Consider the following 54,805-nt stretch of genomic DNA (forward strand, 5'->3'; position numbering starts at 1 on the left):
TCCGCACCCAGTTGAACGAGGCGCGCATCGTACGAACATGCGGGGTGTCGTGCGTACTGCGCAGCCTCGCTGCGATAGGCGGACCAGACATTCATGTTGGTCGGCTTGCACGACGGCCCGACGCAATGTGCGCTGCACTGCTGAACGTTGGCGGCGACCGCGGCGCCCAGCCGGCTCGGCAGCCAGGCATGCGGGCGCATATCGTCGCCGATCAGCGGGTGCAGTATGTCGAATCAGGTGTCGCTGTCTGCATCGCTTCCGCGGTCAATGTCGCTGTTGCTTGTGGCTGTCAGGTAGACGGATGCATCGTTGAGCAGCCATGCGTATGCAATCGCCCCTGGGGTCATTGCGTGCGTCGACACTGCGCCGTTGCCTGAAGAAGGCAGGCAGTTGGCCTCGATAGCTGGCTTCAGCTTGTCGTATGCTGCGCGCGCCGCCGCGCCTTTCGGGCGAGCTGCTGTGCGGCTCTCGGAAAGAGCCTGCTGTCTAACCATTGCGATCCTCTCCGTGCGACACCACCCATTTGTGCCGTCGTGTGCTTGGGCCCCGGCGGCTGCGAAGATCGGTGCAAAGGCAAACAGGCGGATTCGATTCTGCATGGGTTGGTGGCGACGCATTGGAGGGTGCCCCTATGTCCTTCGTCAAGCGTTAAGGGCTGACTTGGGTTGGTAAATGGTGCCGTTGCGCAGCATGGCGAACAGGACGTCGCAGCGTCGCCGTGCCAGCGCGATGAGTGCCTGGTTGTGGCGCTTACCTTGCTGGACCTTGCGCGAGTAATAGGCCCGTGAGACTGGGTCTCGTAAGGCGGCGAAGGCGGAGAGGAACAAGGCGCGCTTGAGCACCTTGTTGCCGCGTCTGGATGGGTGCTCGCCACGGATCGACGAGCCTGAGCGCCGGGTGACCGGCGCGAGGCCAGCGTAGGCCGCGAGATGAGCAGCCGAGGCGAAGGCTTTATGGGCGACTTCGGTTAGGAGTCTGGCGGCGGTCCTGACGCCGACTCCCGGCATGCTGGTCAGGACCGGCCAAAGAGGGTGAGCATGCACCAGCCGCTCAACTTCGGCGGCGATTTCGTCACGCTGCTTGCGCAAGGCGGCGAGTTGCTGGGCCAAGCGGGGCATGACGATGGTAGCAGCCTGTGTGCCGGGTACGATCACGGCTTGCTCGCTCAGCGCTTGAACGATTTCGGCCGCTAAGTTCTTGCCCATGCGGGGCGCGAGCTTGGTCAGGCGGTTGGCGAGCGTCTTCTCGCTAGTTGCGGCAAGCGCGGCTGGCGACGGGTAGCGCTCGAGCAGATCGAGCACCGCCGGATGGTCGAGGCGCGGTCCGAGAACGCGCTCGAGCGCAGGATGGATCTGGGTGAGCAGGCCGCGAATGCGGTTGCTGGTTTGAGTGACCTGAGCGGCGAGATCATCATCGAAGCCACACAGCATGGTGAGCTCGGCGAGTTGCTCGTCGGCCAATCGAAGCGAGCGCAGCGTATGCGGCATCGAGCGGGCCGCTTCGGCAATGATCGCGGCATCGCGGGCGTCGGTCTTGGCTTCACCTGCATGCAGATCGGCGATGCGACGCATGGCCAATCCCGGCAAATAGGCGACGAGTACACCTTCAGCGCGGGCGACGGCCACTGGGAGTGCTCCAATAGTGGAAGGCTGGTCGACGACGAACAGGAGTCGGCCATGAGTCTTGAGTTCAGCGATGAGGGCACGCAGCTTGGCCTCGTCGTTGGGTAGCGCCTTGTTGTACAGACGCTTGCCGTTTCGATCGAGTGCGACGGCGTGATGCTGGCCTTTACCGACATCGACGCCGACGAAGACATCGACGGCATCACGTTGTTGTGTGTCTTGCATCGCAGTTTGTGAAGAATGAACGGATTGGCCTGCAACAACGGTGGCAAGTCTCGGCATCCACGTTACGGACGGCGTCGGGATATCCCGGCCAAACCCCTATCAGCGATCACCAGCCACCCACCAGGCCCGGTGACAACACCCCCCGGATCATGACTGCGACTGGGGGCGGGAATCATGCCGGGCCTGGCTGGCCAAAGCCCCGATTATCGGGGCGTGAAGATAGTAACGGGGGCACTCGAGCGAGCGATGGTATCGTGCCGTCCTTATGTTTGTGGCGGGCGGGAAGCACTCGATCGACTTGGTAGTCACTCTGGAGCGTTCGATGGCGAGTGGGCGCAGTCAAACGAGCTGAGGCGATTGACCTCCCGTCAGATCTGGCCACGGTATCGGAATGCGCTGGCGAAGCCGAGGACGCATGTCACTGCCGGGTGCCGCTTCAAGGCGGCGCCACCTCGACTTCGGCCGAGCGAACACCCGATCCAGACCCTGCGAACGCTTCCGGCATGGAAATTGCGAATTTTTTGTCTCTACCCGCTTGGCATTCTGCGCTGTAGGCCGTATGATGGCGGTCTTTCGTTTTCAGCAAAGATGCAAATCGGCGCTGGAGACGGGGTCTGACGAAAATGTGGACGCCAGTCGGCGATCCTCTCGTGCTTGCCTTAGCCGGGCTGGTGCGGGTGTCGGGTGAGTCGAGTCGGTGCGTTGGAAGAGAATGAAAATAATCTTCCGGATGTGCTTGACAAGAGTTCGATGCACCCTCATAATCGTCAGTTCTCTACGGAGGGGTGCCCGAGTGGCTAAAGGGGGCAGACTGTAAATCTGTTGGCTTACGCCTACGTTGGTTCGAATCCAACCTCCTCCACCAAGAACATCAGCGCAGAGAGCGGTAGGGAATCGTTAGTGGCCCGTGCGGGTGTAGCTCAATGGTAGAGCAGAAGCCTTCCAAGCTTACGACGAGGGTTCGATTCCCTTCACCCGCTCCAGTCCGTGTAGTTGAAGCGTAATACCGCCCATGTGGCTCAGTGGTAGAGCACTCCCTTGGTAAGGGAGAGGTCGGCAGTTCGATCCTGCCCATGGGCACCAGCAGTAAAAAGTCAGTGTCTGTTTGCGCGCGGCGCAACCTGTGAATTCCTTTTGGGAGTCGAAAATGGCCAAGGGTAAATTTGAGCGGACCAAGCCGCACGTCAACGTTGGTACGATTGGTCACGTTGACCACGGCAAGACGACGCTGACGGCAGCGATCACGACGGTTCTGACGAAGAAGTTCGGCGGCGAAGCGAAGGCTTACGACCAGATCGACGCGGCACCGGAAGAAAAGGCGCGCGGTATCACGATCAACACGGCACACGTCGAGTACGAAACGGCTAACCGCCACTACGCACACGTCGACTGCCCGGGCCACGCTGACTATGTGAAGAACATGATCACGGGCGCGGCGCAGATGGACGGCGCGATCCTGGTTTGCTCGGCAGCAGACGGCCCGATGCCGCAAACGCGTGAGCACATCCTGCTGGCGCGTCAGGTTGGCGTTCCGTACATCATCGTGTTCCTGAACAAGTGCGACATGGTGGACGACGCTGAACTGCTCGAGCTGGTCGAGATGGAAGTTCGCGAACTCCTGTCGAAGTACGACTTCCCGGGCGACGACACGCCGATCGTGAAGGGTTCGGCCAAGCTGGCGCTGGAAGGCGACACGGGCGAGCTGGGCGAAGTGGCGATCATGAACCTGGCAGACGCACTGGACACGTACATCCCGACGCCGGAGCGTGCAGTTGACGGCGCGTTCCTGATGCCGGTGGAAGACGTGTTCTCGATCTCGGGCCGTGGTACGGTTGTGACGGGTCGTGTCGAGCGCGGCATCGTGAAGGTCGGCGAAGAAATCGAAATCGTCGGTATCAAGCCGACGGTGAAGACGACCTGCACGGGCGTTGAAATGTTCCGCAAGCTGCTGGACCAAGGTCAGGCGGGCGACAACGTTGGTATCCTGCTGCGCGGCACGAAGCGTGAAGACGTGGAGCGTGGCCAGGTTCTGGCGAAGCCGGGTTCGATCACGCCGCACACGCACTTCACGGCTGAAGTGTACGTGCTGAGCAAGGACGAGGGCGGCCGTCACACGCCGTTCTTCAACAACTACCGTCCGCAGTTCTACTTCCGTACGACGGACGTGACGGGCTCGATCGAGCTGCCGAAGGACAAGGAAATGGTGATGCCGGGCGACAACGTGTCGATCACGGTGAAGCTGATCGCTCCGATCGCGATGGAAGAAGGTCTGCGCTTCGCAATCCGCGAAGGTGGCCGTACCGTCGGCGCCGGCGTCGTCGCCAAGATCATCGAGTAAGCCAGTTATTCGTTGATCGACAGTTTTGGGGCTGGCAGCAGCCGGTCCCAACATGGTTTAGGGGTATAGCTCAACTGGCAGAGCGTCGGTCTCCAAAACCGAAGGTTGGGGGTTCGATTCCCTCTGCCCCTGCCAAAAATCGCCACGTGCCACACGTGGCATTTGTTTTAAGGTGTTATGGCGAATCCATCCGTCGAAACTGTAAATACCTCCGGCGATAAGCTGATGCTGGCCCTGGGCGTATTGTTGGTCTTGGCCGGATTCGTGGGCTTCTTCTGGCTGGCCAACCAGCAGTGGTATGTCCGCGGTGCCGCATTGGCGGTAGGTATCATCGCCGGCGTGGCCGTCGGACTGATGTCCGCACCTGGCAAGAGCCTCATCGCATTTGCCAAGGATTCGTACAAGGAAGTCCGCAAGGTCGTTTGGCCCACCCGCAAGGAAGCAACGCAAACCACACTCGTCGTGTTCGGTTTCGTGCTCGTGATGGCGATTTTCCTCTGGTTGAGTGACAAATCGATCGAATGGGTGATTTTCTCGGCGATTCTGGGTTGGAAATGATATGAGCGATACTCCGGCATCCCCGAGCGGAAAGCGTTGGTACGTCGTGCACGCCTACTCCGGTATGGAGAAGAGCGTGCAACGTGCGCTTCAGGAGCGTATCGAACGTGCTGGCATGCAGGACAAATTTGGTCAGATCCTGGTTCCGACCGAGGAAGTGGTCGAAGTAAAGGGTGGTCACAAGGCTGTGACCGAGCGTCGTTTCTTCCCCGGCTACGTGCTGGTGGAAATGGAAATGACGGACGAAACGTGGCACCTCGTGAAGAACACGGCAAAGGTCACCGGTTTCGTCGGCGGTGCGCGTAACCGCCCGACTCCGATTTCCCCGAAGGAAGTCGAAAAAATCATGTCGCAGATGCAGGAAGGCGTTGAGAAACCGCGCCCGAAGACCCTGTTCGAAGTTGGCGAGATGGTGCGTGTCAAGGAAGGTCCTTTCACGGACTTCAACGGCACGGTCGAAGAGGTCAACTACGAAAAATCGCGCGTGCGTGTGTCGGTCACCATCTTTGGCCGCTCCACCCCGGTCGAACTCGAGTTCGGTCAGGTCGAAAAAGTTTGATCCCGATTCGGTGGGCAGCCTCGGCTGCCCACCTTCGCGCTTACGGTCCGCGTTATGACTGTTGAGGAGCGTCAGTAGCCTGCGGCGAAAGCGCGTTATCACTCACCGAACGTCGTCTGACGTTCCAACGAGGTTTTCAAATGGCAAAGAAGATTGTCGGCTTTATCAAGCTGCAGATCCCTGCAGGTAAAGCCAACCCGTCGCCGCCGGTCGGTCCGGCACTGGGCCAGCGCGGCCTGAACATCATGGAGTTCTGCAAGGCGTTCAACGCGCAGACTCAAGGCATGGAGCCGGGTCTGCCGGTGCCGGTGGTCATCACGGCATTCGCTGACAAGAGCTTCACGTTCGTGATGAAGACGCCGCCGGCAACCGTCCTGATCAAGAAGGCGGCGAAGGTGGACAAGGGCTCGAGCAAGCCGCACACCGACAAGGTCGGTTCGATCACGCGCGCTCAAGCCGAAGAAATCGCGAAGACCAAGATGCCGGACCTTACGGCAGCTGATCTGGACGCAGCCGTTCGCACCATCGCTGGTAGCGCACGCTCGATGGGCATCACTGTGGAGGGCGTGTAAATGGCTAAGATCTCCAAGCGCCGTCAGGCATTTGCTGCCAAGGTCGACCGTCAGAAGCTGTACGCGATCGAAGACGCACTGGCACTCGTGAAGGAATGTGCGAGCGCGAAGTTCAACGAGTCGATCGACGTCGCAGTTCAACTCGGCATCGATGCAAAGAAGTCGGACCAGGTCGTTCGTGGTTCGGTCGTTCTTCCGGCAGGTACGGGCAAGTCGGTTCGCGTTGCCGTGTTCGCGCAAGGCGAGAAGGCTGAGCAGGCTCGTGCAGCAGGCGCGGAAATCGTCGGTATGGAAGACCTGGCTGAGCAGATCAAGGCTGGCCAGATGGACTTCGACATCGTGATCGCTTCGCCGGACACGATGCGTATCGTCGGTACGCTCGGTCAGATCCTTGGCCCGCGCGGCCTGATGCCGAACCCGAAGGTCGGTACGGTCACGCCGGACGTTGCGACTGCAGTCAAGAACGCGAAGGCCGGTCAGGTGCAATTCCGTGTCGACAAGGCCGGTATCATCCACGCGACCATCGGCCGTGCATCGTTCGAATCGACCGCGCTGCGTTCGAACCTGTCGGCGCTGATCGAAGCGCTGCAGAAGGCGAAGCCGGCAACGAGCAAGGGCGTCTACCTGCGCAAGATCGCACTGTCGAGCACGATGGGCGTCGGCGTGCGTGTCGACCAGGCTACGCTGGCAGCACAGTAAGCAAGTATTCGGGCTGCTTCGTTCGCGAAGCGGCCTACATGGGCTTTGGGCGGTTGTTCGCGCAGTAGGGCGGGCAACCGGTTATCAAAGACCGTTGGTGGGGCGCAGCAGGCAGGCGATCCCTTAATTCAAGCCAACGCAGATGGCGAACCCGAAAAAGTTTTGCAGTGGTGAAGCCGCAGGTCGTGAAGCGATTCACGGCGTGAGGTGGAAATACTCCTAACGAGGTCGGACGCCGTTGTTGAACGAGGTACGTGAGGTTTCGTGTCATACCGGCATGCCGAACGTATCGTTTCTGGAGGCTAACCGTGCCGCTTAATAGAGAAGACAAGCAAGCCGTCGTCGCTGAGGTTTCCGCGCAAGTCGCGAAGGCTCAGACCGTTGTGCTGGCTGAGTATCGTGGAATTGCGGTTGGCGATCTGACCAAGCTGCGCGCGAAAGCGCGTGAGCAACAGGTTTACCTGCGCGTGTTGAAGAACACGCTGGCGCGTCGCGCTGTTGAAGGTACGCCGTTTGCTCCGCTGGCAGAGCAGATGACTGGTCCGCTGATCTACGGCATCTCGGAAGATGCAATTGCTGCTGCTAAGGTCGTTAACGACTTCAGCAAGAGCAATGACAAGTTGGTCATCAAGGCTGGTTCGTTCGATGGCAAGGTGATGGACAAGGCTGGCGTGCAAGCGCTGGCAAGCATCCCGAGCCGCGAAGAACTGCTCTCGAAGCTGCTGTTCGTTATGCAATCGCCTGTTTCGGGCTTCGCGCGTGCTCTGGCCGCGCTGGCCGAGAAGAAGCAAGCGGAAGCTGCGTAAGCGAACGTGCATCAGCGTTACTGATCGCTGGCTGTATCCGAATTCAATTTAGGAGTATTTCAAATGGCAATCGCAAAAGAAGACATCCTGGCAGCAGTCGAAGGGATGACCGTTCTGGAACTGAACGAACTGGTCAAGGCGTTCGAAGAGAAGTTTGGCGTGTCGGCAGCTGCAGTTGCAGTCGCTGGCCCGGCAGGCGGCGGCGCAGCTGCTGCAGCAGAAGAGAAGACCGAATTCACGGTCGTCCTGGCTGAAGCAGGCAGCAACAAGGTTGCAGTCATCAAGGCAGTTCGCGAACTGACGGGCCTGGGCCTGAAGGAAGCGAAGGACGTCGTTGACGGCGCACCGAAGGCTGTCAAGGAAGGCGTCGACAAGGCTGCTGCTGAAGAAGCCAAGAAGAAGCTGGAAGAAGCAGGCGCGAAGGTCGAAGTCAAGTAAGTTTCGACGCGCTGTGCGAAGGCTGGCGGTATTTTCACCGCCGGCCTTTTTGTGCTTTGTGGGGACGTTATTCTGGCACTCTTTTGGGAGCCCGAATAATCGGCCCCAGAGGCCAAAGAAAACCGCCAAATCGTTGTCAGTGGTCACGATTGGCGTTTCTCTTTGTCTTCTGAAGCGACTGCAGAAGGCAAGTTTGGTCGGGTAGCGGGCAACACAGGCATCCGCTGCCGTCAGCCAGCGGTTGGTAGCGGCCAACCACCAAGCTTCTCGGCTCGTTCAAGCCATCGGGCGGCCATCGGGTCTCAGTCGGTGAACACTCGGGTTTGAAACGTCCAGGTATCCCGCCTCGACAGCACCCGCCGTGATTCGGAGATCGTATGCAATATTCCTTCACCGAGAAGAAGCGCATTCGCAAGAGTTTCGCGAAGCGCCCCATCGTTCACCAAGTTCCGTTCTTGCTGGCTACCCAGCTTGAATCATTCAGCACGTTTCTGCAAGCTGATGTGCCGGCCACGCAACGCAAGCCTGAAGGTTTGCAGGCCGCATTCACATCGGTATTTCCCATTGTTTCGCACAACGGTTTCGCGCGCCTCGAGTTCGTGAGCTATGCGTTGTCCGCGCCGGCATTCAACATCAAGGAATGCCAGCAGCGCGGCCTGACGTACTGTTCCGCACTGCGCGCGAAGGTCCGCCTCGTCATCCTCGACAAGGAATCGCCGAACAAGCCGGTCGTCAAGGAAGTGAAAGAGCAGGAAGTGTACATGGGCGAAATGCCGCTCATGACGCCGACGGGTTCGTTCGTCATCAACGGCACCGAGCGTGTCATCGTCTCGCAGCTGCACCGCTCGCCGGGCGTGTTCTTCGAACACGACAAGGGCAAGACGCACAGCTCCGGCAAGCTGCTGTTCTCGGCACGGATCATTCCGTACCGCGGCTCGTGGCTCGACTTCGAATTCGATCCGAAGGACATCCTGTACTTCCGTGTCGACCGTCGCCGCAAGATGCCGGTCACGATCCTGCTGAAGGCCATCGGCCTCACGCCGGAGCAGATCCTCGCGAACTTCTTCGTCTTCGACAACTTCACGCTGATGGACGAAGGCGCGCAACTCGAGTTCGTGCCCGAGCGCCTGCGTGGTGAAGTCGCGCGTTTCGACATCACGGATCGTGATGGCAAGGTCATCGTCCAGAAGGACAAGCGGATCAACGCGAAGCACATTCGCGACCTCGAAGCCGCGAAGACCAAGTTCATCTCGGTGCCGGAAGACTATCTGCTCGGCCGCGTGCTGGCGAAGAACGTCGTCGACGGCGACACCGGCGAAGTGATCGCGAGCGCGAACGACGAAGTCACGGAAAGCGTGCTCGAGAAGCTGCGCGAAGCGGGCATCAAGGACATCCAGACGCTCTACACGAACGATCTGGACCAGGGTCCGTACATCTCGTCGACGCTGCGTGTCGACGAAACGACCGACAAGACGGCCGCGCGCATTGCGATCTACCGCATGATGCGTCCGGGCGAGCCGCCGACCGAAGAAGCGGTCGAGGCGCTGTTCAATCGTCTGTTCTACAGCGAAGAAGCGTACGACCTGTCGAAGGTCGGCCGTATGAAGTTCAACCGCCGCGTCAGCCGTGACGAGATCACCGGCCCGATGACGCTGCAGGACGACGACATTCTCGCGACGATCAAGATCCTCGTCGAGCTGCGCAACGGCAAGGGCGAAGTGGACGATATCGACCACCTCGGCAACCGTCGTGTGCGTTGCGTCGGCGAACTGGCGGAAAACCAGTTCCGCGCGGGTCTCGTGCGTGTCGAGCGCGCGGTCAAGGAACGCCTCGGCCAGGCCGAAAGCGAAAACCTGATGCCGCACGACCTGATCAACTCGAAGCCGATTTCGTCGGCAATCCGCGAGTTCTTCGGTTCGTCGCAGCTGTCGCAGTTCATGGACCAGACCAACCCGCTGTCGGAAATCACGCACAAGCGTCGCGTTTCCGCACTGGGCCCGGGCGGTCTGACGCGCGAACGCGCAGGCTTTGAAGTGCGTGACGTGCACCCGACCCACTACGGCCGCGTGTGCCCGATCGAAACGCCGGAAGGTCCGAACATCGGCCTGATCAACTCGCTCGCACTGTACGCGCACCTGAACGAGTACGGCTTCCTCGAGACGCCGTACCGCAAGGTCGTGGACAGCAAGGTGACCGACCAGATCGATTACCTGTCGGCGATCGAAGAAGGCCGCTACATGATCGCTCAGGCCAACGCCGCGATCGACGAGAACGGCCAGCTGATCGACGAACTCGTGTCGTCGCGTGAAGCCGGCGAAACGATGATGGTCACGCCAGACCGTATCCAGTACATGGACGTCGCGCCGTCGCAGATCGTGTCGGTTGCAGCTTCGCTGATTCCGTTCCTCGAGCACGATGACGCGAACCGTGCACTGATGGGTTCGAACATGCAGCGTCAGGCCGTGCCGTGTCTGCGTCCGGAGAAGCCGGTGGTCGGTACGGGCATCGAGCGTACCTGCGCGGTCGACTCGGGCACGACGGTTCAGGCGTTCCGTGGCGGCGTCGTCGACTATGTCGACGCAGGCCGTATCGTGATTCGCGTGAACGACGACGAAGCAGTCGCGGGTGAAGTCGGTGTCGACATCTACAACCTGATCAAGTACACGCGTTCGAACCAGAACACGAACATCAACCAGCGTCCGATCGTGAAGATGGGCGACAAGGTCTCACGCGGCGACGTGCTGGCCGACGGCGCCTCGACGGACCTGGGCGAGCTCGCGCTCGGCCAGAACATGCTGATCGCGTTCATGCCGTGGAACGGCTACAACTTCGAGGATTCGATCCTGATCTCGGAGAAGGTCGTGGCCGACGATCGTTATACGTCGATCCACATCGAAGAGCTGAACGTCGTTGCACGCGACACGAAGCTTGGGCCGGAAGAAATCACGCGCGACATCTCGAACCTGGCGGAAGTCCAGCTCGGCCGTCTCGACGAATCGGGCATCGTGTACATCGGTGCCGAAGTCGAAGCGGGCGACGTGCTGGTCGGCAAGGTCACGCCGAAGGGCGAAACCCAGCTGACGCCGGAAGAGAAGCTGCTGCGCGCGATCTTCGGCGAGAAGGCTTCGGACGTGAAGGACACGTCGCTGCGCGTGCCGTCGGGCATGAACGGCACCGTGATCGACGTCCAGGTGTTCACGCGTGAAGGCATCCAGCGCGACAAGCGTGCGCAACAGATCATCGACGACGAACTGAAGCGCTACCGTCTCGACCTGAACGACCAGTTGCGCATCGTGGAAGGCGACGCGTTCCAGCGTCTCGCACGCATGCTGGTGGGCAAGGTCGCGAACGGCGGTCCGAAGAAGCTCGCGAAGGGCACGAAGATCGACCAGGCTTACCTGGAAGACCTCGACCACTACCACTGGTTCGACATCCGCCTGGCGGAAGACGAAGCGGCGGCGCAGCTCGAAGCGATCAAGAACTCGATCGAAGAGAAGCGTCACCAGTTCGACCTCGCGTTCGAAGAGAAGCGCAAGAAGCTCACGCAAGGCGACGAACTGCCGCCGGGCGTGCTGAAGATGGTCAAGGTGTACCTCGCGGTGAAGCGTCGTCTGCAGCCTGGCGACAAGATGGCAGGCCGTCACGGTAACAAGGGTGTCGTGTCGAAGATCGTTCCGATCGAAGACATGCCGTACATGGCCGATGGCCGTCCGGCAGACGTCGTGCTGAACCCGCTGGGCGTTCCGTCGCGGATGAACGTGGGTCAGGTTCTGGAAGTGCACCTCGGCTGGGCCGCGAAGGGCCTCGGCTGGCGTATCGGCGAAATGCTGCAGCGTCAGGCGAAGATCGAGGAACTGCGCGTATTCCTGACGAAGATCTATAACGATTCGGGCCGTAAGGAAGATCTGGAAAGCTTCAGCGACGACGAGATCCTCGAACTCGCGAAGAATCTGCGCGAAGGCGTGCCGTTCGCGACGCCGGTGTTCGACGGTGCGACCGAGGAAGAAATGGGCAAGATGCTCGACCTCGCGTTCCCGGACGAGATCGCCGAACAGCTCGGCATGAACCCGTCGAAGAACCAGGTCCGCCTGTACGACGGCCGCACGGGTGAAATGTTCGAACGTCGCGTGACGCTTGGCTACATGCACTACCTGAAACTGCACCACTTGGTCGACGACAAGATGCACGCGCGTTCGACCGGCCCGTACTCGCTCGTCACGCAGCAGCCGCTGGGTGGTAAGGCGCAGTTCGGTGGCCAGCGTTTCGGTGAAATGGAAGTGTGGGCACTTGAAGCGTATGGCGCGTCCTACGTGCTGCAGGAAATGCTGACGGTGAAGTCGGACGACGTGAATGGCCGGACCAAGGTTTATGAAAACCTCGTCAAGGGCGATCACGTGATCGATGCAGGCATGCCGGAATCCTTCAACGTGCTCGTGAAGGAAATCCGCTCGCTCGGTATCGATATCGATCTCGACCGCAATTAATCGGACTACGGAGAGAAGGCAATGAAAGCTCTGCTCGATCTATTCAAGCAAGTCCAACAGGAAGAAGTTTTCGACGCGATCAAGATCGGTCTGGCCTCGCCGGACAAGATCCGTTCGTGGTCGTTCGGCGAAGTGAAGAAGCCGGAGACCATCAACTACCGTACGTTCAAACCGGAACGCGATGGTCTGTTCTGCGCGAAGATCTTCGGGCCGATCAAGGACTACGAGTGCCTGTGCGGCAAGTACAAGCGCCTGAAGCACCGCGGCGTGATCTGCGAGAAGTGCGGCGTCGAAGTGACGCTGGCGAAGGTGCGTCGCGAACGCATGGGCCACATCGAACTGGCCTCGCCGGTCGCGCACATCTGGTTCCTGAAGTCGCTGCCGTCGCGTCTGGGCATGGTGCTCGACATGACGCTGCGCGACATCGAGCGCGTGCTGTACTTCGAAGCATACGTGGTGATCGAACCGGGCATGACGCCGCTGAAGGCGCGGCAGATCATGACCGAAGAGGATTACTACAACAAGGTCGAGGAATACGGCGACGAATTCCGTGCCGAAATGGGCGCGGAAGGCGTGCGTGAACTGCTGCGCGCGATCAACATCGACGAGCAGGTCGAGACGCTGCGCACCGAGCTGAAGAACACCGGCTCGGAAGCGAAGATCAAGAAGTACGCGAAGCGCCTGAAGGTCCTCGAGGCATTCCAGCGCTCGGGCATCAAGCCCGAGTGGATGATCCTCGAAGTGCTGCCGGTGCTGCCGCCGGAACTGCGCCCGCTCGTGCCGCTGGATGGCGGCCGTTTCGCGACGTCGGACCTGAACGACCTGTATCGCCGCGTGATCAACCGTAACAACCGGTTGAAGCGTCTGCTCGAGCTGAAGGCGCCTGAAATCATCGTCCGCAATGAAAAGCGGATGCTGCAGGAAGCCGTCGACTCGCTGCTCGACAACGGTCGTCGCGGCAAGGCGATGACGGGCGCGAACAAGCGTCCGCTGAAGTCGCTCGCCGACATGATCAAGGGTAAGGGCGGTCGTTTCCGTCAGAACCTGCTGGGCAAGCGCGTCGACTACTCGGGCCGTTCGGTCATCGTGGTCGGCCCGACGCTGAAGCTGCACCAGTGCGGTCTGCCGAAGCTGATGGCGCTCGAACTGTTCAAGCCGTTCATCTTCAACAAGCTGGAAGTGATGGGCGTCGCGACGACCATCAAGGCTGCGAAGAAGGAGGTCGAGAACCAGACGCCGGTGGTGTGGGACATCCTCGAAGAGGTGATCCGCGAGCACCCGGTGATGCTGAACCGCGCGCCGACGCTGCACCGTCTCGGTATCCAGGCGTTCGAGCCGGTGCTGATCGAAGGCAAGGCAATTCAGCTGCACCCGCTCGTTTGCGCGGCGTTCAACGCCGACTTCGACGGTGACCAGATGGCCGTTCACGTGCCGCTGTCGCTCGAAGCGCAGATGGAAGCGCGCACGCTGATGCTCGCGTCGAACAACGTGCTGTTCCCGGCCAACGGCGATCCGTCGATCGTGCCGTCGCAGGATATCGTGCTGGGTCTGTACTACGCGACCCGCGAAGCGATCAACGGCAAGGGCGAAGGTCTGTCGTTCACCGGCGTGTCGGAAGTGATCCGTGCGTACGAGAACAAGGAAGTCGAGCTGGCATCGCGCGTCAACGTGCGGATCACCGAAATGGTCCGCAACGAAGACACGTCGGAAGGCGCGCCGGAATTCGTGCCGAAGATCTCGCTGTACGCGACGACCGTCGGTCGCGCGATTCTGTCGGAGATCCTGCCGCACGGTCTGCCGTTCTCGGTGCTGAACAAGCCGCTGAAGAAGAAGGAAATCTCGCGCCTGATCAACACCGCATTCCGCAAGTGCGGTCTGCGTGCGACGGTCGTGTTCGCCGACCAGTTGATGCAGTCGGGTTTCCGTCTCGCGACGCGCGCCGGTATTTCGATCTGCGTGGACGACATGCTGGTGCCGCCGCAGAAGGAAACGATTGTCGGCGACGCCGCAAAGAAGGTGAAGGAGTACGACCGCCAGTACATGTCGGGTCTCGTCACCGCGCAGGAACGCTACAACAACGTGGTCGACATCTGGTCGGCAACGTCGGAAGCGGTCGGCAAGGCGATGATGGAGCAGCTGTCGACGGAGCCGGTGACGGACCGCGACGGCAACGAGACGCGCCAGGAGTCGTTCAACTCGATCTACATGATGGCCGACTCGGGCGCCCGGGGCTCCGCGGTGCAGATTCGTCAGCTGGCCGGTATGCGAGGCCTGATGGCGAAGCCGGACGGCTCGATTATCGAGACGCCGATTACCGCGAACTTCCGCGAAGGCCTGAACGTGTTGCAGTACTTCATCTCGACCCACGGTGCACGTAAGGGTCTGGCTGATACGGCACTGAAGACCGCGAACTCGGGTTACCTGACGCGTCGTCTCGTCGACGTCACGCAGGATCTGGTGGTGGTCGAGGACGATTGCGGCACGTCGAACGGCGTCGCGATGAAGGCGCTGGTCGAAGGCGGTGAAGTCGTCGAAGCGCTGCGCGACCGTATCCTCGGCCGCGTCGCGGTCGCGGACGTCGTGAATCCGGAAACGCAGGAAACGCTGTACGAATCGGGCACGCTGCTCGACGAAACGGCGGTCGAGGAAATCGAACGCCTCGGCATCGACGAAGTGCGCGTGCGCACGCCGCTGACCTGCGAAACGCGTTACGGTCTGTGCGCGTCGTGCTACGGCCGTGACCTCGGCCGCGGCTCGCTCGTGAACGTCGGCGAAGCAGTCGGCGTGATCGCGGCACAGTCGATCGGTGAACCGGGCACGCAGCTGACGATGCGTACGTTCCACATCGGTGGTGCGGCATCGCGTGCGGCAGTGGCGTCGTCGGTCGAAGCGAAGAGCAACGGTATCGTGCGTTTCACGGCGACGATGCGTTACGTCACGAACGCGAAGGGCGAGCAGATCGTCATTTCGCGTTCGGGCGAAGCGCTGATCACCGACGATATCGGCCGCGAGCGCGAACGTCACAAAATCCCGTACGGCGCGACGCTGCTGCAGCTTGACGGCGCAACGATCAAGGCTGGTACGCAGCTGGCGACGTGGGACCCGATGACGCGTCCGATCATCACCGAGTACGGTGGTACGGTGAAGTTCGAGAACGTCGAGGAAGGCGTGACCGTCGCGAAGCAGATCGACGACGTGACCGGCCTGTCGACGCTGGTCGTGATCGACGTGAAGCGTCGTGGTTCGCAAGCCTCGAAGAGCGTGCGTCCGCAGGTGAAACTGCTCGACGCGAACGGCGACGAAGTGAAGATCCCGGGCACCGAGCACGCAGTGCAGATCGGCTTCCAGGTCGGCGCGCTGATCACCGTGAAGGACGGCCAGCAGGTGCAGGTGGGTGAAGTGCTCGCACGTATCCCGACCGAAGCGCAGAAGACGCGTGACATTACCGGCGGTCTGCCGCGGGTGGCGGAACTGTTCGAAGCGCGTTCACCGAAGGATGCCGGCATTCTCGCGGAAGTCACCGGTACGACGTCGTTCGGCAAGGACACGAAGGGCAAGCAGCGTCTCGTCATCACGGACCTCGAAGGCAATCAGCACGAGTTCCTGATCGCGAAGGAAAAGCAGGTTCTGGTCCACGATGCTCAGGTCGTCAACAAGGGCGAAATGATCGTGGACGGTCCGGCCGATCCGCACGACATCCTGCGTCTGCAGGGTATCGAGGCGCTGTCGCGCTACATCGTCGACGAAGTGCAGGACGTGTACCGTCTGCAGGGCGTGAAGATCAACGACAAGCACATCGAGGTGATCGTTCGCCAGATGCTGCGTCGTGTGCAGATCACCGACAACGGCGATACGCGCTTCATCCCGGGCGAACAGGTCGAGCGTTCCGACATGCTGGACGAGAACGATCGCATGATCGCCGAGGGCAAGCGCCCGGCTTCGTACGACAACGTGCTGCTCGGTATCACGAAGGCATCGCTGTCGACCGACTCGTTCATCTCCGCGGCATCGTTCCAGGAAACGACCCGCGTGCTGACCGAAGCGGCGATCATGGGCAAGCGCGACGATCTGCGTGGCCTGAAGGAAAACGTGATCGTCGGCCGTCTGATCCCGGCCGGTACGGGTCTCGCGTTCCACAAGGCGCGCAAGGCGAAGGAAATGTCCGACCGCGAGCGTTTCGATCAGATCGCAGCGGAAGAGGCATTCGACTTCGGTACGCCGAGCACGCCGGCAGAAGAGCCGCAACACCCGGCAGCCGAGTAAGCACGGGCGGCGTGGGCCGCCTTGCTATCTCGCTGTCACCGAAACCGCCCGGTTCCGCCGGGCGGTTTTTTTTTATCCGTCGTTTACGCGCATGACGGGCTTGTCGCACGGTTGCTGCAGGACCGTCATGCGCGCGCACGACCCCTGTCCGATTGGCCAACATCGCACGATTCGCCGCGCGCCGCGCGAGCGGGTTGTTAAAATTACGGTCATCGTTCCGCCGTCCTCGTTCTCATTCATGTCCCGCGCCCTCGAAATCCTCGACGAAGTCTTTGGTTACTCCGCATTTCGCGGCCAGCAGGGGGAGATCGTCGAGCATGTCGCCGGCGGCGGCGATTGCCTCGTGCTGATGCCGACGGGCGGCGGCAAGTCGCTGTGCTACCAGATTCCGGCGCTGCTGCGCCGCGAGGCCGGGCAGGGCGCAGGCGTCGTCGTGTCGCCGCTGATCGCGCTGATGCAGGACCAGGTCGCTGCGCTCAGCGAAGTCGGCGTGCGCGCGGCTTACCTGAATTCGACGCTGTCGGGCGCTGAGGCCGCGGCAACCGAGCGGGCGCTGCGCGAAGGCGAGATCGACCTGTTGTACGTCGCGCCCGAGCGACTGATGACCGGGCGCTTTCTCGAACTGCTCGAGCGTGCGAAGATCGGCCTGTTCGCGATCGACGAGGCGCACTGCGTGTCGCAGTGGGGGCATGACTTCCGTCCCGAATACATCCAGTTGTCGGTACTGCACGAGCGTTTTCCGTCGGTGCCGCGGATTGCGTTGACGGCCACCGCGGACGCGATCACGCGCGACGAGATCATTCATCGTCTCGCGCTCGACGATGCGCGCGTGTTCGTTTCGAGTTTCGATCGGCCGAATATCCGCTACCGGATCGTCGAAAAGGACAACGCGCGGTCGCAGCTTCTCGATTTCATCCGGGCCGAGCACACGAACGCGGACGGCACCACCGACGCGGGCGTCGTGTACTGCCTGTCGCGCCGCAAGGTCGAGGAAACGGCCGAATGGCTGAAGGCACAGGGCGTGCGCGCGCTGCCGTATCACGCGGGAATGGAGTTCGAGGTGCGGCAGAAGCACCAGGAAATGTTCCAGCGCGAGGAAGGCATCGTGATGTGCGCGACGATTGCGTTCGGTATGGGCATCGACAAGCCCGACGTGCGTTTCGTCGCGCACCTCGATTTGCCGAAGAGCGTCGAGGGCTACTACCAGGAAACTGGCCGCGCGGGCCGCGACGGCATGCCGGCGAACGCATGGATGGCCTATGGCCTCGGCGACGTCGTCCAGCAGCGCAAGATGATCGACGAGTCCGATGCGGACGACGCGCATAAGCGCGTGCAGACGTCGAAGCTCGATGCGTTGCTCGGGCTGTGCGAGACGATCTCGTGCCGGCGTGTGCGGCTGCTGAACTATTTCGGCGAGGCGAGCCAGCCGTGTGGCAACTGCGACACCTGCATCGAGCCACCCGATTCCTGGGACGCGACGCGCGAGGCGCAGATGGCGTTGTCGTGCGTGTTTCGCGCGCAGCGTGCGAGCGGCTTCAATTTCGGCTCGAGCCATCTGATCGAAATCCTGCGCGGCGGCCGCACCGAGAAGGTGCTGCAGCGCGGTCACGACCAGCTCAGCACGTTCGGGATCGGCGCGTCGCTGTCCGAGCCCGAATGGCGCGCGATTTTCCGGCAACTCGTCGCGTACGGCTATCTGGCGGTCGACCACGGCGGTTTCGGCGCGCTCATGCTGACCGAGGCCGCGAAGCCGGTGCTGAAGAACGAGGAGAAGGTGACGCTGCGCCGCTACGTGAAGCCGCAGCGCACGCGCCAGTCGTCGAGCCGCAGCGGCACGCGCGTCGACCCGACGGCCGGCATGGGCACGCGCGAACGTGCCCGCTGGGACGCGCTGCGCGCCTGGCGTGCGGAAACCGCGAAGTCCGATGGCGTGCCGGCCTACGTGATCTTCCACGACGCGACGCTCGCCGAGATCGCGCGCAACGCGCCCGAGACCATCGACGACCTGCGTCACATTCCCGGCATGGGCGTACGCAAGCTCGAACGCTTCGGCGACGAGATCATCGACGTCGTCGAATCGGCATGACGCAGATGTTCCGACCCCTCCGGTAAACCGCCCGCGCGGCTGGCAAATCACGCAAGCCGTTGACTTAGTTGGTATTTCCGGAATATGATGTTGGGTTCCGGTATTCGGTGGGCCGAGTCGCGTTCGAAGGTTCGCACCCGATTCGCCGGTTCGGAAGTCAACTGTGCGCCGATTCTCGCTTTGCCCGAAATCGATGTGCAGATTTTGTTCAATTTCAGGAATAAACAATGCCAACCATCAACCAACTGGTTCGCAAAGGCCGTCAGTCGGAAACGACGAAGAGCAAGAGCCCGGCCCTGCAGGACTGCCCCCAGCGTCGCGGCGTGTGCACCCGTGTGTACACGACGACGCCGAAGAAGCCGAACTCGGCACTCCGTAAGGTCGCCAAGGTTCGTCTGACGAACGGCTTCGAAGTGATTTCGTACATCGGCGGTGAAGGCCACAACCTGCAGGAACACTCGGTTGTGCTGATCCGCGGCGGCCGTGTGAAGGACTTGCCGGGTGTGCGTTACCACATGGTTCGCGGCTCGCTGGATACCCAGGGCGTCAAGGACCGTAAGCAAGCGCGCTCGAAGTACGGCGCGAAGCGTGCAAAGGCTGCCAAGTAAGCAGTTTTTGATCAGGGATCGCCGCAGGGCGGTCAAGGCGGGAGTGCCGGATTGCCGGTGCTGTCGAGTAAGTGGTCACCCGGCCAAGCTGGTTAGTCGTGAAGATGTGATCGGGTTTGTTGGTGGCCGCGGGGCTGAATACAGCTCCAACTGAACAGGTAAAGGAAGAATCATGCCGCGTCGTCGCGAAGTCCCCAAGCGGGAAGTGTTGCCGGATCCGAAGTTCGGCAACGTTGATGTAGCCAAGTTCATGAACATGCTGATGCTGTCCGGCAAGAAGTCGGTCGCAGAGCGCATCGTTTATGGCGCATTCGAACAAATCCAGACCAAGGGTGGCAAGGACCCGCTGGAAGTGTTCACCGTTGCGCTCAACAACGTGAAGCCGGTGGTCGAAGTGAAGAGCCGCCGCGTTGGTGGTGCCAACTATCAAGTTCCGGTCGAAGTGCGTCCGTCGCGTCGTATGGCATTGGCGATGCGCTGGCTGCGTGAGGCTGCGAAGAAGCGTAGCGAGAAGTCGATGGCTCTGCGCCTGGCAGGCGAACTCTCCGAAGCGGCTGAAGGCCGTGGCGGCGCGATGAAGAAGCGCGACGAAGTTCACCGCATGGCAGAAGCCAACCGCGCGTTCTCGCATTTCCGTTTCTAAGCGCCTGGCTGGGCTGTTTGCGGAAATAAATTCCGGGCGGGTGCGCTTTTCAGGCGCCTCGCCCGTTTGTGTTGAAGCACGATGCAGCTGGGCTGCATCGTGCCATCCCAGTAGAGGATCAAAGTGGCTCGCAAGACTCCTATCGAGCGCTACCGCAATATCGGTATTAGCGCTCACATCGACGCCGGCAAAACGACGACGACCGAGCGCATTCTGTTTTACACCGGTGTGAACCACAAGATCGGTGAAGTCCACGACGGCGCAGCAACGATGGACTGGATGGAGCAGGAGCAGGAGCGTGGCATCACGATCACGTCCGCTGCTACCACGGCCTTCTGGAAGGGCATGGGCGGCAACTATCCGGAACACCGCATCAACATCATCGACACCCCGGGTCACGTCGACTTCACGATTGAAGTGGAGCGTTCGATGCGCGTGCTCGACGGTGCGTGCATGGTGTATTGCGCAGTGGGTGGCGTGCAGCCGCAGTCGGAAACGGTGTGGCGCCAGGCTAACAAGTACAAGGTGCCCCGTCTCGCGTTCGTCAACAAGATGGACCGTACCGGCGCGAACTTCTTCAAGGTCTACGACCAGCTCCGTCTGCGCCTGAAGGCTAATCCGGTTCCGGTCGTGGTGCCGATCGGCGCGGAAGAAAACTTCAAGGGCGTCGTCGACCTGATCAAGATGAAGGCGATCATTTGGGACGAAGCGTCGCAAGGCACGAAGTTCGACTACGTCGACATCCCGGCCGAGCTCGCAGAGACCTGCAAGGAATGGCGCGAAAAGATGGTCGAAGTGGCTGCTGAAGCCAGTGAAGACCTGATGAACAAGTACCTGGAAGAAGGCGATCTGCCGGAAGCCGACATCGTCAAGGCGCTGCGCGACCGTACGATCGCGTGCGAAATCCAGCCGATGCTGTGCGGTACCGCGTTCAAGAACAAGGGCGTGCAGCGTATGCTCGACGCCGTGATCGACTTCCTGCCGTCGCCGGTCGACATTCCGCCGGTCAAGGGCGAACTCGAAAACGGTGAAGCAGCAGAGCGCAAGGCTTCGGACGACGAGAAGTTCTCGTCGCTCGCGTTCAAGATCATGACCGACCCGTTCGTCGGCCAACTGATCTTCTTCCGTGTGTACTCGGGCGTCGTCAACTCGGGCGATACGCTGCTGAACTCGACCAAGGGCAAGAAGGAACGCCTCGGCCGTATTCTGCAGATGCACGCGAACCAGCGTGAAGAAATCAAGGAAGTCCGTGCAGGCGACATCGCAGCTGCGGTCGGCTTGAAGGAAGCAACCACGGGCGACACGCTGTGCGACCCGGCGAACCCGATCGTTCTCGAGCGCATGGTGTTCCCGGAGCCGGTGATTTCGCAGGCTGTCGAGCCGAAGACCAAGGCTGACCAGGAAAAGATGGGCCTCGCGCTGAACCGTCTGGCGCAGGAAGACCCGTCGTTCCGCGTGCAGACCGACGAAGAGTCGGGCCAGACCATCATTTCGGGCATGGGCGAGCTCCACCTCGAAATTCTGGTCGACCGGATGAAGCGTGAATTCGGCGTGGAAGCGACCGTCGGCAAGCCGCAGGTTGCATACCGCGAAACGATCCGTTCGACGGCGAAGGACGTCGACGGCAAGTTCGTCAAGCAGTCGGGTGGTCGCGGCCAGTACGGTCACGCGGTCATCACGCTCGAGCCGAACGAACAAGGCAAGGGCTACGAGTTCTTCGACGAGATCAAGGGTGGTGTGATTCCGCGTGAATACATCCCGGCGGTCGACAAGGGTATCCAGGACACGCTGAAGTCGGGCGTGCTGGCCGGCTTCCCGGTCGTCGACGTGAAGGTTCACCTGACGTTCGGTTCGTACCACGACGTTGACTCGAACGAAAACGCGTTCCGCATGGCCGGTTCGATGGCGTTCAAGGAAGCGATGCGCAAGGCGAACCCGGTCGTCCTCGAGCCGATGATGGCTGTCGAAGTCGAGACGCCGGAAGACTACATGGGCAACGTGATGGGCGACCTGTCGGGCCGTCGCGGCATCGTCCAAGGCATGGAAGACATGGTTGGCGGCGGCAAGATCGTTCGCGCCGAAGTGCCGCTGTCGGAAATGTTCGGTTACTCGACGTCGCTGCGTTCGCTGACGCAAGGTCGTGCAACGTACACGATGGAGTTCAAGCACTACGCTGAAGCTCCGCGCAACGTTGCTGAAGCGATCATCAGCGCGAAGTCGAAGTAAATCTGTAGCTACCAACCGATATTTTTTGAAAGAAGAGAATCATGGCAAAAGGTAAATTTGAGCGGACCAAGCCGCACGTCAACGTTGGTACGATTGGTCACGTTGACCACGGCAAGACGACGCTGACGGCAGCGATCACGACGGTTCTGACGAAGAAGTTCGGCGGCGAAGCGAAGGCTTACGACCAGATCGACGCGGCACCGGAAGAAAAGGCGCGCGGTATCACGATCAACACGGCACACGTCGAGTACGAAACGGCTAACCGCCACTACGCACACGTCGACTGCCCGGGCCACGCTGACTATGTGAAGAACATGATCACGGGCGCGGCGCAGATGGACGGCGCGATCCTGGTTTGCTCGGCAGCAGACGGCCCGATGCCGCAAACGCGTGAGCACATCCTGCTGGCGCGTCAGGTTGGCGTTCCGTACATCATCGTGTTCCTGAACAAGTGCGACATGGTGGACGACGCTGAACTGCTCGAGCTGGTCGAGATGGAAGTTCGCGAACTCCTGTCGAAGTACGACTTCCCGGGCGACGACACGCCGATCGTGAAGGGTTCGGCCAAGCTGGCGCTGGAAGGCGACACGGGCGAGCTGGGCGAAGTGGCGATCATGAACCTGGCAGACGCACTGGACACGTACATCCCGACGCCGGAGCGTGCAGTTGACGGCGCGTTCCTGATGCCGGTGGAAGACGTGTTCTCGATCTCGGGCCGTGGTACGGTTGTGACGGGTCGTGTCGAGCGCGGCATCGTGAAGGTCGGCGAAGAAATCGAAATCGTCGGTATCAAGCCGACGGTGAAGACGACCTGCACGGGCGTTGAAATGTTCCGCAAGCTGCTGGACCAAGGTCAGGCGGGCGACAACGTTGGTATCCTGCTGCGCGGCACGAAGCGTGAAGACGTGGAGCGTGGCCAGGTTCTGGCGAAGCCGGGTTCGATCACGCCGCACACGCACTTCACGGCTGAAGTGTACGTGCTGAGCAAGGACGAGGGCGGCCGTCACACGCCGTTCTTCAACAACTACCGTCCGCAGTTCTACTTCCGTACGACGGACGTGACGGGCTCGATCGAGCTGCCGAAGGACAAGGAAATGGTGATGCCGGGCGACAACGTGTCGATCACGGTGAAGCTGATCGCTCCGATCGCGATGGAAGAAGGTCTGCGCTTCGCAATCCGCGAAGGTGGCCGTACCGTCGGCGCCGGCGTCGTCGCCAAGATCATCGAGTAATATCGACGATTCGTGGATCCCGCCGGGGTCCGCGATTCCGCGGTAGGCAGTTTTACCGTCGAAACCGGGTGTCCAGTTTGATCGGGCACCCGGTTTTGTTTTTGTTGTGCGCTGTGCGCACCTCGAGAAACCCGCACCACCACTCCGGATTTTCGTGTAGAATCGCGGGCTTAGCAGTGGAAGTGCCGTTCGGAATCTGGTGCCTCGCTCCCCGCGGGCAACCTGTTTCGCGTTCTTTTAGTGTCCGGCGATGCAACATCGCCTCGCTCTTTTCAAGGAATCGTCATGCAGCAACAGAAAATCCGCATTCGCCTGAAGGCTTTCGACTATCGTCTGATCGATCAATCGGCTGCCGAGATCGTCGATACCGCGAAGCGGACTGGCGCAATCGTCCGTGGCCCGGTGCCGCTGCCGACGCGCATTCAGCGTTTTGACATCCTGCGTTCGCCGCACGTCAACAAGACGTCGCGCGATCAGCTCGAAATCCGTACCCACCAGCGCTTGATGGACATCGTCGATCCGACCGACAAGACGGTTGACGCGCTGATGAAGCTCGATCTGCCGGCTGGCGTCGACGTGGAAATCAAGCTGCAGTAAGGCTTTGGGCGTCAGCCGGTTTCCCGAGTGGCGCTAAGTCTTTGTATTGCTTGCGGAAATCGAGAAGTCGGGCTATACTGCTTGGCTTTTCGTGCATTCGCGAAAAAAAGTTGGGCCTTGCGTGCCCGGCATTTTGTAAATCAGCCCCGACCAATCGCAGTCGGGAATGGAGAAAATGATGAGCCTTGGACTCGTAGGTCGCAAGGTTGGCATGACCCGTATCTTCACGGCTGAAGGGGATTCGATTCCCGTCACCGTGCTGGACGTGTCGGACAACCGCGTGACGCAGATCAAGACTGTTGAAACCGACGGCTACACGGCCGTGCAGGTTGCATTCGGCTCCCGCCGCGCATCGCGCGTGACGAAGCCGCTGGCAGGTCATCTCGCCAAAGCCGGTGTCGAAGCCGGTGAAATCCTCAAGGAATTCCGCATTGACGCGGCCAAGGCAGCCGAGCTGTCGAATGGCGCCGTGGTCGGTGCTGATCTTTTCGAAGTGGGCCAGAAGGTCGACGTGCAGGGCGTGTCGATCGGTAAGGGCTACGCCGGTACGATCAAGCGTTACAACTTCTCCTCGGGTCGTGCTACCCACGGTAACTCGCGCTCGCACAACGTGCCGGGCTCGATCGGTATGGCGCAGGATCCGGGTCGTGTTTTCCCGGGTAAGCGCATGACGGGTCACCTCGGTGACGTTACGGTGACGGTGCAGAACCTCGAAATCGCTCGTATCGACGCAGAGCGCAAGCTGCTGCTCGTCAAGGGTGCGATTCCGGGCGCGAAGGGCGGCAAGGTTTTCGTGACGCCGGCCGTCAAGACCAAGGGGGCGAAATAATGGAACTCAAGCTCCTGAACGAAAATGGTCAGGAAGGTGCGGTGGTCAACGCGTCGGACGTCGTGTTCGGTCGTGACTACAACGAAGCGCTGATCCACCAGGTCGTCGTTGCGTACCAGGCGAATGCTCGCCAGGGTAACCGCGCACAGAAGGACCGCGAGCAAGTCAAGCACACCACCAAGAAGCCGTGGCGTCAGAAGGGTACGGGCCGCGCTCGTGCCGGTATGTCGTCGAGCCCGTTGTGGCGTGGCGGTGGTCGTATCTTCCCGAACTCGCCGGAAGAAAACTTCTCGCACAAGGTCAACAAGAAGATGCATCGCGCAGGTCTCTGCTCGATCTTCTCGCAGCTGGCCCGTGAAGGCCGTCTGTCGGTCGTCGAGGACATCATCCTCGAAGCGCCGAAGACCAAGCTGCTGGCCGACAAATTCAAGACCATGGGTCTCGACTCCGTTCTGATCATCACGGATACGGTCGACGAGAACCTGTACCTGGCTTCGCGCAACCTGCCGCACGTGGCGATTGTCGAGCCGCGCTACGCTGACCCGCTGTCGCTGATCTACTTCAAGAAAGTGCTGGTCACGAAGGCTGCGGTCGCCCAGATCGAGGAGTTGCTGTCATGAGCGAGATTCGCAAGAACGATCATCGTTTGATGCAGGTCCTGCTCGCGCCGGTGATTTCGGAAAAGGCGACGCTGGTTGCCGACAAGAACGAGCAAGTCGTGTTCGAAGTCGCACCGGATGCCACGAAGCAGGAAGTGAAGGCGGCTGTCGAGCTGCTGTTCAAGGTTGAAGTTGATTCGGTCAACGTGCTGGTTCAGAAGGGCAAGCAAAAGCGCTTCGGCCGTTCGATGGGCCGCCGTAAGGACGTGAAGAAGGCGTACGTTTGCCTGAAGCCCGGCCAGGAAATCAACTTTGAAGCGGAGGCCAAGTAATCATGGCAATCGTTAAAGTTAAACCGACTTCGCCGGGTCGCCGCGCGATGGTCAAGGTGGTCAACAAGAACCTGCACCAGGGCAAGCCGTTCGCGGCACTGCTCGACTCGCAGAGCTCGACCGCCGGCCGTAACAACAACGGCCGTATCACCACGCGTCACAAGGGTGGTGGTCACAAGCAGCACTATCGTATCGTCGATTTCCGTCGTACGAAGGATGGCATCCCGGCAAAGGTCGAACGTCTCGAGTACGACCCGAACCGTAGCGCGAACATCGCGCTGGTGCTCTACGCAGACGGCGAGCGTCGCTACATCATCGCCCCGAAGGGCCTGACGGTCGGCCAACAGCTGATGTCGGGTTCGGAAGCGCCGATCCGTGCAGGCAACACGCTGCCGATCCGCAACATTCCGGTCGGTACGACGATCCACTGCATCGAGATGCTGCCGGGCAAGGGCGCGCAAATGGCGCGTTCGGCTGGCACGTCGGCCATGCTGCTGGCGCGTGAAGGCGTCTACGCGCAGGTTCGTCTGCGTTCGGGCGAAATCCGTCGCGTGCACATCGAGTGCCGTGCAACGATCGGTGAAGTTGGCAACGAAGAGCATAGCCTGCGCCAGATCGGCAAGGCTGGCGCGAACCGCTGGCGCGGTATCCGCCCGACGGTGCGCGGCGTTGCGATGAACCCGGTTGATCACCCGCACGGTGGTGGTGAGGGCAAGACGGCTGCAGGTCGCGACCCGGTAAGCCCGTGGGGTACGCCGGCTAAGGGTTACCGCACCCGCAGCAACAAGCGCACGACGACGATGATCGTCCAGCGCCGTCACAAGCGTTAAGGAGTAGGCAATGGCACGTTCTGTTAAAAAAGGTCCGTTCTGCGACGCCCATTTGCTGAAGAAAGTTGAGGCGGCTGCAGCTTCGCGCGACAAAAAGCCGATCAAGACCTGGTCGCGTCGCTCGACGATTCTGCCGGATTTCATCGGCCTGACGATCGCTGTTCATAACGGCCGTCAACACGTTCCGGTGTACATCTCGGAAAACATGGTCGGCCACAAGCTTGGCGAGTTCGCACTGACCCGTACGTTCAAGGGTCACGCAGCCGACAAGAAGGCCAAGAAATAAGGGGCAATCAAGATGGAAGTGAAAGCAATTCATCGCGGTGCCCGCATCTCGGCGCAAAAAACGCGCCTTGTGGCTGACCAGATCCGCGGTTTGCCGGTCGACAAGGCGCTGAACGTTCTGACGTTCTCGCCGAAGAAGGCGGCTGGCATCGTGAAGAAGGTTGTGCTGTCGGCAATCGCGAATGCGGAGCACAACGAAGGCGCTGATATCGACGAGCTCAAGATCAAGAGCATCTACGTCGACAAGGCTGCATCGCTCAAGCGTTTCACCGCGCGCGCCAAAGGCCGCGGTAACCGCATCGAGAAGCAATCCTGTCACATCACTGTGACGGTCGGGAATTAAGGAGCCATACGATGGGACAGAAAATTCATCCGACTGGCTTCCGCCTGGCTGTCAGCCGTAATTGGGCTTCGCGTTGGTACGCGAACAACAACAATTTCGCGGCGATGCTGCAGGAAGACATCGGTGTTCGTGAATACCTGAAGAAGAAGCTGAAGAACGCTTCGGTCGGTCGGGTCGTCATCGAGCGTCCGGCGAAGAACGCGCGTATCACGATTTACAGCTCGCGTCCGGGTGTGGTCATCGGCAAGAAGGGCGAGGATATCGAACAGCTGAAGACGGAACTGCAACGCCGCATGGGCGTGCCGGTTCACGTCAACATCGAAGAAATCCGCAAGCCGGAAACCGATGCTCAACTGATCGCTGACTCGATCACGCAACAGCTCGAGCGTCGGATCATGTTCCGTCGCGCGATGAAGCGTGCGATGCAGAACGCGATGCGTCTGGGTGCCCAAGGCATCAAGATCATGAGCGCAGGCCGTCTGAACGGTATCGAAATCGCTCGTACGGAGTGGTATCGCGAAGGTCGCGTGCCCCTTCATACGCTGCGTGCCGATATCGACTACGCGACTTCGGAAGCGAAGACGACCTACGGCATCATCGGCGTCAAGGTGTGGGTTTACAAGGGCGACACGCTCGGCCGCAATGACGCGCCGGTGGTCGAAGAAGTAGCCGAAGACAAGCGTCCGCGTCGCAATGCGCGTCCGGGCGACCGTCGTCCGCGCCGTGATGGCGAAGGCGGCGCTCCGGGTGCTCGTCGTGGCGCACCGCGCCGCGGCGCCGGCAAGCCGGAAGACGGCAAGACTGGAGAATAACGATGCTGCAACCGAAACGCAGGAAGTATCGCAAAGAGCAGAAGGGTCGTAACACCGGCAAGGCGACGCGCGGCAACGCAGTGTCGTTCGGTGAATTCGGCCTGAAGGCGATCGGTCGCGGCCGTTTGACCGCGCGTCAAATTGAAGCAGCGCGTCGTGCAATGACGCGTCACATCAAGCGTGGCGGCCGCATCTGGATCCGGATCTTCCCGGACAAGCCGATTTCGCAAAAGCCGGCAGAAGTACGTATGGGTAACGGTAAGGGTAACCCGGAGTACTACGTCGCTGAGATCCAGCCGGGCAAGATGCTCTATGAAATGGACGGCGTAACCGAAGAACTGGCACGCGAAGCGTTCCGTCTGGCTGCAGCCAAGCTGCCGCTGAAGACGGCATTCATCGTGCGCCAGCTCGGCGCCTAAGGAGAAAACATGAAGGCTTCCGAACTTCTCCAGAAAGACCAGGCCGCGCTCAACAAGGAGCTGGCGGACCTGCTGAAGGCGCAATTCGGCCTGCGCATGCAACTCGCGACCCAGCAGCTCACGAACACGAGCCAGCTGAAGAAGGTTCGTCGCGACATCGCACGTGTGCGGACCGTCATGACTCAGAAGGCGAACCAGAAATGAACGATAGCGTGAAAACCTCGCTGAAGCGGACGCTGGTCGGTCGGGTCGTCAGCAACAAGATGGACAAGACCGTCACCGTGCTGATCGAGCACCGCGTCAAGCATCCGATCTACGGCAAGTATGTCGTGCGCTCGAAGAAGTACCACGCGCATGATGAAGCGAACACCTACAACGAGGGTGACCTCGTTGAAATCCAGGAAACTCGTCCGCTGTCGAAGACGAAGGCCTGGACGGTGTCGCGCCTCGTCGAAGCAGCTCGCGTCATCTAAGCGGGCAGCGCAGTAGGCAGTAACAGGCACTTCGCCACGAAGTGCTTGAATCGCAAAGTTTTTGCTTGCGTGACCAGGGTTATTTGTTATAATCCTGGTCTTCCCTCTTTATGGGAGCCCCGTCGCGGGCGAAGTTGGTGGGGGAAGCGGACTGGCGCCAGCCTGTCCGAAAGATTCACCGAATTGCGATGGCGGGTTTCGTTTGCCGTCGCTGCTGTTCCAACCCAAGCAGCCGATTGGCTGACGGGACCAAGACTGACCGAATGCATCATGGTGGTGCATCCGGATTAAGTTGGGAAAGACAAACCATGATCCAGACCGAATCTCGGCTCGAAGTAGCCGACAACACGGGTGCGCGTGAAGTCATGTGCATCAAGGTGCTCGGCGGCTCGAAGCGTCGTTATGCCGGCATTGGCGACATCATCAAGGTGACCGTCAAAGAAGCAACGCCGCGCGGGCGCGTGAAGAAAGGCGAAATTTACAACGCCGTGGTGGTCCGCACCGCCAAGGGCGTTCGCCGTCAAGACGGCTCGCTGATCAAGTTCGACGGCAACGCCGCTGTGCTTTTGAATAACAAGCTCGAGCCGATCGGCACCCGTATCTTCGGGCCGGTGACGCGTGAGCTGCGTAGCGAACGATTCATGAAGATCGTTTCGCTGGCGCCGGAAGTGCTGTAAGGAGTCGCGATGAACAAGATTCGCAAGGGTGACGAAGTTATCGTCGTCACCGGCAAAGACAAGGGCAAGCGCGGCGTCGTGCTGGCTGTCGGTGCAGAACATGTGACGGTTGAAGGTATCAACCTCGTCAAGAAGCATGTGAAGCCGAACCCGATGAAGGGTACGACGGGCGGCGTGGAAGCGAAGACGATGCCCCTGCATATTTCGAACGTCGCACTGGTCGACGCGAATGGCAAGGCGTCGCGTGTTGGCATCAAGGTCGAGGAAGGCAAGAAGGTTCGCTTCCTGAAGACGACCGGTGCCGTACTGAGCGCCTGACGCAGCGGAGTAAAAAATGGCTCGTTTTCAAGAGTTTTACAAAGAAAAGGTTGTGCCCGGCCTGATCGAGAAGTTCGGTTACAAGTCGGTCATGGAAGTGCCGCGCATCACCAAGATCACGCTGAACATGGGTCTTGGCGAAGCGATCGCTGACAAGAAGATCATCGAGAACGCCGTTGGCGATCTCACGAAGATCGCTGGTCAGAAGCCGGTCGTCACGAAGGCGCGCAAGGCAATCGCAGGCTTCAAGATCCGCCAGGGTTACCCGATCGGTGCGATGGTGACGCTGCGTGGTCAAGCGATGTACGAATTCCTCGACCGTTTCGTGACCGTTGCCCTGCCCCGCGTGCGTGACTTCCGCGGCGTGTCGGGTCGTGCCTTCGATGGCCGCGGCAACTACAACATCGGTGTGAAAGAGCAGATCATTTTCCCCGAAATCGACTACGACAAGATCGACGCACTGCGTGGGCTGAACATCAGCATCACGACGACTGCGAAGACCGACGACGAAGCAAAGGCTCTGCTCGCCAGCTTCAAGTTCCCGTTCAGAAACTGAGGTTACCGTGGCTAAACTGGCACTGATCGAACGTGAAAAGAAGCGCGCCCGCCTGGTCGCGAAGTTCGCAGCAAAGCGCGAAGCGCTGAAGGCGATCGTCGAAGACCAAAGCAAGTCGGAAGAAGAGCGCTACGAAGCACGCCTGGAGCTGCAGCAACTGCCCCGCAACGCAAACCCGACCCGCCAGCGTAACCGCTGCGCGATCACGGGCCGTCCGCGTGGCACGTTCCGTAAATTCGGCCTCGCGCGTAACAAGATTCGTGAAATCGCATTCCGTGGCGAGATTCCTGGCCTGACCAAGGCGAGCTGGTAATAGGAGAAACGTAAATGAGCATGAGTGATCCTATCGCCGATATGCTGACTCGCATCCGCAACGCGCAGATGGTCGAGAAGGTATCGGTCGCGATGCCCTCGTCGAAGGTCAAGGTTGCAATCGCGCAAGTCCTGAAGGACGAAGGTTATATCGACGATTTCGCCGTCAAGGCGGAAGGTGCGAAGTCCGAACTGAATATCGCGCTGAAGTACTACGCAGGTCGCCCGGTCATCGAACGCCTCGAGCGCGTTTCGAAGCCTGGTCTGCGCGTGTACCGCGGCCGTAACGACATTCCGCAGGTCATGAACGGCCTGGGTGTGGCAATCGTGTCGACGCCGAAGGGCGTGATGACCGACCGCAAGGCGCGCGCTACCGGCGTCGGCGGCGAAGTCATCTGCTACGTTGCTTAAAGCCGAGGAGAGAGAAACATGTCTCGAGTAGGTAAAAGCCCGATCGCGCTGCAAGGCGCGGAAGTCAAGCTGGCCGACGGTGCAATCACCGTCAAAGGCCCGCTGGGCACCATCACGCAAGCGATCAATCCGCTCGTGAACGTGGCGAACAACGACGGCACGCTGAATCTGTCGCCGGTCGACGAAAGCCGCGAAGCAAATGCACTGTCGGGCACGATGCGCGCGATCATCGCGAATGCCGTGCACGGCGTGACCAAGGGTTTCGAGCGCAAGCTGACGCTGGTTGGCGTCGGTTATCGTGCGCAAGCGCAAGGCGACAAGCTGAACCTGTCGCTGGGTTTCTCGCACCCGGTGGTGCACCAGATGCCGGAAGGCGTCAAGGCTGAAACCCCGACGCAAACCGAAATCGTGATCAAGGGGATCAACAAGCAACAAGTCGGTCAAGTAGCTGCGGAAGTTCGCGGTTACCGTCCGCCGGAGCCCTACAAGGGCAAGGGCGTGCGCTATTCCGACGAGGTTGTGATCCTCAAAGAAACGAAGAAGAAGTAAGGGTGCGCAATCATGGATAAGACTCAATCTCGCCTGCGCCGCGCTCGCCAGACGCGTATCAAGATCGCTGAGCTGCAGGTCGCGCGTCTCGCCGTGCATCGCACGAACACGCACATCTACGCTCAAGTGTTCTCGCCCTGCGGCACCAAGGTGCTCGCAAGCGCGTCGACGCTCGAAGCAGAAGTGCGCGCTGAACTGGCCGACAAGTCGGGCAAGGGCGGCAACGTTAATGCCGCGACGCTGATCGGCAAGCGTATTGCCGAGAAGGCAAAGGCTGCCGGCATCGAATCCGTCGCCTTCGACCGCTCGGGCTTCCGCTACCATGGCCGCGTCAAGGCGCTGGCTGAGGCAGCTCGCGAAGCTGGGCTCAAGTTCTAAGGAAGGAATTCGTCATGGCAAAGATGCAAGCGAAAGTTCAGGCTGATGAGCGCGACGACGGCCTTCGCGAAAAGATGATTTCGGTCAACCGCGTGACCAAGGTCGTGAAGGGTGGCCGTATTCTCGGCTTCGCCGCACTGACCGTGGTTGGCGACGGCGATGGCCGCATCGGTATGGGCAAGGGCAAGGCGAAGGAAGTGCCGGTCGCTGTCCAGAAGGCAATGGAACAAGCTCGCCGCAACATGTTCAAGGTGCCGCTCAAGAACGGCACGCTGCAGCACGAAGTGCACGGCAAGCATGGCGCATCCGCTGTCCTCCTCGCTCCGGCGAAGGCAGGTACGGGCGTGATCGCCGGCGGCCCGATGCGCGCAGTGTTCGACGTGATGGGCGTTCAGAACGTCGTGGCCAAGAGCCACGGTTCGACGAACCCGTACAACCTCGTTCGCGCCACGCTGGACGGTCTGCGCAAGCAGTCGACCCCGGCAGACATCGCGGCGAAGCGCGGCAAGTCCGTCGAAGATATTTTGGGCTAAGCCCGGGTGGTCACCATGTCTGAAAAAACTGTCAAGGTTCAGCTCGTGAAGAGCCTGATCGGGACCCGCGAATCGCACCGTGCGACCGTGCGTGGCCTCGGCCTGCGCCGACTCAACTCGGTTAGCGAGCTGCAGGATACGCCGGCGGTCCGCGGCATGATCAACAAGGTCTCGTACCTCGTTAAGGTCATCGCGTAAGCGGCCCTACGGATCAAGGAGTTGATATGGAATTGAATAACCTGAAGCCGGCCGCTGGTGCCAAGCACGCCAAGCGTCGCGTCGGCCGCGGCATCGGTTCGGGCCTCGGCAAGACGGCTGGCCGTGGTCACAAGGGTCAGAAATCGCGTTCGGGCGGCTTCCACAAAGTCGGTTTCGAAGGCGGTCAGATGCCGCTGCAACGTCGTCTGCCGAAGCGCGGCTTCACGTCGCTGACGAAGGAATTCGTCGGTGAAGTGCGCCTCTCCGACCTCGAGAAGCTGCCGGTCGATGAAGTCGATCTGCTCGCACTGAAGCAAGCCGGCCTGGTCGGCGAGCTGACGAAGAGCGCAAAGATCATCGCGACGGGCGAACTGAAGCGCAAGATCGTCGTGAAGGGTCTGGGTGCCACCAAGGGTGCGCGCGCTGCGATCGAAGCGGCTGGCGGTTCGTTCGCCGAGTGACACGCGTAGCGCGTCGTTACTTGCATTCATCGGAGAAGGTACTTGGCTAACAGCCCGAGTCTTGCAAAACCCGGTCGAAGCACGGCGAAATTCGGCGATCTGCGCCGGCGAGCGATGTTCCTGCTCCTGGCGCTGATCGTCTATCGCATCGGCGCGCACATCCCCGTGCCGGGCATCGATCCGGATCAACTGGCGAAGCTGTTCCAGAGCCAGGCGGGCGGCATCCTGGGCATGTTCAACATGTTTTCGGGTGGCGCGCTTTCCCGCTTCACGATCTTTGCGCTGGGGATCATGCCGTACATCTCGGCGTCGATCATCATGCAGCTGTTGGCGATCGTCTCGCCGCAGCTCGAGGCGCTGAAGAAGGAAGGGCAGGCAGGGCAACGGAAGATCACGCAGTACACGCGGTATTTCACCGTGGTGCTCGCGACCTTCCAGGCGTTCGGTATCGCGGCTGCGCTGGAAAACCAGCCGGGCCTCGTCATCGACCCCGGCATGCTGTTCCGTCTGACGACGGTCGTGACGCTGGTGACCGGTACGATGTTCCTGATGTGGCTGGGTGAGCAGATCACCGAGCGTGGTCTGGGCAACGGTATCTCGATCATCATCTTCGGCGGGATCGCAGCAGGGTTCCCGAATGCCGTGGGTGGGTTGCTCGAACTGGTGAAAACGGGTTCGATGGGGCCGTTCTCGGCGATCATCATCGTCGTTCTGATTGCCGCGGTGACTTACCTGGTCGTGTTCATCGAACGCGGTCAGCGCAAGATCCTCGTGAACTACGCGAAGCGTCAGGTTGGCAACAAGATCTACGGTGGGCAGTCGTCGCACTTGCCGCTGAAGCTGAACATGTCGGGCGTGATTCCGCCGATCTTTGCGTCGTCGATCATCCTGTTTCCGGCCACGATTCTTGGCTGGTTCAGCACGGGTCAACCGACGGGAGGCTGGCTCTCCAACACGTTGCATGACGTCGCGGAGGCACTGAAGCCGGGTCAGCCGGTCTATGTGCTGCTGTACACGCTGGCAATCGTGTTTTTCTGCTTCTTCTACACCGCGCTGGTGTTCAACAGCAGGGAAACCGCAGACAACTTGAAGAAGAGCGGCGCGTTTGTTCCGGGCATCCGTCCGGGCGACCAGACCGCACGATATATCGACCGCATCCTCACGCGTCTGACGCTGGCCGGTGCGATCTACATCGTCTTCGTGTGTCTGCTGCCGGAATTCCTGGTGCTGCGCTGGAACGTGCCGTTTTATTTTGGTGGAACGTCGCTGCTGATCATTGTCGTCGTCACGATGGACTTCATGGCGCAGGTGCAGTCGTACGTTATGTCGCAACAGTATGAGTCGCTGCTCAAGAAGGCAAACTTCAAGGGCGGCAACATCCCAATGCGTTAATTCAGGACTATGGCCAAAGACGATGTAATCCAGATGCAGGGTGAGGTGATCGAAAACCTCCCGAATGCGACCTTCCGTGTGAAGCTGGAAAACGGCCATGTCGTGTTGGGGCATATCTCCGGGAAGATGCGGATGCACTACATCCGCATCCTGCCGGGCGACAAGGTGACGGTTGAATTGACGCCTTACGATCTGTCTCGTGCGCGGATCGTGTTCCGGGCGAAGTGATTTGAAAAAAGGGTATTATCATGAAAGTGATGGCATCGGTTAAGCGCATTTGCCGCAATTGCAAGATCATCAAGCGCAAAGGCGTCGTTCGCGTGATCTGCAGCTCGGATCCGCGCCACAAGCAGCGCCAAGGCTGACCGCGCGTTTGTTTGCGCTTTTTGTTTGAGGAAAAACAATGGCTCGTATCGCAGGGGTTAACATCCCGAATCACCAGCATACCGAGATCGGCCTGACGGCAATCTTCGGTATCGGCCGCACGCGCTCGCGCAGCATCTGCGTGGCGTCTGGCGTGGAATTCTCGAAGAAGGTCAAGGACCTGACCGACGCAGACCTCGAAAAGCTGCGTGAAGAAGTGGGCAAGTTCATCGTCGAAGGCGATCTGCGCCGTGAAGTGACGATGAACATCAAGCGCCTGATGGACCTCGGTTGCTACCGCGGCGTTCGTCATCGCAAGGGCCTGCCGATGCGCGGTCAGCGTACGCGTACGAACGCACGTACCCGCAAGGGTCCGCGTCGTGCAGCGCAAGCGCTGAAGAAGTAAGCGGAACTGACAGTTACAGGAAAACGTAATGGCTAAGGCTTCGAACACCGCGGCGCAACGCGTTCGCAAGAAGGTTAAGAAGAACGTCGCTGAAGGGGTGGTTCACGTTCACGCGTCGTTCAACAACACGATCATCACGATCACCGATCGCCAGGGCAATGCACTGGCATGGGCGACGTCGGGCGGCCAGGGCTTCAAGGGCTCGCGCAAGTCGACGCCGTTCGCTGCTCAGGTTGCTGCTGAGTCGGCCGGTCGCGTCGCGATGGAATACGGCGTGAAGAATCTGGAAGTGCGGATCAAGGGCCCGGGCCCGGGTCGTGAGTCGGCAGTGCGTGCACTGCATGGCCTCGGCATCAAGATCACCGCGATTTCGGACGTCACCCCGATTCCGCACAACGGCTGCCGCCCGCCGAAGCGCCGTCGTATCTAAGAATGCTGCTGGCACGTTCGTGCTGGCACATTTGCCTGTCGCCGCGTAGCGTCGACGGGCGTTGCTTTTTTGATTGACTAAGCCCACCGTTCGCCCCAAAGGGCGCGAACTAGCGCGGATTTTGCTCCGCGTGACTGATTGATAAAGGAATGCAAAGTGGCACGTTATATCGGCCCTAAGGCCAAGCTGTCCCGTCGTGAAGGCACCGACCTGTTCCTGAAGAGCGCGCGTCGCTCGCTCGCCGACAAGTGCAAGCTCGACAGCAAGCCGGGCCAGCATGGCCGTACCTCGGGCGCACGTACGTCCGACTATGGTACGCAGCTGCGCGAAAAGCAGAAGGTCAAGCGTATTTACGGCGTCCTGGAGCGTCAGTTCCGCCGTTACTTCGCCGAAGCCGACCGCCGCAAGGGCAACACGGGTGAAAACCTGCTGCAACTGCTCGAGTCGCGTCTCGACAACGTTGTGTATCGCATGGGCTTCGGCTCGACTCGCGCTGAAGCGCGTCAGCTGGTGAGCCACAAGTCGATCACCGTGAACGGCGTCGTCGCGAACGTGCCGTCGCAGCAAGTGAAGGCTGGTGACGTCGTCGCGATCCGCGAAAAGGCGAAGAAGCAGGCGCGTATCGTCGAAGCGCTGTCGCTGGCCGAGCAAGGCGGCATGCCGAGCTGGGTTGCAGTCGATGCGAAGAAGTTCGAAGGCACGTTCAAGCAAATGCCGGAACGCGCTGACATCGCAGGCGACATCAACGAAAGCCTGATCGTCGAATTGTATTCGCGTTAATCCGATTGACGGCCGAGGTACCCCGATTGCGTTGCGCAAGGAGGGGCCTCGGCTGTTTATTTTCTGGTTGTTACCGGTCAGCCTTATCGGTGTAACGAGCCGAGGGTATTGAAAAGGAAAGCCCATGCAAACCAGTTTGCTGAAACCCAAGATCATCGCCGTGGAATCGCTGGGCGAGAACCACGCGAGGGTGGTCATGGAACCGTTCGAACGCGGTTACGGCCACACCTTGGGCAACGCGCTTCGCCGCGTGCTGCTGTCGTCGATGGTTGGCTACGCGCCGACCGAAGTGACGATCGCAGGCGTGGTGCACGAGTACTCGACGCTTGATGGCGTGCAAGAGGACGTCGTCAACCTGCTGCTGAACCTGAAGGGTGTGGTGTTCAAGCTGCACAACCGTGACGAAGTGACGGTGACCCTGCGCAAGGAAGGCGAAGGCGTCGTCACGGCCGGCGATATCGAGCTGGCTCACGATTGCGAAGTCATCAACCCGAATCACGTGATCGCACACCTGTCGAAGGGCGGCAAGCTCGACGTTCAGATCAAGATCGAAAAGGGTCGCGGCTATGTGCCCGGCAACGTCCGTCGCTATGGCGAAGACACGGCCAAGATCATCGGCCGCATCGTCCTCGACGCATCGTTCTCGCCGGTCCGCCGCGTGAGCTATGCCGTTGAAAGCGCACGCGTCGAGCAGCGTACCGACCTCGACAAGCTCGTGATGAACATCGAGACGAGCGGCGTGATCACCCCGGAAGAGGCGATCCGTCAATCGGCGCGCATCCTGGTCGACCAACTGTCCGTGTTCGCGGCACTGGAAGGCACGGAAACGGCTGCCGAAGCGCCGTCGCGCGCACCGCAGATCGATCCGATCCTGCTGCGTCCGGTGGACGATCTCGAGCTGACGGTTCGTTCGGCGAACTGCCTGAAGGCCGAGAACATCTACTACATCGGCGACCTCATCCAGCGCACGGAAAACGAGCTGCTGAAGACGCCGAACCTCGGTCGCAAGTCGCTGAACGAGATCAAGGAAGTGCTCGCTTCGCGCGGTCTCACGCTGGGCATGAAGCTCGAAAACTGGCCGCCGGCTGGTCTCGACAAGTAAGCCCGCTTGTAGCCTGGCTATAGCTGTAGTTGGCAAAGATGCGGATTTTCCTTTAAAATCCGCATCTTGCTTTTTTCTCTACCGGCCCGTGCACCCATAGAGGTGCGATAGAAGAGCTGGATCAAAACTTTGAATCAAGGAAACTGAAATGCGCCATCGTCATGGTCTGCGGAAACTGAACCGCACGAGCAGCCACCGTCTGGCTATGCTCCGTAACATGTCCAACTCGCTGATCGAGCACGAAGTCATCAAGACGACGTTGCCGAAGGCGAAGGAACTCCGTAAAGTCGTCGAGCCGCTGATCACGCTCGGCAAGAAGCCGTCGCTGGCAAACCGTCGCCTGGCGTTCAACCGCCTGCGCGATCGTGACTCGGTGGCGAAGCTGTTCGACGTGCTCGGTCCGCGTTTCGCGAACCGTCCGGGCGGCTACCTGCGCGTGCTGAAGTTCGGCTTCCGCGTCGGCGACAACGCACCGATGGCACTGGTCGAGCTGCTCGATCGTCCGGAAGTCGACGAAACGGAAAACGTGCAAGAAGCTGAGTAAGCTTCCGGTACGCAGCAGTATCTGAAAGGGGCCGAGCGATTGCTTGGCCCTTTTTGTTTTTGACGCGTGCCTGCGATCGATTGCCGCAGGCCGGTGCCGGCAGTGTTGCGCGGGCTGCGCTACGATACGGGACTGCCGATGCGGGCCCCGGACGGAAGGTCCGCGTCCCGCAGGCCGGTCAACCAGCCTGGAGGGTGCGTATGGTGGTGGTGTTGATGCTGACGACGGTGCCCGATGCGGCGACGGCTGCAGCGCTTGCCGGCGGGGCACTCGACGCACGGCTGGCCGCGTGCGTGTCCGAGCTCGGCACGATCAGGTCGCGCTATCACTGGCAGGGCAAGGTCGAAACGGCCGACGAGATCCAGTTGCTGTTCAAGACGAGCCCGGTGCGCTCGCTCGAACTGGAGCGGTTTATTCTCGCGCATCATCCATACGAGACTCCCGAAATCGTCTCGTGGCAAGCGACGGCTTCGGCCGGGTACGGTCAGTGGGTGACCAGCGAAACTCAACGTCTATTTCATGTTTAACGGTATGGCACTTTCCGCGCGGGTGCGCGCGCTGCGGTTCCTTGCAGTCCTGTTGTCGCTGGTGTTCGTGCTGGGCGGCCTGTCGGTCGCGCGTGCGGCCGACGATTTCCTCGATCCGTCGGTCGCGTTCAAGTTCAGCGCGAGCGAATCGCCGGGGCAGGTGGACGTCAGCTTCAAGGTAGCCAAAGGCTATTACCTGTACCGCGAGCGATTCGCGTTCGCGGTGAAGAGCGGGCAGGCGACGCTCGGCGAGCCGCAATTCCCGGCCGGTCACGTGAAGTTCGACCAGACGTTCCAGAAGGAAGTCGAGACTTATCGTGACGAGGTCGTGATTCACGTGCCCGTCAAGCAGGCGGCAGGGCCGTTCAAGCTCGCGGTGACATCCCAGGGCTGCGCCGACGAGGGTATCTGCTATCCGCCTGCCGAGCACATCGTGAAAGTCGATGGAGCCGCGCTGGGCGCGGCAGCGTCGGCTGATGGTGCAACGGCTTCGGGCAACTGGTTCGACAAGGTGACGAGCGCCGATTTCGCACAGTCGCTGCTCGAGGGGCACGGCTTCTTCACGATCGTCGCGCTGTATTTCGTCGCGGGCGTCGTGCTGAGCCTGCTGCCGTGTTCGTACCCGATGATACCGATCGTGTCCGCGATCATCATCGGGCAGGGCACGCGCGCGACGCACACGCGTGGCTTTGCGCTGTCGCTGACCTACGTGGTCGGCATGGCGCTCGTCTATACCGTGCTCGGCATTGCCGCGGCGCTGGTCGGCCAGAGCCTTGGCGCATGGTTGCAGAACCCGTGGGTGCTCGGCGCGTTCGGCCTCTTGCTCACCGCGTTTGCCGTGTCGCTGATTTCAGGCAAGGACATCGCGTTGCCCGCGCGTTGGCAGAATGGCGCGGCAGAGGCATCGAGCGCGCGCCGGGGCGGCCATTTTGCCGCGGTCGCTGCGATGGGTGCGTTGTCGGCGCTGGTCGTTGGTGCTTGCATGACGGCACCGCTGTTTGCGGTGCTCGCCTTCATCGCGCATACCGGCAACGCGCTGCTCGGCGGTGCCGCGCTTTTCGCGATGGGGCTGGGGCTCGGCGTGCCGCTGCTCATCGTCGGCATCGGCGCCGGGACGGTGCTGCCGCGCGCCGGTGCATGGATGGACGGCGTGAAGGTGTTTTTCGGCATCGTCCTGCTCGCAGCTGCGCTGTGGATCGTGTGGCCGGTGCTGGCGGGCGGCCTGAAGATGGTGCTCTCGGCATTGTGGCTGCTTGTCGCTGCCGCGGCGCTCGGCCTGTTCACGCCGAATCTGGGGGCGGCCTCGATCTGGCGCCGTCTCGGCCGCGGACTCGGCGCAGCACTCGCGATCTGGGCGGCGACGTTGCTCGTCGGTCTCGCTGCCGGCTCGAACGATCCCGTGAAGCCGCTGGCCGTGCTCGCGTCGCGCACCGTCGCATCGGGCGACGCGTCGGCGGCCGGTGCTGCCTCCGGACAGGTTGGCCCGGCATTCGCATCGGTGCGCTCCAGCGCGGAGCTCGACACGCTGCTGAAGGCGTCAGACCGGCCCGTTATGCTCGATTTTTATGCCGACTGGTGCGTGAGCTGCAAGGAGATGGAGCATCTGACGTTCACCGACGCACGCGTGCAGGCGCGACTCGGACAACTGCACCTGGTGCGCGCCGATGTCACGGCGAACAATCCGGACGACCAGGCGCTGCTCAAGCGCTTCAACCTGTTCGGGCCGCCGGGGATCATCTTCTTCGATCGCAGCGGCAACGAAATCGGTCGCGTGGTCGGCTATCAGGCTGCCGAAACATTCCTGCGCAGCCTCGATCGGGCTGCGGTTCCGACGGTGTGACGCGCGCTCGCCGGCACGCACCGGCGGCCTCTGTCCCCTCGATTGATCGACACGAATAAAAAACGGCGGAACACAGAAGTGTTCCGCCGTTTTTCTTTGCGCTGGTACGACGTGCGGCTTAGCGCTGTGATTTCAGCAGGCGCGCGGCGTCGAGCGCGAAGTACGTGAGCACGCCGTCGGCTCCCGCGCGCTTGAATGCGAGCAACGATTCGAGCACGACCTTGTCGTGGTCGAGCCAGCCGTTCATCGCGGCGGCCTTCAGCATCGCGTATTCACCGCTCACCTGATACACGTACGTCGGGAAGCGGAACTCGTCCTTCACGCGGCGCACGATATCGAGATACGGCATGCCGGGCTTGACCATCACCATGTCGGCGCCTTCGTCGATGTCGAGGCGCACTTCGCGCAGCGCTTCGTCGCTGTTCGCCGGATCCATCTGGTAGGTCATCTTGTTGCCCTTGCCCAGATTGGATGCCGAACCGACTGCATCGCGAAACGGACCGTAGAACGCCGACGCGAACTTGGCCGAATAGGCCATGATGCGCGTATGGATATGGCCGTCGCTTTCCAGCATTTCGCGCACCGCGCCGATCCGGCCGTCCATCATGTCCGACGGCGCGACGATGTCGACGCCGGCCTCGGCCTGCGCACGCGCCTGGTCGACCAGGATCTCGATCGTCTCGTCGTTGATCACATAGCCGTTTTCGTCGAGCACGCCGTCTTGGCCGTGGCTCGTGTACGGGTCGAGCGCAACGTCGGTCAGCACGCCCAGCTCGGGGAAGTGCTTTTTCAGCTCGCGCACCGCGCGCGGGATCAGGCCTTCCGGATTGGCTGCCTCGCGGCCGTCAGGCGTCTTCAGCGACGGCTCGATGGCTGGGAACAGCGACAGCACGGGCACGCCGAGTTCGACGCACTGCTCGGCGACATGCATCAGCAGATCGACCGACACGCGCTCGACGCCGGGCATCGACGGCACGGGCTGCCGTTCGTTGGTGCCTTCGACGACGAACACCGGGTAGATCAGGTCGTCGGTGGTCAGGCGGTTTTCGCGCATCAGGCGCCGGGAGAAGTCGTCGCGGCGCATCCGGCGCGGACGATGAAGCGGATGGAAGCTCATGGCGATTTGGCAGAAATCAGGGCAAGAAAGACCTTACGGAACCCTTAGGTCATTTTCGAGACCGTTGGTATATGATAGCGATCGAGCGGCACGCGTCGCGCGCTGCTCCCCGCTTCTCCTCCCTGAGCGGGTGCCTGTCGTTATTCGATTAGGCTGTTTGACCCGCCGTTCAACGGCGGGTTTTTTTATGAGCCGGCCGAATTCGCAGGCGCCGTCAGGTGCGCACGCCGAATCCGGCCGCGCGTTGTCCGATCATTTTGCTACAGGCTCGCTTTTTTCGTCGGCGACGGACGGCCGCACCCAGCTTTCGATCAGTTCGTGCGCCTCGTCGAGCCCGACGCGCTTCATCGCCGAGAACAGCTGGACGGTCAGCTTCCCCTTCACGCCCTGGTCGCGATACGCGTCGAGCCCCTTTTGCGTGGTTCGCAACGCGTTGATGCTCTCTTGCCGCGTCAATTTGTCGCACTTCGTTAGCAGCGTGTGGATCGGCTTGCCGGTCGGCGTGAACCACTCGATCATTCGGCGATCGAGATCGGTCAGCGGACGACGCGAATCCATCATCAGGATCAGGCCGCAAAGTTGCGACCGGGTCGCGAGATAGGACGACAGCAGCATTTCCCAGTGGGCCTTCGCGGCCCCCGGTACTTCCGCGTAGCCGTAGCCGGGCAGGTCGACGAGGTTCGCGACGGGTTCGTCGGCCGGCCCGACGGAGAAGTAGTTGATGTGCTGTGTACGGCCGGGCGTCTTCGACGCGAACGCGAGCCGCTTCTGGTTGCACAGCACGTTGATCGCCGTCGATTTGCCGGCATTCGAGCGGCCGGCGAATGCGATTTCCGGTTGTACCGTCGGCGGCAGGTCGCGCAGATGGTTGACGGTCGTGTAGAAGCGGGCTTGATGGAGCAAAAAGGCCATGGGGGGAACCGGTGGGACGGGCGGCACGAGCCGCTTGGTGGAGGCGGGGTAGCCCCGATAGGCGCGGGAGCTTTCAGCGCGATATTGTACAATACGCCGGTTTTGCCGAAGGGTTGCGGGCGCCTGCCTCGCGCTTTTATGCAGCTTCTGCGGTAGACTGGTCGACGTCGTTTTTTGCAGAACCTCTAATTCCCACAAGACGAAACAGGGTGTGCGAATGAATCGACTGTGCAAGTCTCTGATGGTGCTTCAGGTTGCAGCAGGGTTCGTAGGTTTCGTGGTGGAGGCAAAAGCGGCGGATGCGGCAAAGCCGGATCTGGACCGCGGCAAGGCGATTGCCGGACAGGTCTGTGCGTCGTGTCATGGCGCCGACGGCAATAGCGCGTCGGGCAGTTTTCCGAAGCTCGCCGGTCAGCATCCCGAATATCTGGTCAAGCAGTTGAACGACTTCAAGACCCAGCCGGGCGCGAAGGGGCCGGCGCGGACCAACGCAGTGATGGTCGGGTTCGCGAGCGCATTGAGCGCGGCCGACATGCGCAATGTTGCCGCGTATTACGGGTCGCAGACGATGAAGGTCGGGGCCGCGCGCGATGCGGCGACCGTGCCGATCGGCCAGAAGATATACCGCGGCGGCATCGCGGAAAAGGGTGTGCCCGCCTGCGCGAGCTGTCACGGGCCGACGGGGCAGGGGATTCCGGTCCAGTACCCGCGGCTGTCGGGGCAATGGGCGGATTACACCGTTGCCCAGTTGACCGCGTTCCAGCAGGGTGCCGGCGCGCGCAACAACAACGAGGCGATGCATCAGATCGCGTCGCGTCTGTCGGATACCGAGATCAAGGCCGTCGCGGATTACATCGCCGGCCTGCATTGAACGGACAGTCGCGAATGGAATGACCGGGCGTCCGAAGGGCGGCCGGAGTCAGAACAAGAAAAGGGTGGGGCGCCGCGCTTGCGGCCGCCTTGCCCTTTTTTGTTGTCAGTCGGAGTTTGAATGAGCGTTACCACGTCGGGGTTGCAGTCGAAGTCGGGTCAGAGTGCGTCCAGGCGCGCGGTCGAGCTGTTGAGCTCGATGCGCTTCGCGATTGCGCTGCTGGTGGTGCTGTCGATTGCCAGCATCATCGGCACGGTCCTGACCCAGGACGACCCGTATCCGAACTACGTGAACCAGTTCGGGCCATTCTGGGCGGACATCTTCCGCTCGCTCGGCCTGTACAACGTGTACAGCGCGTGGTGGTTCATGCTGATCCTGATCTTCCTCGTCGCGTCGATCTCGCTGTGCGTGATCCGCAACGCGCCGAAGATGCTCGCCGATGCGAAGAGCTGGAAGGACAAGGTCCGTGAAGGCAGCCTGCGCGCGTTCCATCACAAGGCCGAATACACGGCGTCGGGCACGCGTGCGACCGTGGCTGCCACGCTCGCCGCGTTCGTCACCAAGGCCGGTTACAAGCACGTCGTGCGCGAAACCGACGGCGCGACGCTGATCTCCGCGAAGCGCGGTGCGCTGACGAAATGGGGCTATATCTCCGCGCACCTCGCAATCATCGTGATCTGTATCGGCGGCCTGCTCGACAGCAACCTGCCGATCAAATTCCAGATGTGGATGTTCGGCAAGAGCCCCGTCAACACCAGCGCGACGATCAGCGATATCCCGGCCGACCATCGCCTGTCCGCGTCGAACCCGACGTTCCGCGGCTACGCTTGGGTGCCGGAAGGGCAGTTCGTGTCGACGGCGATCCTGAACCAGCCGAACGGGTCGCTGATCCAGGACCTGCCGTTCTCGATCCAGCTCAACAAGTTCATCGTCGACTACTACACGACCGGCATGCCGAAGCTCTTCGCGAGCGACATCGTCGTGATCGATCGCGAGACGGGCAAGAAGATCCCGGCGCGTGTCGAGGTCAACAAGCCGTTCACCTACAAGGGCGTGTCGATCTACCAGTCGAGCTTCCAGGACGGCGGCTCGCAGATGCAGATGACGGCCTACCCGATGACGGGCGATAACGCGAAGACGTTCGCGGTGAAGGGCACGATCGGCAGTTCGACCCCGCTGCAGATGTCGGGCAGCGACGGCGACACGATCGAGTTCTCCGACTTCCGAGCGATCAACGTCGAGAACATGGCCGACGCGAGCGGCAAGCCGGACGTGCGCGGCGTCGCGAAGACGGAGACGCTGAAGGAAGTGTTCGACGATCGGCTCGGCTCGGGCGCGAAGACGTCGAAACCGATGCAGCTCCACAACATTGGCCCGTCGGTGCAGTACAAGATTCGCGGCAAGGACGGCCAGGCGCGCGAGTTCAACAACTACATGCTGCCGGTCGACATGGGCGGCGCGCGCGTGTTCCTCGCCGGTGTGCGCGCGAGCCCGAACGATCCGTTCCGTTACATGCGCATTCCGGCCGACAGCGAGGATTCGATCGGCGAGTGGATGCGTCTGCGCGCCGCGCTCGAGGATCCGGCCGTGCGCGCCGAAGCCGCCGCGCGTTTCGCGCAGCGTTCGCTGCCGGGTACCGATGCATCGCTGCGGACCCGCCTGCAGGACAGTGCATCGAAGGTGCTGACCCTTTTTGCTGCAAGCGACGACAGCGTCGGCCGCGGCGCCGACGGCCAGCCGATCGGCGGCTTCCAGGCGGTCGCCACGTTTATCGACCGTTCGGTGCCGAAGGCCGAGCAGGAAAAGGCCGCGAGCCTGCTGTTGCGCATGCTCGAGGGCTCGATGTGGGAAGTCTGGCAGATCGCCCGCGAGCGTGCCGGCGAGCCGCCGGCGCAACAGGGCAACGACACGGTACGCTTCGTGCAGAACGCGATCAATGCGCTATCCGACAGCTTTTTGTATGGATCGCCGGTCTATTTACAGCTTGATTCATTCAAGCAGGTGCAAGCTTCGGTATTTCAGTTGACGCGCGCACCGGGCAAGAATCTGGTGTATCTTGGCAGCCTGCTGTTGGTCGCCGGCATCTTCTCGATGTTCTACGTGCGCGAGCGGCGCCTCTGGTTCTGGCTCAAGGATGGCGGCTCCGGCGTCGATGTGGTGATGGCGATGTCGACGGCCCGCAAGACCTTCGATTTCGAGAAAGAATTCGTGCAGACGCGCGACGCGGCCGGCGCCGCCTTGCGCGCCGCACCCCGCGATGCCGCGCCCGCCGGTGCGACCGCGACTGCCCGTCCGCCCGCCGGCGACGGTTCCGATTCCGAGAATTCCACCCGGTAACATCATGGATCTCACTCAAGTTTCCTCTTCCCGTTCAGGTCCCGCCCAGGCCTCGATTTCGGCACCGTTGTTCGACGACCGCCCGTTCCTCGCCCGCCTGTCGCTGGTCGACTGGCTGTTCGCTCTGGCACTCGTGGTGGGCGCGGGCTATGCGTTCGTGCACTACAACGAGCACATGAATTACTACGACAAGGCGGTGATGATCGGCACCGTGCCGGCGCTTGTCGTGCTCGGCTGGCGCTGGAAGCCCGCGCGGCTGCTGATGGCGTCGATCGCCGTGCTGTCGTTGCTGTCGATCCAGATCTATCAGGGCGACCTCACGCGTGCCGATTCGGCGTTCTTCCTCAAGTATTTCCTGTCGAGCCAGTCCGCGATCCTGTGGATGAGCGCGTTGTTCGTGCTCGCGACGATCTTCTACTGGATCGGCTTGCTCGCGCGTTCGGAGTCGGGCTCGGCGATCGGTCAGAAGCTCACGTGGTTCGCGGTGCTGATGGGCTTTACCGGGCTGATGGTGCGCTGGTACGAGTCCTACCTTATCGGTGCCGACGTCGGGCACATCCCGGTGTCGAACCTGTATGAAGTGTTCGTGTTGTTCAGCCTGATTACCGCACTGCTGTATCTGTACTACGAAGGCCACTACGGCACGCGTGCGCTGGGCGCGTTCGTGCTGCTGGTCATCAGCGCCGCCGTCGGCTTCCTGATGTGGTACTCGGTCGCGCGCGATGCGCAGCAGATCCAGCCGCTCGTGCCGGCGCTGCAGAGCTGGTGGATGAAGATCCACGTGCCGGCGAACTTCATCGGTTACGGCAGCTTCGCGCTGTCGGCGATGGTGTCGGTCGCGTACCTGATGAAGGAGCGTGGCGTGCTCGCCGATCGTCTGCCGACGCTCGAGGTGCTCGACGACGTGATGTACAAGTCGATCGCGGTCGGTTTCGCGTTCTTCACGATCGCGACGATTCTCGGCGCGCTGTGGGCTGCTGAAGCATGGGGCGGCTACTGGAGCTGGGACCCGAAGGAAACCTGGGCGCTGATCGTGTGGCTCAATTACGCGGCATGGCTGCACATGCGTCTGATGAAGGGCCTGCGTGGCACGGTCGCCGCGTGGTGGGCGCTCACGGGCCTGCTCGTGACGACGTTCGCGTTCCTCGGCGTCAACATGTTCCTGTCCGGGCTGCACAGCTACGGCAAGCTGTAAGATTTCCGACGCTGGTCCGACAAAAGACCGCCGGTGCACTGCGTGCCCGGCGGTTTTTCTTTTGTAACGGGCGGGCGGCCCACGCGTCGAACGGCGCATGATGGGTCGGGTCGAACGCTCATGAAGCATGCGCGCCGCGCATGCACGAGGAGCCGCACGATGTGGATCAAACCCCCTTTGCGCACCCTGCTGACCGGCAGCGATATCGCGCAAAGCGACATTACGCCGCGCACGATATTCGAGAACCGGCGGCGCGTCCTGCAGGCCGCCGGCGTGGCGGCCGCGGGGGGACTGCTCGGCGGCAGCGGTGCGGCGTTCGCTGCCTATGCGTCACCCGACGCCCGGGCGACGAAGCTCGCGGCGAAAACCAACACGAAGTTCGTCGCGGCCGACAAGGTGACGCCGTTCAAGGACATCACGTCCTACAACAACTTCTATGAATTCGGCACCGACAAGGGCGACCCGGCGCAGAACGCGGGCACGCTCAGGTCGCGTCCGTGGCGCGTGAGCGTCGAAGGCGAGGTGCTGCACCCGAAGGTGTTCGATCTCGACGAACTGCTGAAGCTCGCGCCGCTCGAGGAGCGCGTGTACCGGCTGCGCTGCGTCGAGGGCTGGTCGATGGTGATTCCGTGGATCGGCGTGCCGCTGTCCGAGCTGATCAAGCGCGTGCAGCCGACCGGCAACGCGAAATACGTGCAGTTCGTCACGCTGGCCGATCCGTCGCAGATGCCGGGCCTGTCGACGCCGGTGCTCGACTGGCCGTACTCGGAAGGGCTGCGGATGGACGAGGCGATGAATCCGCTGACGCTGCTGACGATGGGCGTCTATGGCCAGGTGTTGCCGAACCAGAACGGCGCGCCGGTGCGGATCGTCGTGCCTTGGAAGTACGGCTTCAAGAGCGCGAAGTCGCTCGTGAAGATCCGCTTCGTCGACAAGCAGCCGAAGACGAGCTGGAACACGTATGCGCCGAACGAATACGGCTTTTATTCGAACGTGAACCCGAACGTCGATCATCCGCGCTGGAGCCAGGCGACCGAGCGGCGGATCGGAGAGGACGGCTTCTTCACGCCGAAGCGCAAGACGCTGATGTTCAATGGCTACGGAGACCTCGTCGCGTCGATGTATCAGGGCATGGACCTGAAGAAGAACTTCTGAGCGCGATGGCGACAAACGACATGCCTCCTTCGACGCTGACGCCGGCGCGCGCAACCGGCACGAGCGCGGCCGCAGCAGGCACTTCCCGGGCGGGCGCAGCGGGTCCGGCGCGCACGGCTGCGCCGCGCTGGCTCGCGCCGGCCAAGGTGCTGCTATTCGCGGCCGGCCTTTATCCGCTCGCGCGTCTCGTGCTGTTCGGGCTGACCGACCGGCTCGGCGCGAACCCGATCGAATTCATCACGCGCTCGACCGGCCTGTGGACGCTGGTCATGCTGTGCGTCACGCTCGCCGTCACGCCGCTTCGTCGCGTGACGGGCGTTCCCGCGTTGCTGCGTTTTCGCCGGATGATCGGCCTGTTCGCGTTTTTCTACGCGGCGATGCATTTCACGACGTATCTGTGGTTCGACAAATGGTTCGACGTCGTCGCGATCCTGAAGGACGTCGGCAAGCGCCCGTTCATCACGGTCGGCTTTGTGGCGTTCGTACTGCTGATTCCGCTCGCGGCGACGTCACCGCGCGCGATGGTGCGCCGGCTCGGCCGACACTGGGCGACGCTGCATCGCGCGATCTATGCGATCGCGCTGTTCGGCGTGCTGCACTTCTGGTGGATGAGGGCTGGCAAGCACGATCTCGCGCAGCCGAAGCTCTACGCGACGATCGTCGCGGCGCTGCTCGGCTGGCGGTTGCTCGTGTGGGGATGGCGGCGCATCCGCGTATGACGAGGCTGGCCTGAAAAAAACGAAAGGCGATGACCGGGAAGTCATCGCCTTCGCGTCGCCAAACCGCGTGAGCGGCGGCGCGGGATTATTGCGTGGCGGCCGGGCCGGATGCCGGCGCAGCGGTTTTCGATGCGCTGTTCGACAGTTCGGGCGACAGCGTGAGCGGCGTGCCCGAAGAGTCGGGAATACTGTCGGACGACGCGTTTTCATCGGTCGGGGTGACATCCGACGGCGGCGTGTCCTGCTGCTGGATGGGCTTTGCCGGCAACGGGGGCACGGTGGGCAGATAGAGCGCGCCGCTTTGACCGCAGCCGGCAAGAATCGCCAAAGCCGCTACAATCGCGCTCATCCGGAAAACGACTCGCATGATCGTCCCTGAACAATTGAACCGATAGAGTTTAGCATGCCCGATACTGATTACCTGACCCGCGCCGAGGCCGTGCTGGCGGCCGTCGAGCGTACCGTCGACGCCGCAAATGACGGCGACCATGACATCGATCTCGAGCGCAACGGCAGCGTCCTGACGCTGACGTTCGAGAACGGCTCGAAGATCATCATCAACCTGCAGCCGCCGATGAAGGAAGTGTGGATCGCCGCGAAGGCGGGCGGTTTCCATTACCGCTTCCTGGACGGCGAATGGCGCGATACGCGCACCAGCACCGAGTTCTTCTCGGCGCTCTCTGAATACGCGACGCAGCAGGCCGGCCTGCCGATCACGTTTAGCGCGTAACGATCGACGGCCATCGGCGCCCGCAGGCCGGGCCTGAAACGTCGTACCAAAGAAAAAAGCGCCCCGCGGGCGCTTTTTTCATGCGCGGGCCGCTGGGTCAGTGGCCGCGGAACAGGTTCATGATGTCCTGCTTTTCCTGTTCGTCGACGTGCGGCACCGAATCGTCGGCGCTCTGCGCCGCCGGCGCTTGCGGCACGCCGACCGTCGACACGAAGCCGTGCCCCGGCGTGAACTCGGTGAAGTACAACTCGCCGCCAAGCGACTGGACGTCGTCCGGCATCGTCGGCTTGAATTCCGGCACGCCCTTGAGCGCGGCACCCATGTAGTCGATCCAGACCGGCAGCGACAGGCCGCCGCCGGTTTCGCGATCGCCGAGGCTGCGCGGATTGTCGTAGCCGATCCATGCGATCGCGGCGAGCGTGTGCTGGTAGCCGGCGAACCATGCATCGTGCGAGTCGTTCGTCGTGCCGGTCTTGCCTGCGAGGTCGCCGCGTTTCAGCACGTTGGTCCGCGCCCCCGTGCCGCGCTGCGCGACGCTCTGCAGCAGGCTGTTCATCACGTACGCGTTGCGTGCGTCGATCGCGCGCGGCGCGTTCTCCTCGGCGACGAGCGGCTGCGCGCGCACGACGATCGCGCCGTTCGGATCGGTGACTTCCGCGATCAGGTACGGATTGATGCGGTAGCCGCCGTTCGCGAACACCGAGTACGCGCCGGCCATCTGCAGCGGTGTGACCTGGCCCGCGCCGAGCGCCATCGGCAGATAGGCCGGATGGCGATCGGCATCGAAGCCGAAGCGAGTGATGTACTGCTGCGCGTACTTCGTGCCGATGTGGTTCAGGATCCGGATCGACACGAGGTTGCGGGAGCGCTGCAGCGCGGTGCGCATCGACATCGGGCCCTCGAAGCCGCCGCCATAGTTTTTCGGCTCCCACGGCTGGCCGCCGGTTTCTGCGGCGCTGAAGTACAGCGGGCCGTCGTTGATGATCGTTGCCGGCCCGAGGCCCTTGTCGAGCGACGCCGAGTAAATGAACGGCTTGAACGACGAACCCGGCTGCCGCCACGCCTGCGTGACGTGGTTGAACTTGTTCTTGTTGTAGTCGAAGCCGCCGACGAGCGAGCGGATCGCGCCATCCTGCGGCACGATCGAGATGAATGCGCCCTCGACCTGCGGCAACTGCGTGATCGACCACTTGCCGGCGTCGTTCTTCATGACACGGACGATCGCGCCCGGGCGGATGCGGCGATTCGGCTGCGCATTGGCTGACAGCGCGCTCGATGCGAAGCGCAGGTTGTCGCCTTCGACCGTCGCGCTGCTGCCGTCGATGAAGGCGACCGTGATCTGGCGCGGGGTTGCCGCGGTCACGACCGCCGCGATCAGTTCGCCGTTGTCGGGATGTTCGAGCAGCGCATCGTCGATCGCCTGCTCGCGGTCGTCCGCGGCGGCCGGCAACTGGATGAAGCCTTCCGGCCCGCGATAGCCGTGGCGGCGCTCGTAGTCCATGATGCCCTTGCGCAGCGCGGTGTACGCCAACTGCTGGTCGGCGGAATCGATCGTCGTGACGACGTTGAAGCCGCGCGTGTAGGTTTCCTCGCGGTACTGCGCGTACATCATCTGCCGGACCATTTCCGCGACGTACTCGGCGTGCACGCTGAACTCGCGACCCGCGCCCTTGACGACGAGCGGCTGCGCGACGGCTTCGTCGTACTGCTCGCGCGTGATGAAGTTCAGCTCGAGCATGCGCTGCAGGATGTACTCCTGGCGCACCTTCGCACGCTTCGGATTGACGACCGGGTTATACGCGGACGGCGCCTTCGGCAGTCCGGCGAGCATTGCGGCTTCCGCGAGCGTGATGTCCTTCAGGTCCTTGCCGAAGTAGACCCGCGCGGCGCTCGCGAAGCCGTACGCGCGCTGGCCGAGATAGATCTGATTCATGTAGACCTCGAGAATCTGATCCTTCGTCAGCGCACGCTCGATCCGGTACGCGAGCAGCATCTCGTAGATCTTGCGCGTGTAGGTCTTTTCGCTCGACAGGAAGAAGTTGCGCGCGACCTGCATCGTGATCGTGCTCGCGCCCTGCGACGCGTGGCCGTTCGTCAGCGCGACGACGCCGGCGCGGACGATCCCGGTGAGGTCGACGCCGCCGTGATCGTAGAAGCGCGCGTCCTCGATTGCGAGGATCGCCTTCTTGAGCGAATCGGGCACATCCTTGAAATGGACGATGTCGCGGCGCTCTTCGCCGAATTCGCCGATCAGCACGTGATCGGACGTATAGATGCGCAGCGGAACCTTCGGACGATAGTCGGTCAGCGCGTCGAGCGACGGCATGTTCGGCCACGCGACGACGAGCGCATAGCCGAGCACGAGGCCGCCGGCCACGACGAGCGCCACGCACATTGCGACGAGGCCGAGCACGGCCTTCTGCCACCAGGGCCGTTTCTTCGGCTCCGGGGCGGGAGGCGGGGACGTAGGAGACGTGGATTGCATAGGCATACCGGAAAACAGTCCCGCGATTATAGCTGCCCGGTATGACCGGCCCTGACGCGGGGGGCTCCCGCCGGAAAGCCGCGGGTCGCCGTGCGGACAGCATAGCGTCTGCGCGGCCGTCACGAGCAGGGGCTGGCCGTCCGGCCGACTGTCCGGGCAGCGCGCCGCTTTGCAGAATCAGGCCTCGGAAACGCGGCATGAGCCGCAACGATCGCGGGAGGCTGGGATGGCGGGACGATGGGTGGCGCGGTACGTGCCGGGCAGACACCGTTCGACGGGAATCGACGTCGGGGCGGACGAGGTGAGGGTGGCCGTGCTGAGCCGGCTCGGCCGGGCCGCGGATGTGCGCGTCGAAGGACTCGAGCGGGAGCCGGTGGGGTTGGCGGGCGGCCCGGACGATGCGCGCTGGGCCGCGGTGTCGCGCGCGTTGGCCGCGGCGGTGGCGCGGCTGTCGGCGGCCGGTGTGCGCTGCGATACGCGCGGCGTGATGGCGTTGCGCGACGACGAGATGCGGACCGCGACGCTTGATCTGGCCGGGCGCGACGACGTCGCGGACGCCGCACGGCAGGCGGCCGAGCGCATCTCGGGGCTGGCGCCGGACAGCTTCGCATTCGACTGGCGGCAGGACGGCGGCGCGCACGCCGGCGAGATCGCGGTCGCAGTCGCTCCGCAGGCGTTGCTGGAGCGGCGCGTCGACGTGGCCGCGCAGGCTGGCGTCGACCTGACGGCCGTCGACGCCGAGTCGGCCGCTGCGTTGCGCGGGTTGCGCTATGCCGCGCAGTTCGAACTCGACGCGCATGGCCCTTATGCGGCGTTCTGGTTCTGCGACACGGGCGTGCATGGCTGGCGGGTCGACGGCGAGCTTGCCGCGCCGGTGCTCGCGCTGTCCGGCGGAGATCGCACGACATTCTGCGATGCATTGCGCCAGTGCGCGCTCGAGCCGGTGCGCAGCGTGCTCGTGGCTGGCGGCGAGCGATGCATCGCCCGTTTTCAGACGTCGGTGGCGGACATCGGCGATGCGCTCGGCGCGGCCGCCGTGCCGTTCGATTGCACCGGCTGGGACGGTCTGCTGGCCGAACCCGCCGGCTCGTCGGGCGGTCCGGCGTTTGCCGTGGCAGTCGGGCTGGCACTGCGCGGGGTGTGGGAATGATCGCCGATCCTGCATTCGGGCGGGCCGTGGCCGGCCCCGCCGCGCTCGGCGGTTTCAATCTGCTGCCGCACCGTGAGCGGCTGGCGCAGCGGCTGCGCCGTCGTCGGGCCGCGCAGTGCGGGGCGGCGATCGTGCTCGGCGTACTCGGGGCCGTGCTGTGGACGGGGGCGGCGGCAGCGTGGCGAGCGCGCGTGGATGCCGAGCGCGCAAGCGTGGACGCGCGGCTGCGGCAATGGCAGCCGCAGGTGGACGCCGCAAAGCGCGCCGCCGGGACGGCCGCCGAACTTGCGCAACGCGATGCGCAGGCGGCCGTGCTCGCAGCGCCTTTCCGGCGTGTTGCCAGGCTGCTCGCGACGCTCGCGCAGGTTCGGGACGATACCGTCCGGCTCGACGCGTTGCGCACGACCCCGTCTGGCGTCGTGCTCGATGCGCGCGCCGTAAGTTACCGGGCGGCCGCGCGATGGCTTGCCCTGATCTCAACCGACGAGCGCAACTGGCGAATCGACATCGGCGAGCTGAGCTCGGCTTCGGCTGCAGGTATGCCGTTCCGGTTCTCCGTGCAGGTGCGCTGGCAGGATCGCGAGCCTCGACGGAAAGCCGCGGGAGGCGGTGCATGACGGCGATCGCGCATGGATCCATGTCGAGAGACGCCGGCTGGCCTGGCCGCATGCGGCGCGTGCGGTCGGGCACGGCGCACGCCGTGGGCTGCGTGCTCGCATGCGTGGCCGTGATGGCGGGTGGCGTTCATTTTGCCGATAGCGCCGACTGGAGCGGGCTGGCGCACAGCCGTGCGTTGCTGGCAGCTTCGCGAATGCGCGCCGCCGATGCGCAGCGCGTGCTCGCGGCCGCGGCGCAGCCGGGTGATACCGGTCCGGCGGCCGGGACGAACGCTCGCGTGGCACGTCCGCCTGCGTGGCCCGTACTGATGCTGGAACTTGCCGATCTCGCCGGCGCGAGCGGGTTGCGGGTCGTGTCGATCGAGCCGCGGCACGCGGACGGCGCAGCGCCGGATGGACGGCGCACGGTGCGCATCGTCGCGGACGGCGGATACCCGGCACTGCTGCGCATGGTCGGCGGGCTGGCGAGCTTCTCTGCGCTGGCAGTGCCGTCGGTGTTGCATATCGAGCGAAAACCGCCGGGGTTGCGGGTGGACATGTCCGTCGACGTGTTTCCGGCGCTGTCTTGGGGCGGTGCCGGGGACGAGGCGGCGCGCGTTCTTGCCTCGGGTGGCCCGGGCGACGATCCGTTCGGCGGCGCCGGCCAGCCCACGGCAGTTGACGATCAAGCGCCGCGTCTGGCCGGTACGATTCGCGACGTGCGGGCCGGCCTCGCGCTGTTCGACGCCGGCGACGGCGCGTTCGTGGCCGTCGCACCGGGGGAAGCGCTCGGGGCGTCCCGTGTGATGCGCGTCGATGCCGGTGCCGTGATGCTTGCGACGGCCGATGGCGCGCGCCGGTTCGTCGTCGGCAACGGAGGTCG

General features: G+C 62.1%; 60 protein-coding genes and 4 tRNA genes (1 of these 64 cut by a window edge). 58 read left to right on the forward strand and 6 right to left on the reverse strand.

Annotated elements, in window-relative coordinates; translation table 11 throughout:
* Positions 1-233 precede the first annotated feature (233 nt).
* Both J7024_RS18250 and J7024_RS18255 read right to left on the reverse strand, forming a co-directional pair.
* Positions 234-494, reverse strand: coding sequence for a hypothetical protein (locus tag J7024_RS18250; RefSeq protein ID WP_124831030.1), 261 nt, complete (start codon positions 492-494; stop codon positions 234-236).
* 147 nt (positions 495-641) lie between these two features.
* Entirely contained in the window at positions 642-1,847 is a 1,206-nt protein-coding gene (locus tag J7024_RS18255) for an IS110 family transposase (protein ID WP_234745346.1), read from the reverse strand.
* 779 nt (positions 1,848-2,626) lie between these two features.
* Between J7024_RS18255 and J7024_RS18260 the strand changes: the two genes are divergently transcribed.
* The 49 genes from J7024_RS18260 to dsbD all read left to right on the forward strand — a co-directional run bounded on the left by J7024_RS18260 (position 2,627) and on the right by dsbD (position 40,655).
* Positions 2,627-2,712 (forward strand) — tRNA-Tyr (locus J7024_RS18260).
* Positions 2,713-2,756: 44 nt separating this feature from the next.
* A tRNA-Gly gene (locus J7024_RS18265) sits at positions 2,757-2,830 on the forward strand.
* Positions 2,831-2,855: 25 nt separating this feature from the next.
* Positions 2,856-2,930 (forward strand) — tRNA-Thr (locus J7024_RS18270).
* Positions 2,931-2,994: 64 nt separating this feature from the next.
* A complete protein-coding gene (gene tuf, locus J7024_RS18275) occupies positions 2,995-4,185 on the forward strand; it encodes an elongation factor Tu (protein ID WP_017333531.1) in 1,191 nt (396 codons plus the stop codon).
* 59 nt (positions 4,186-4,244) lie between these two features.
* A tRNA-Trp gene (locus tag J7024_RS18280) sits at positions 4,245-4,320 on the forward strand.
* A 42-nt stretch (positions 4,321-4,362) separates the two neighbouring features.
* Positions 4,363-4,743, forward strand: coding sequence for a preprotein translocase subunit SecE (gene secE, locus J7024_RS18285; RefSeq protein WP_006482892.1), 381 nt, complete (start codon positions 4,363-4,365; stop codon positions 4,741-4,743).
* Between the two features lies 1 nt (position 4,744).
* Complete coding sequence (gene nusG / locus J7024_RS18290; RefSeq protein WP_006400672.1) at positions 4,745-5,302, forward strand: transcription termination/antitermination protein NusG; 558 nt, start codon at positions 4,745-4,747, stop codon at positions 5,300-5,302.
* A 140-nt stretch (positions 5,303-5,442) separates the two neighbouring features.
* Positions 5,443-5,874, forward strand: coding sequence for a 50S ribosomal protein L11 (gene rplK, locus J7024_RS18295; RefSeq protein WP_006753591.1), 432 nt, complete (start codon positions 5,443-5,445; stop codon positions 5,872-5,874).
* On the forward strand, positions 5,875-6,573 hold the full coding sequence (gene rplA, locus J7024_RS18300) for a 50S ribosomal protein L1 (protein WP_017333534.1): 699 nt from the start codon (positions 5,875-5,877) through the stop codon (positions 6,571-6,573).
* Positions 6,574-6,881: 308 nt separating this feature from the next.
* Complete coding sequence (gene rplJ / locus J7024_RS18305) at positions 6,882-7,379, forward strand: 50S ribosomal protein L10 (protein ID WP_021161756.1); 498 nt, start codon at positions 6,882-6,884, stop codon at positions 7,377-7,379.
* Between the two features lie 63 nt (positions 7,380-7,442).
* Positions 7,443-7,817 (forward strand): 50S ribosomal protein L7/L12, encoded by a 375-nt coding sequence (gene rplL / locus J7024_RS18310; RefSeq protein ID WP_021161757.1) that lies wholly within the window; start codon positions 7,443-7,445, stop codon positions 7,815-7,817.
* A gap of 377 nt (positions 7,818-8,194) precedes the next feature.
* Positions 8,195-12,301 carry a DNA-directed RNA polymerase subunit beta gene (gene rpoB / locus J7024_RS18315; protein WP_124828708.1) on the forward strand — a complete coding sequence of 1,369 codons (4,107 nt, stop codon included), beginning with the start codon at positions 8,195-8,197 and terminating at the stop codon, positions 12,299-12,301.
* A 21-nt stretch (positions 12,302-12,322) separates the two neighbouring features.
* A complete protein-coding gene (rpoC, locus tag J7024_RS18320) occupies positions 12,323-16,564 on the forward strand; it encodes a DNA-directed RNA polymerase subunit beta' (protein ID WP_124828707.1) in 4,242 nt (1,413 codons plus the stop codon).
* Between the two features lie 238 nt (positions 16,565-16,802).
* Positions 16,803-18,650, forward strand: coding sequence for a DNA helicase RecQ (gene recQ, locus J7024_RS18325; protein ID WP_124828706.1), 1,848 nt, complete (start codon positions 16,803-16,805; stop codon positions 18,648-18,650).
* A 227-nt stretch (positions 18,651-18,877) separates the two neighbouring features.
* Positions 18,878-19,258 carry a 30S ribosomal protein S12 gene (gene rpsL, locus J7024_RS18330; protein ID WP_006400662.1) on the forward strand — a complete coding sequence of 127 codons (381 nt, stop codon included), beginning with the start codon at positions 18,878-18,880 and terminating at the stop codon, positions 19,256-19,258.
* 172 nt (positions 19,259-19,430) lie between these two features.
* A complete protein-coding gene (rpsG, locus tag J7024_RS18335) occupies positions 19,431-19,901 on the forward strand; it encodes a 30S ribosomal protein S7 (protein ID WP_006477195.1) in 471 nt (156 codons plus the stop codon).
* A 123-nt stretch (positions 19,902-20,024) separates the two neighbouring features.
* Positions 20,025-22,127, forward strand: a complete 2,103-nt coding sequence (gene fusA, locus J7024_RS18340; RefSeq protein ID WP_124828704.1) for an elongation factor G — start codon at positions 20,025-20,027, stop codon at positions 22,125-22,127.
* A 41-nt stretch (positions 22,128-22,168) separates the two neighbouring features.
* Positions 22,169-23,359, forward strand: coding sequence for an elongation factor Tu (gene tuf / locus J7024_RS18345; protein WP_017333531.1), 1,191 nt, complete (start codon positions 22,169-22,171; stop codon positions 23,357-23,359).
* Positions 23,360-23,644: 285 nt separating this feature from the next.
* Positions 23,645-23,956, forward strand: coding sequence for a 30S ribosomal protein S10 (gene rpsJ, locus J7024_RS18350; protein ID WP_004199280.1), 312 nt, complete (start codon positions 23,645-23,647; stop codon positions 23,954-23,956).
* A 178-nt stretch (positions 23,957-24,134) separates the two neighbouring features.
* Positions 24,135-24,785 (forward strand): 50S ribosomal protein L3, encoded by a 651-nt coding sequence (gene rplC, locus J7024_RS18355; protein ID WP_006752926.1) that lies wholly within the window; start codon positions 24,135-24,137, stop codon positions 24,783-24,785.
* Complete coding sequence (gene rplD, locus J7024_RS18360) at positions 24,785-25,405, forward strand: 50S ribosomal protein L4 (RefSeq protein WP_006477192.1); 621 nt, start codon at positions 24,785-24,787, stop codon at positions 25,403-25,405. Before rplC ends, rplD begins: the two co-directional genes overlap by 1 nt.
* Positions 25,402-25,716 (forward strand): 50S ribosomal protein L23, encoded by a 315-nt coding sequence (gene rplW, locus J7024_RS18365; protein ID WP_004199275.1) that lies wholly within the window; start codon positions 25,402-25,404, stop codon positions 25,714-25,716. Before rplD ends, rplW begins: the two co-directional genes overlap by 4 nt.
* A gap of 2 nt (positions 25,717-25,718) precedes the next feature.
* Positions 25,719-26,546 (forward strand): 50S ribosomal protein L2, encoded by an 828-nt coding sequence (gene rplB / locus J7024_RS18370; RefSeq protein ID WP_006482900.1) that lies wholly within the window; start codon positions 25,719-25,721, stop codon positions 26,544-26,546.
* Positions 26,547-26,556: 10 nt separating this feature from the next.
* Entirely contained in the window at positions 26,557-26,832 is a 276-nt protein-coding gene (rpsS, locus tag J7024_RS18375; RefSeq protein ID WP_004199273.1) for a 30S ribosomal protein S19, read from the forward strand.
* Between the two features lie 12 nt (positions 26,833-26,844).
* Positions 26,845-27,174, forward strand: coding sequence for a 50S ribosomal protein L22 (gene rplV, locus J7024_RS18380; RefSeq protein ID WP_004199272.1), 330 nt, complete (start codon positions 26,845-26,847; stop codon positions 27,172-27,174).
* Between the two features lie 11 nt (positions 27,175-27,185).
* Complete coding sequence (gene rpsC, locus J7024_RS18385; protein WP_006482899.1) at positions 27,186-27,986, forward strand: 30S ribosomal protein S3; 801 nt, start codon at positions 27,186-27,188, stop codon at positions 27,984-27,986.
* Between the two features lie 2 nt (positions 27,987-27,988).
* Positions 27,989-28,405, forward strand: coding sequence for a 50S ribosomal protein L16 (rplP, locus tag J7024_RS18390; protein ID WP_006482873.1), 417 nt, complete (start codon positions 27,989-27,991; stop codon positions 28,403-28,405).
* Positions 28,406-28,414: 9 nt separating this feature from the next.
* Positions 28,415-28,609 (forward strand): 50S ribosomal protein L29, encoded by a 195-nt coding sequence (gene rpmC, locus J7024_RS18395; RefSeq protein WP_006400652.1) that lies wholly within the window; start codon positions 28,415-28,417, stop codon positions 28,607-28,609.
* The gene (gene rpsQ / locus J7024_RS18400) at positions 28,606-28,878 is read left to right on the forward strand and encodes a 30S ribosomal protein S17 (RefSeq protein WP_043191859.1); all 273 of its coding nucleotides are present in this window, start codon (positions 28,606-28,608) and stop codon (positions 28,876-28,878) included. The genes rpmC and rpsQ overlap by 4 nt, the downstream gene beginning before the upstream one ends.
* A 308-nt stretch (positions 28,879-29,186) precedes the next feature.
* Positions 29,187-29,555, forward strand: a complete 369-nt coding sequence (gene rplN / locus J7024_RS18405) for a 50S ribosomal protein L14 (RefSeq protein WP_006752929.1) — start codon at positions 29,187-29,189, stop codon at positions 29,553-29,555.
* 9 nt (positions 29,556-29,564) lie between these two features.
* Entirely contained in the window at positions 29,565-29,873 is a 309-nt protein-coding gene (gene rplX / locus J7024_RS18410) for a 50S ribosomal protein L24 (protein WP_006477187.1), read from the forward strand.
* 16 nt (positions 29,874-29,889) lie between these two features.
* Positions 29,890-30,429: a 50S ribosomal protein L5 gene (gene rplE / locus J7024_RS18415; protein ID WP_006477186.1), complete on the forward strand. Its 540-nt coding sequence runs from the start codon at positions 29,890-29,892 to the stop codon at positions 30,427-30,429.
* A gap of 7 nt (positions 30,430-30,436) precedes the next feature.
* A complete protein-coding gene (gene rpsN, locus J7024_RS18420; protein ID WP_006482884.1) occupies positions 30,437-30,742 on the forward strand; it encodes a 30S ribosomal protein S14 in 306 nt (101 codons plus the stop codon).
* Between the two features lie 14 nt (positions 30,743-30,756).
* Complete coding sequence (gene rpsH / locus J7024_RS18425) at positions 30,757-31,152, forward strand: 30S ribosomal protein S8 (protein WP_006477185.1); 396 nt, start codon at positions 30,757-30,759, stop codon at positions 31,150-31,152.
* An 18-nt stretch (positions 31,153-31,170) separates the two neighbouring features.
* Entirely contained in the window at positions 31,171-31,701 is a 531-nt protein-coding gene (rplF, locus tag J7024_RS18430; protein ID WP_006758786.1) for a 50S ribosomal protein L6, read from the forward strand.
* A 12-nt stretch (positions 31,702-31,713) separates the two neighbouring features.
* Positions 31,714-32,079, forward strand: a complete 366-nt coding sequence (rplR, locus tag J7024_RS18435) for a 50S ribosomal protein L18 (protein WP_006477183.1) — start codon at positions 31,714-31,716, stop codon at positions 32,077-32,079.
* A gap of 14 nt (positions 32,080-32,093) precedes the next feature.
* Positions 32,094-32,612 carry a 30S ribosomal protein S5 gene (gene rpsE / locus J7024_RS18440; RefSeq protein ID WP_006752931.1) on the forward strand — a complete coding sequence of 173 codons (519 nt, stop codon included), beginning with the start codon at positions 32,094-32,096 and terminating at the stop codon, positions 32,610-32,612.
* Between the two features lie 15 nt (positions 32,613-32,627).
* Complete coding sequence (rpmD, locus tag J7024_RS18445; RefSeq protein WP_006400644.1) at positions 32,628-32,810, forward strand: 50S ribosomal protein L30; 183 nt, start codon at positions 32,628-32,630, stop codon at positions 32,808-32,810.
* A 26-nt stretch (positions 32,811-32,836) separates the two neighbouring features.
* Positions 32,837-33,271, forward strand: coding sequence for a 50S ribosomal protein L15 (rplO, locus tag J7024_RS18450; RefSeq protein ID WP_038749639.1), 435 nt, complete (start codon positions 32,837-32,839; stop codon positions 33,269-33,271).
* A 42-nt stretch (positions 33,272-33,313) separates the two neighbouring features.
* Positions 33,314-34,663 carry a preprotein translocase subunit SecY gene (gene secY / locus J7024_RS18455; protein WP_096504156.1) on the forward strand — a complete coding sequence of 450 codons (1,350 nt, stop codon included), beginning with the start codon at positions 33,314-33,316 and terminating at the stop codon, positions 34,661-34,663.
* A 9-nt stretch (positions 34,664-34,672) separates the two neighbouring features.
* On the forward strand, positions 34,673-34,891 hold the full coding sequence (gene infA / locus J7024_RS18460) for a translation initiation factor IF-1 (protein ID WP_004521905.1): 219 nt from the start codon (positions 34,673-34,675) through the stop codon (positions 34,889-34,891).
* Positions 34,892-34,911: 20 nt separating this feature from the next.
* Positions 34,912-35,028 carry a 50S ribosomal protein L36 gene (rpmJ, locus tag J7024_RS18465; protein WP_004199844.1) on the forward strand — a complete coding sequence of 39 codons (117 nt, stop codon included), beginning with the start codon at positions 34,912-34,914 and terminating at the stop codon, positions 35,026-35,028.
* Between the two features lie 38 nt (positions 35,029-35,066).
* The gene (rpsM, locus tag J7024_RS18470) at positions 35,067-35,432 is read left to right on the forward strand and encodes a 30S ribosomal protein S13 (protein WP_014898353.1); all 366 of its coding nucleotides are present in this window, start codon (positions 35,067-35,069) and stop codon (positions 35,430-35,432) included.
* A gap of 28 nt (positions 35,433-35,460) precedes the next feature.
* Positions 35,461-35,862: a 30S ribosomal protein S11 gene (gene rpsK, locus J7024_RS18475; RefSeq protein WP_004197937.1), complete on the forward strand. Its 402-nt coding sequence runs from the start codon at positions 35,461-35,463 to the stop codon at positions 35,860-35,862.
* Between the two features lie 156 nt (positions 35,863-36,018).
* On the forward strand, positions 36,019-36,642 hold the full coding sequence (gene rpsD / locus J7024_RS18480; RefSeq protein ID WP_012362893.1) for a 30S ribosomal protein S4: 624 nt from the start codon (positions 36,019-36,021) through the stop codon (positions 36,640-36,642).
* Positions 36,643-36,766: 124 nt separating this feature from the next.
* Positions 36,767-37,744, forward strand: coding sequence for a DNA-directed RNA polymerase subunit alpha (locus tag J7024_RS18485; RefSeq protein WP_006477176.1), 978 nt, complete (start codon positions 36,767-36,769; stop codon positions 37,742-37,744).
* Between the two features lie 148 nt (positions 37,745-37,892).
* Positions 37,893-38,288: a 50S ribosomal protein L17 gene (gene rplQ, locus J7024_RS18490; protein ID WP_006477175.1), complete on the forward strand. Its 396-nt coding sequence runs from the start codon at positions 37,893-37,895 to the stop codon at positions 38,286-38,288.
* 200 nt (positions 38,289-38,488) lie between these two features.
* Positions 38,489-38,815, forward strand: a complete 327-nt coding sequence (gene cutA / locus J7024_RS18495) for a divalent-cation tolerance protein CutA (protein WP_124828703.1) — start codon at positions 38,489-38,491, stop codon at positions 38,813-38,815.
* Positions 38,808-40,655, forward strand: coding sequence for a protein-disulfide reductase DsbD (dsbD, locus tag J7024_RS18500; protein ID WP_124828702.1), 1,848 nt, complete (start codon positions 38,808-38,810; stop codon positions 40,653-40,655). Before cutA ends, dsbD begins: the two co-directional genes overlap by 8 nt.
* A 118-nt stretch (positions 40,656-40,773) precedes the next feature.
* On the opposite strand, the gene hemB is transcribed toward dsbD, so the two are convergent.
* Together hemB and yihA are read right to left on the reverse strand one after the other, a co-directional pair.
* Positions 40,774-41,772 (reverse strand): porphobilinogen synthase, encoded by a 999-nt coding sequence (gene hemB, locus J7024_RS18505; RefSeq protein WP_234745347.1) that lies wholly within the window; start codon positions 41,770-41,772, stop codon positions 40,774-40,776.
* A 252-nt stretch (positions 41,773-42,024) separates the two neighbouring features.
* Positions 42,025-42,684: a ribosome biogenesis GTP-binding protein YihA/YsxC gene (gene yihA, locus J7024_RS18510; protein ID WP_124828700.1), complete on the reverse strand. Its 660-nt coding sequence runs from the start codon at positions 42,682-42,684 to the stop codon at positions 42,025-42,027.
* Positions 42,685-42,901: 217 nt separating this feature from the next.
* Here yihA and J7024_RS18515 point away from each other — a divergent pair, with 217 nt between their 5' ends.
* The 5 genes from J7024_RS18515 to msrQ all read left to right on the forward strand — a co-directional run bounded on the left by J7024_RS18515 (position 42,902) and on the right by msrQ (position 48,961).
* On the forward strand, positions 42,902-43,555 hold the full coding sequence (locus tag J7024_RS18515; protein ID WP_124828699.1) for a c-type cytochrome: 654 nt from the start codon (positions 42,902-42,904) through the stop codon (positions 43,553-43,555).
* Positions 43,556-43,675: 120 nt separating this feature from the next.
* Positions 43,676-45,892: a cytochrome c biogenesis protein ResB gene (locus J7024_RS18520; RefSeq protein ID WP_124828698.1), complete on the forward strand. Its 2,217-nt coding sequence runs from the start codon at positions 43,676-43,678 to the stop codon at positions 45,890-45,892.
* A 4-nt stretch (positions 45,893-45,896) separates the two neighbouring features.
* Positions 45,897-47,087 (forward strand): c-type cytochrome biogenesis protein CcsB, encoded by a 1,191-nt coding sequence (ccsB, locus tag J7024_RS18525; RefSeq protein WP_124828697.1) that lies wholly within the window; start codon positions 45,897-45,899, stop codon positions 47,085-47,087.
* 159 nt (positions 47,088-47,246) lie between these two features.
* Positions 47,247-48,242: a protein-methionine-sulfoxide reductase catalytic subunit MsrP gene (gene msrP / locus J7024_RS18530; protein ID WP_234745348.1), complete on the forward strand. Its 996-nt coding sequence runs from the start codon at positions 47,247-47,249 to the stop codon at positions 48,240-48,242.
* A 20-nt stretch (positions 48,243-48,262) separates the two neighbouring features.
* A complete protein-coding gene (gene msrQ / locus J7024_RS18535; protein ID WP_124828695.1) occupies positions 48,263-48,961 on the forward strand; it encodes a protein-methionine-sulfoxide reductase heme-binding subunit MsrQ in 699 nt (232 codons plus the stop codon).
* 85 nt (positions 48,962-49,046) lie between these two features.
* Here the strand turns inward: msrQ and lptM are convergent, their stop codons facing one another.
* Complete coding sequence (gene lptM / locus J7024_RS18540; RefSeq protein WP_124828694.1) at positions 49,047-49,328, reverse strand: LPS translocon maturation chaperone LptM; 282 nt, start codon at positions 49,326-49,328, stop codon at positions 49,047-49,049.
* Positions 49,329-49,364: 36 nt separating this feature from the next.
* Here lptM and cyaY point away from each other — a divergent pair, with 36 nt between their 5' ends.
* Positions 49,365-49,691, forward strand: a complete 327-nt coding sequence (gene cyaY, locus J7024_RS18545; RefSeq protein ID WP_124828693.1) for an iron donor protein CyaY — start codon at positions 49,365-49,367, stop codon at positions 49,689-49,691.
* A gap of 97 nt (positions 49,692-49,788) precedes the next feature.
* Here the strand turns inward: cyaY and J7024_RS18550 are convergent, their stop codons facing one another.
* Positions 49,789-52,176 carry a penicillin-binding protein 1A gene (locus J7024_RS18550; RefSeq protein WP_124828692.1) on the reverse strand — a complete coding sequence of 796 codons (2,388 nt, stop codon included), beginning with the start codon at positions 52,174-52,176 and terminating at the stop codon, positions 49,789-49,791.
* A gap of 226 nt (positions 52,177-52,402) precedes the next feature.
* On the opposite strand from J7024_RS18550, the gene J7024_RS18555 reads away from it, so the two are divergent.
* The 3 genes in view from J7024_RS18555 to J7024_RS18565 are tightly spaced (each overlapping or abutting the next) and all read left to right on the forward strand, a layout consistent with a single transcriptional unit that may run on beyond the window.
* On the forward strand, positions 52,403-53,326 hold the full coding sequence (locus tag J7024_RS18555; protein WP_124828691.1) for a competence protein ComA: 924 nt from the start codon (positions 52,403-52,405) through the stop codon (positions 53,324-53,326).
* Entirely contained in the window at positions 53,323-53,943 is a 621-nt protein-coding gene (locus tag J7024_RS18560) for a PilN domain-containing protein (protein WP_234745349.1), read from the forward strand. The genes J7024_RS18555 and J7024_RS18560 overlap by 4 nt, the downstream gene beginning before the upstream one ends.
* Positions 53,940-54,805, forward strand: partial view of a pilus assembly protein gene (locus J7024_RS18565; RefSeq protein ID WP_124828689.1) — the 5' portion only. The gene runs 7 nt beyond the window's last position; the window shows 866 of its 873 coding nt (coding positions 1-866); its start codon is at positions 53,940-53,942; its stop codon lies off the right edge, out of view. Before J7024_RS18560 ends, J7024_RS18565 begins: the two co-directional genes overlap by 4 nt.

The organism is Burkholderia sp. WTPI3 (genome assembly GCF_021483755.1).
GTDB lineage: Bacteria > Pseudomonadota > Gammaproteobacteria > Burkholderiales > Burkholderiaceae > Burkholderia.

What these genes read in the sequence shown, in the direction of transcription:
- rplB (WP_006482900.1), top strand. Translation starts at nt 25,719, where the DNA reads ATGGCAATCGTTAAAGTTAAACCGACTTCGCCGGGTCGCCGCGCGATG.
- J7024_RS18560 (WP_234745349.1), top strand. Translation starts at nt 53,323, where the DNA reads ATGATCGCCGATCCTGCATTCGGGCGGGCCGTGGCCGGCCCCGCCGCG.
- rpsL (WP_006400662.1), top strand. Translation starts at nt 18,878, where the DNA reads ATGCCAACCATCAACCAACTGGTTCGCAAAGGCCGTCAGTCGGAAACG.
- rpmJ (WP_004199844.1), top strand. Translation starts at nt 34,912, where the DNA reads ATGAAAGTGATGGCATCGGTTAAGCGCATTTGCCGCAATTGCAAGATC.
- msrQ (WP_124828695.1), top strand. Translation starts at nt 48,263, where the DNA reads ATGCCTCCTTCGACGCTGACGCCGGCGCGCGCAACCGGCACGAGCGCG.
- rplF (WP_006758786.1), top strand. Translation starts at nt 31,171, where the DNA reads ATGTCTCGAGTAGGTAAAAGCCCGATCGCGCTGCAAGGCGCGGAAGTC.
- rplA (WP_017333534.1), top strand. Translation starts at nt 5,875, where the DNA reads ATGGCTAAGATCTCCAAGCGCCGTCAGGCATTTGCTGCCAAGGTCGAC.
- hemB (WP_234745347.1), bottom strand. Translation starts at nt 41,772, where the DNA reads ATGAGCTTCCATCCGCTTCATCGTCCGCGCCGGATGCGCCGCGACGAC.
- lptM (WP_124828694.1), bottom strand. Translation starts at nt 49,328, where the DNA reads ATGCGAGTCGTTTTCCGGATGAGCGCGATTGTAGCGGCTTTGGCGATT.
- secE (WP_006482892.1), top strand. Translation starts at nt 4,363, where the DNA reads ATGGCGAATCCATCCGTCGAAACTGTAAATACCTCCGGCGATAAGCTG.
- ccsB (WP_124828697.1), top strand. Translation starts at nt 45,897, where the DNA reads ATGGATCTCACTCAAGTTTCCTCTTCCCGTTCAGGTCCCGCCCAGGCC.
- tuf (WP_017333531.1), top strand. Translation starts at nt 2,995, where the DNA reads ATGGCCAAGGGTAAATTTGAGCGGACCAAGCCGCACGTCAACGTTGGT.
- rplV (WP_004199272.1), top strand. Translation starts at nt 26,845, where the DNA reads ATGGAAGTGAAAGCAATTCATCGCGGTGCCCGCATCTCGGCGCAAAAA.
- J7024_RS18550 (WP_124828692.1), bottom strand. Translation starts at nt 52,176, where the DNA reads ATGCAATCCACGTCTCCTACGTCCCCGCCTCCCGCCCCGGAGCCGAAG.
- rpmD (WP_006400644.1), top strand. Translation starts at nt 32,628, where the DNA reads ATGTCTGAAAAAACTGTCAAGGTTCAGCTCGTGAAGAGCCTGATCGGG.
- rplL (WP_021161757.1), top strand. Translation starts at nt 7,443, where the DNA reads ATGGCAATCGCAAAAGAAGACATCCTGGCAGCAGTCGAAGGGATGACC.
- dsbD (WP_124828702.1), top strand. Translation starts at nt 38,808, where the DNA reads ATGTTTAACGGTATGGCACTTTCCGCGCGGGTGCGCGCGCTGCGGTTC.
- rpsH (WP_006477185.1), top strand. Translation starts at nt 30,757, where the DNA reads ATGAGCATGAGTGATCCTATCGCCGATATGCTGACTCGCATCCGCAAC.
- yihA (WP_124828700.1), bottom strand. Translation starts at nt 42,684, where the DNA reads ATGGCCTTTTTGCTCCATCAAGCCCGCTTCTACACGACCGTCAACCAT.
- recQ (WP_124828706.1), top strand. Translation starts at nt 16,803, where the DNA reads ATGTCCCGCGCCCTCGAAATCCTCGACGAAGTCTTTGGTTACTCCGCA.
- rpsJ (WP_004199280.1), top strand. Translation starts at nt 23,645, where the DNA reads ATGCAGCAACAGAAAATCCGCATTCGCCTGAAGGCTTTCGACTATCGT.
- nusG (WP_006400672.1), top strand. Translation starts at nt 4,745, where the DNA reads ATGAGCGATACTCCGGCATCCCCGAGCGGAAAGCGTTGGTACGTCGTG.
- rpmC (WP_006400652.1), top strand. Translation starts at nt 28,415, where the DNA reads ATGAAGGCTTCCGAACTTCTCCAGAAAGACCAGGCCGCGCTCAACAAG.
- rplE (WP_006477186.1), top strand. Translation starts at nt 29,890, where the DNA reads ATGGCTCGTTTTCAAGAGTTTTACAAAGAAAAGGTTGTGCCCGGCCTG.
- rplD (WP_006477192.1), top strand. Translation starts at nt 24,785, where the DNA reads ATGGAACTCAAGCTCCTGAACGAAAATGGTCAGGAAGGTGCGGTGGTC.
- rpsQ (WP_043191859.1), top strand. Translation starts at nt 28,606, where the DNA reads ATGAACGATAGCGTGAAAACCTCGCTGAAGCGGACGCTGGTCGGTCGG.
- rpoC (WP_124828707.1), top strand. Translation starts at nt 12,323, where the DNA reads ATGAAAGCTCTGCTCGATCTATTCAAGCAAGTCCAACAGGAAGAAGTT.
- rpsE (WP_006752931.1), top strand. Translation starts at nt 32,094, where the DNA reads ATGGCAAAGATGCAAGCGAAAGTTCAGGCTGATGAGCGCGACGACGGC.
- J7024_RS18515 (WP_124828699.1), top strand. Translation starts at nt 42,902, where the DNA reads ATGAATCGACTGTGCAAGTCTCTGATGGTGCTTCAGGTTGCAGCAGGG.
- rpsG (WP_006477195.1), top strand. Translation starts at nt 19,431, where the DNA reads ATGCCGCGTCGTCGCGAAGTCCCCAAGCGGGAAGTGTTGCCGGATCCG.
- rplN (WP_006752929.1), top strand. Translation starts at nt 29,187, where the DNA reads ATGATCCAGACCGAATCTCGGCTCGAAGTAGCCGACAACACGGGTGCG.
- J7024_RS18485 (WP_006477176.1), top strand. Translation starts at nt 36,767, where the DNA reads ATGCAAACCAGTTTGCTGAAACCCAAGATCATCGCCGTGGAATCGCTG.
- J7024_RS18255 (WP_234745346.1), bottom strand. Translation starts at nt 1,847, where the DNA reads ATGCAAGACACACAACAACGTGATGCCGTCGATGTCTTCGTCGGCGTC.
- tuf (WP_017333531.1), top strand. Translation starts at nt 22,169, where the DNA reads ATGGCAAAAGGTAAATTTGAGCGGACCAAGCCGCACGTCAACGTTGGT.
- rpsM (WP_014898353.1), top strand. Translation starts at nt 35,067, where the DNA reads ATGGCTCGTATCGCAGGGGTTAACATCCCGAATCACCAGCATACCGAG.
- J7024_RS18520 (WP_124828698.1), top strand. Translation starts at nt 43,676, where the DNA reads ATGAGCGTTACCACGTCGGGGTTGCAGTCGAAGTCGGGTCAGAGTGCG.
- rplR (WP_006477183.1), top strand. Translation starts at nt 31,714, where the DNA reads ATGGATAAGACTCAATCTCGCCTGCGCCGCGCTCGCCAGACGCGTATC.
- rplC (WP_006752926.1), top strand. Translation starts at nt 24,135, where the DNA reads ATGAGCCTTGGACTCGTAGGTCGCAAGGTTGGCATGACCCGTATCTTC.
- msrP (WP_234745348.1), top strand. Translation starts at nt 47,247, where the DNA reads ATGTGGATCAAACCCCCTTTGCGCACCCTGCTGACCGGCAGCGATATC.
- rplK (WP_006753591.1), top strand. Translation starts at nt 5,443, where the DNA reads ATGGCAAAGAAGATTGTCGGCTTTATCAAGCTGCAGATCCCTGCAGGT.
- rplX (WP_006477187.1), top strand. Translation starts at nt 29,565, where the DNA reads ATGAACAAGATTCGCAAGGGTGACGAAGTTATCGTCGTCACCGGCAAA.
- J7024_RS18555 (WP_124828691.1), top strand. Translation starts at nt 52,403, where the DNA reads ATGGCGGGACGATGGGTGGCGCGGTACGTGCCGGGCAGACACCGTTCG.
- rplW (WP_004199275.1), top strand. Translation starts at nt 25,402, where the DNA reads ATGAGCGAGATTCGCAAGAACGATCATCGTTTGATGCAGGTCCTGCTC.
- cyaY (WP_124828693.1), top strand. Translation starts at nt 49,365, where the DNA reads ATGCCCGATACTGATTACCTGACCCGCGCCGAGGCCGTGCTGGCGGCC.
- rpsK (WP_004197937.1), top strand. Translation starts at nt 35,461, where the DNA reads ATGGCTAAGGCTTCGAACACCGCGGCGCAACGCGTTCGCAAGAAGGTT.
- J7024_RS18250 (WP_124831030.1), bottom strand. Translation starts at nt 494, where the DNA reads ATGGTTAGACAGCAGGCTCTTTCCGAGAGCCGCACAGCAGCTCGCCCG.
- rpoB (WP_124828708.1), top strand. Translation starts at nt 8,195, where the DNA reads ATGCAATATTCCTTCACCGAGAAGAAGCGCATTCGCAAGAGTTTCGCG.
- rplO (WP_038749639.1), top strand. Translation starts at nt 32,837, where the DNA reads ATGGAATTGAATAACCTGAAGCCGGCCGCTGGTGCCAAGCACGCCAAG.
- rpsS (WP_004199273.1), top strand. Translation starts at nt 26,557, where the DNA reads ATGGCACGTTCTGTTAAAAAAGGTCCGTTCTGCGACGCCCATTTGCTG.
- cutA (WP_124828703.1), top strand. Translation starts at nt 38,489, where the DNA reads ATGGTGGTGGTGTTGATGCTGACGACGGTGCCCGATGCGGCGACGGCT.
- rpsC (WP_006482899.1), top strand. Translation starts at nt 27,186, where the DNA reads ATGGGACAGAAAATTCATCCGACTGGCTTCCGCCTGGCTGTCAGCCGT.
- rplP (WP_006482873.1), top strand. Translation starts at nt 27,989, where the DNA reads ATGCTGCAACCGAAACGCAGGAAGTATCGCAAAGAGCAGAAGGGTCGT.
- infA (WP_004521905.1), top strand. Translation starts at nt 34,673, where the DNA reads ATGGCCAAAGACGATGTAATCCAGATGCAGGGTGAGGTGATCGAAAAC.
- rplQ (WP_006477175.1), top strand. Translation starts at nt 37,893, where the DNA reads ATGCGCCATCGTCATGGTCTGCGGAAACTGAACCGCACGAGCAGCCAC.